Annotated in this window: 52 protein-coding genes, 1 tRNA gene and 1 pseudogene (2 of these 54 cut by a window edge); 14 read left to right on the plus strand and 40 right to left on the minus strand. The window is 44.0% G+C overall.

Annotated elements, in window-relative coordinates; genetic code table 11:
• Positions 1-312 carry the end of a MarR family winged helix-turn-helix transcriptional regulator gene (locus ABDV94_RS15565; protein WP_343748130.1) on the plus strand. The gene continues 318 nt to the left of window position 1, outside the view, so 312 of the gene's 630 nt are visible here — the last part of the coding sequence; its start codon lies beyond the left edge, outside the window; it ends in the stop codon at positions 310-312.
• Positions 313-354: 42 nt separating this feature from the next.
• Here ABDV94_RS15565 and ABDV94_RS15570 read toward each other — a convergent pair whose 3' ends face one another.
• Both ABDV94_RS15570 and ABDV94_RS15575 read right to left on the minus strand, forming a co-directional pair.
• Complete coding sequence (locus ABDV94_RS15570; protein WP_343748131.1) at positions 355-738, minus strand: methionine-R-sulfoxide reductase; 384 nt, start codon at positions 736-738, stop codon at positions 355-357.
• 94 nt (positions 739-832) lie between these two features.
• A complete protein-coding gene (locus tag ABDV94_RS15575; RefSeq protein ID WP_343748132.1) occupies positions 833-2,323 on the minus strand; it encodes a hypothetical protein in 1,491 nt (496 codons plus the stop codon).
• A 101-nt stretch (positions 2,324-2,424) separates the two neighbouring features.
• Between ABDV94_RS15575 and ABDV94_RS15580 the strand changes: the two genes are divergently transcribed.
• The gene (locus tag ABDV94_RS15580; RefSeq protein ID WP_343748133.1) at positions 2,425-2,991 is read left to right on the plus strand and encodes a hypothetical protein; all 567 of its coding nucleotides are present in this window, start codon (positions 2,425-2,427) and stop codon (positions 2,989-2,991) included.
• Positions 2,992-3,066: 75 nt separating this feature from the next.
• Here ABDV94_RS15580 and ABDV94_RS15585 read toward each other — a convergent pair whose 3' ends face one another.
• From ABDV94_RS15585 to ABDV94_RS15605, 5 genes are all read right to left on the minus strand, one after another.
• Complete coding sequence (locus ABDV94_RS15585; protein WP_343748134.1) at positions 3,067-3,939, minus strand: choice-of-anchor V domain-containing protein; 873 nt, start codon at positions 3,937-3,939, stop codon at positions 3,067-3,069.
• Positions 3,940-4,192: 253 nt separating this feature from the next.
• Complete coding sequence (locus tag ABDV94_RS15590; RefSeq protein WP_343748135.1) at positions 4,193-4,558, minus strand: cytochrome c; 366 nt, start codon at positions 4,556-4,558, stop codon at positions 4,193-4,195.
• 3 nt (positions 4,559-4,561) lie between these two features.
• A complete protein-coding gene (locus ABDV94_RS15595) occupies positions 4,562-4,963 on the minus strand; it encodes a hypothetical protein (protein ID WP_343748136.1) in 402 nt (133 codons plus the stop codon).
• 6 nt (positions 4,964-4,969) lie between these two features.
• Positions 4,970-5,509, minus strand: a complete 540-nt coding sequence (locus ABDV94_RS15600; RefSeq protein WP_343748137.1) for a YceI family protein — start codon at positions 5,507-5,509, stop codon at positions 4,970-4,972.
• A gap of 148 nt (positions 5,510-5,657) precedes the next feature.
• Positions 5,658-6,572, minus strand: coding sequence for a DUF5777 family beta-barrel protein (locus ABDV94_RS15605; protein WP_343748138.1), 915 nt, complete (start codon positions 6,570-6,572; stop codon positions 5,658-5,660).
• Positions 6,573-6,785: 213 nt separating this feature from the next.
• Between ABDV94_RS15605 and ABDV94_RS15610 the strand changes: the two genes are divergently transcribed.
• Positions 6,786-7,574 carry a hypothetical protein gene (locus ABDV94_RS15610; protein ID WP_343748139.1) on the plus strand — a complete coding sequence of 263 codons (789 nt, stop codon included), beginning with the start codon at positions 6,786-6,788 and terminating at the stop codon, positions 7,572-7,574.
• 128 nt (positions 7,575-7,702) lie between these two features.
• Here the strand turns inward: ABDV94_RS15610 and ABDV94_RS15615 are convergent, their stop codons facing one another.
• Positions 7,703-8,659 (minus strand): acetyl-CoA carboxylase carboxyltransferase subunit alpha, encoded by a 957-nt coding sequence (locus tag ABDV94_RS15615; protein ID WP_343748140.1) that lies wholly within the window; start codon positions 8,657-8,659, stop codon positions 7,703-7,705.
• 60 nt (positions 8,660-8,719) lie between these two features.
• Here ABDV94_RS15615 and ispE point away from each other — a divergent pair, with 60 nt between their 5' ends.
• Complete coding sequence (ispE, locus tag ABDV94_RS15620; RefSeq protein WP_343748141.1) at positions 8,720-9,523, plus strand: 4-(cytidine 5'-diphospho)-2-C-methyl-D-erythritol kinase; 804 nt, start codon at positions 8,720-8,722, stop codon at positions 9,521-9,523.
• Positions 9,524-9,756: 233 nt separating this feature from the next.
• On the opposite strand, the gene ABDV94_RS15625 is transcribed toward ispE, so the two are convergent.
• The gene (locus ABDV94_RS15625) at positions 9,757-12,027 is read right to left on the minus strand and encodes a T9SS type A sorting domain-containing protein (RefSeq protein ID WP_343748142.1); all 2,271 of its coding nucleotides are present in this window, start codon (positions 12,025-12,027) and stop codon (positions 9,757-9,759) included.
• 93 nt (positions 12,028-12,120) lie between these two features.
• Here ABDV94_RS15625 and ABDV94_RS15630 point away from each other — a divergent pair, with 93 nt between their 5' ends.
• Entirely contained in the window at positions 12,121-13,359 is a 1,239-nt protein-coding gene (locus ABDV94_RS15630; protein WP_343748143.1) for a DUF4886 domain-containing protein, read from the plus strand.
• A 464-nt stretch (positions 13,360-13,823) separates the two neighbouring features.
• The gene (locus tag ABDV94_RS15635) at positions 13,824-22,673 is read left to right on the plus strand and encodes a T9SS type A sorting domain-containing protein (protein ID WP_343748144.1); all 8,850 of its coding nucleotides are present in this window, start codon (positions 13,824-13,826) and stop codon (positions 22,671-22,673) included.
• A 323-nt stretch (positions 22,674-22,996) separates the two neighbouring features.
• Here the strand turns inward: ABDV94_RS15635 and ABDV94_RS15640 are convergent, their stop codons facing one another.
• The 3 genes from ABDV94_RS15640 to ABDV94_RS15650 are packed head-to-tail and all read right to left on the minus strand — an operon-like array spanning position 22,997 to position 24,881.
• Positions 22,997-23,515 (minus strand): YceI family protein, encoded by a 519-nt coding sequence (locus ABDV94_RS15640; RefSeq protein WP_343748145.1) that lies wholly within the window; start codon positions 23,513-23,515, stop codon positions 22,997-22,999.
• A 17-nt stretch (positions 23,516-23,532) separates the two neighbouring features.
• Positions 23,533-24,150, minus strand: coding sequence for an NAD(P)H-dependent oxidoreductase (locus tag ABDV94_RS15645; protein ID WP_343748146.1), 618 nt, complete (start codon positions 24,148-24,150; stop codon positions 23,533-23,535).
• 11 nt (positions 24,151-24,161) lie between these two features.
• On the minus strand, positions 24,162-24,881 hold the full coding sequence (locus tag ABDV94_RS15650; RefSeq protein ID WP_343748147.1) for a pirin family protein: 720 nt from the start codon (positions 24,879-24,881) through the stop codon (positions 24,162-24,164).
• A 442-nt stretch (positions 24,882-25,323) separates the two neighbouring features.
• Between ABDV94_RS15650 and ABDV94_RS15655 the strand changes: the two genes are divergently transcribed.
• Positions 25,324-25,397, plus strand: a tRNA-Asp gene (locus ABDV94_RS15655).
• Between the two features lie 288 nt (positions 25,398-25,685).
• Positions 25,686-26,981: a site-specific integrase gene (locus tag ABDV94_RS15660; protein ID WP_343748148.1), complete on the plus strand. Its 1,296-nt coding sequence runs from the start codon at positions 25,686-25,688 to the stop codon at positions 26,979-26,981.
• Positions 26,982-27,033: 52 nt separating this feature from the next.
• Here ABDV94_RS15660 and ABDV94_RS15665 read toward each other — a convergent pair whose 3' ends face one another.
• The 23 genes and pseudogenes from ABDV94_RS15665 to ABDV94_RS15775 form a co-directional block, all read right to left on the minus strand.
• Entirely contained in the window at positions 27,034-27,246 is a 213-nt protein-coding gene (locus ABDV94_RS15665) for a hypothetical protein (RefSeq protein ID WP_343748149.1), read from the minus strand.
• Positions 27,243-27,548 carry a helix-turn-helix domain-containing protein gene (locus tag ABDV94_RS15670; protein ID WP_343748150.1) on the minus strand — a complete coding sequence of 102 codons (306 nt, stop codon included), beginning with the start codon at positions 27,546-27,548 and terminating at the stop codon, positions 27,243-27,245. The genes ABDV94_RS15665 and ABDV94_RS15670 overlap by 4 nt, the downstream gene beginning before the upstream one ends.
• A gap of 329 nt (positions 27,549-27,877) precedes the next feature.
• Positions 27,878-28,909 carry a hypothetical protein gene (locus ABDV94_RS15675; protein ID WP_343748151.1) on the minus strand — a complete coding sequence of 344 codons (1,032 nt, stop codon included), beginning with the start codon at positions 28,907-28,909 and terminating at the stop codon, positions 27,878-27,880.
• Positions 28,910-28,976: 67 nt separating this feature from the next.
• Positions 28,977-30,230, minus strand: coding sequence for a hypothetical protein (locus ABDV94_RS15680; RefSeq protein WP_343748152.1), 1,254 nt, complete (start codon positions 30,228-30,230; stop codon positions 28,977-28,979).
• A 10-nt stretch (positions 30,231-30,240) separates the two neighbouring features.
• Positions 30,241-31,086, minus strand: a complete 846-nt coding sequence (gene traN / locus ABDV94_RS15685) for a conjugative transposon protein TraN (RefSeq protein ID WP_343748153.1) — start codon at positions 31,084-31,086, stop codon at positions 30,241-30,243.
• Positions 31,087-31,107: 21 nt separating this feature from the next.
• Entirely contained in the window at positions 31,108-32,325 is a 1,218-nt protein-coding gene (gene traM / locus ABDV94_RS15690; RefSeq protein ID WP_343748154.1) for a conjugative transposon protein TraM, read from the minus strand.
• A 10-nt stretch (positions 32,326-32,335) separates the two neighbouring features.
• Positions 32,336-32,782: a hypothetical protein gene (locus ABDV94_RS15695; RefSeq protein WP_343748155.1), complete on the minus strand. Its 447-nt coding sequence runs from the start codon at positions 32,780-32,782 to the stop codon at positions 32,336-32,338.
• A gap of 15 nt (positions 32,783-32,797) precedes the next feature.
• Positions 32,798-33,418 (minus strand): conjugative transposon protein TraK, encoded by a 621-nt coding sequence (traK, locus tag ABDV94_RS15700; protein WP_343748156.1) that lies wholly within the window; start codon positions 33,416-33,418, stop codon positions 32,798-32,800.
• A gap of 4 nt (positions 33,419-33,422) precedes the next feature.
• Positions 33,423-34,490 (minus strand): conjugative transposon protein TraJ, encoded by a 1,068-nt coding sequence (gene traJ, locus ABDV94_RS15705; RefSeq protein WP_343748157.1) that lies wholly within the window; start codon positions 34,488-34,490, stop codon positions 33,423-33,425.
• Between the two features lie 4 nt (positions 34,491-34,494).
• Complete coding sequence (locus tag ABDV94_RS15710) at positions 34,495-35,013, minus strand: TerB family tellurite resistance protein (protein WP_343748158.1); 519 nt, start codon at positions 35,011-35,013, stop codon at positions 34,495-34,497.
• Positions 35,014-35,138: 125 nt separating this feature from the next.
• A complete protein-coding gene (locus ABDV94_RS15715; RefSeq protein WP_343748159.1) occupies positions 35,139-35,771 on the minus strand; it encodes a hypothetical protein in 633 nt (210 codons plus the stop codon).
• A 5-nt stretch (positions 35,772-35,776) separates the two neighbouring features.
• Positions 35,777-36,460: a conjugal transfer protein TraI gene (locus ABDV94_RS15720; RefSeq protein ID WP_343748160.1), complete on the minus strand. Its 684-nt coding sequence runs from the start codon at positions 36,458-36,460 to the stop codon at positions 35,777-35,779.
• 21 nt (positions 36,461-36,481) lie between these two features.
• Positions 36,482-39,003, minus strand: a pseudogene (locus tag ABDV94_RS15725) (TraG family conjugative transposon ATPase).
• 45 nt (positions 39,004-39,048) lie between these two features.
• Positions 39,049-39,633 carry a hypothetical protein gene (locus ABDV94_RS15730; RefSeq protein WP_343748161.1) on the minus strand — a complete coding sequence of 195 codons (585 nt, stop codon included), beginning with the start codon at positions 39,631-39,633 and terminating at the stop codon, positions 39,049-39,051.
• Between the two features lie 74 nt (positions 39,634-39,707).
• The gene (locus ABDV94_RS15735) at positions 39,708-40,223 is read right to left on the minus strand and encodes a hypothetical protein (protein WP_343748162.1); all 516 of its coding nucleotides are present in this window, start codon (positions 40,221-40,223) and stop codon (positions 39,708-39,710) included.
• 31 nt (positions 40,224-40,254) lie between these two features.
• The gene (locus tag ABDV94_RS15740; RefSeq protein WP_343748163.1) at positions 40,255-40,827 is read right to left on the minus strand and encodes a hypothetical protein; all 573 of its coding nucleotides are present in this window, start codon (positions 40,825-40,827) and stop codon (positions 40,255-40,257) included.
• Entirely contained in the window at positions 40,824-41,159 is a 336-nt protein-coding gene (locus tag ABDV94_RS15745; RefSeq protein ID WP_343748164.1) for a DUF4133 domain-containing protein, read from the minus strand. The genes ABDV94_RS15740 and ABDV94_RS15745 overlap by 4 nt, the downstream gene beginning before the upstream one ends.
• A gap of 14 nt (positions 41,160-41,173) precedes the next feature.
• Positions 41,174-41,842, minus strand: a complete 669-nt coding sequence (locus ABDV94_RS15750) for a hypothetical protein (protein WP_343748165.1) — start codon at positions 41,840-41,842, stop codon at positions 41,174-41,176.
• A 71-nt stretch (positions 41,843-41,913) separates the two neighbouring features.
• A complete protein-coding gene (locus ABDV94_RS15755; RefSeq protein WP_343748166.1) occupies positions 41,914-42,576 on the minus strand; it encodes a hypothetical protein in 663 nt (220 codons plus the stop codon).
• A 4-nt stretch (positions 42,577-42,580) separates the two neighbouring features.
• Positions 42,581-48,133 carry a helicase-related protein gene (locus ABDV94_RS15760; RefSeq protein WP_343748167.1) on the minus strand — a complete coding sequence of 1,851 codons (5,553 nt, stop codon included), beginning with the start codon at positions 48,131-48,133 and terminating at the stop codon, positions 42,581-42,583.
• Positions 48,134-48,162: 29 nt separating this feature from the next.
• Positions 48,163-48,591, minus strand: coding sequence for a hypothetical protein (locus tag ABDV94_RS15765; protein ID WP_343748168.1), 429 nt, complete (start codon positions 48,589-48,591; stop codon positions 48,163-48,165).
• A gap of 16 nt (positions 48,592-48,607) precedes the next feature.
• A complete protein-coding gene (locus ABDV94_RS15770; RefSeq protein ID WP_343748169.1) occupies positions 48,608-48,937 on the minus strand; it encodes a DUF4134 domain-containing protein in 330 nt (109 codons plus the stop codon).
• A 280-nt stretch (positions 48,938-49,217) separates the two neighbouring features.
• Positions 49,218-49,673 (minus strand): hypothetical protein, encoded by a 456-nt coding sequence (locus ABDV94_RS15775; RefSeq protein ID WP_343748170.1) that lies wholly within the window; start codon positions 49,671-49,673, stop codon positions 49,218-49,220.
• Positions 49,674-49,952: 279 nt separating this feature from the next.
• Between ABDV94_RS15775 and ABDV94_RS15780 the strand changes: the two genes are divergently transcribed.
• Positions 49,953-50,099 (plus strand): hypothetical protein, encoded by a 147-nt coding sequence (locus ABDV94_RS15780; protein ID WP_343748171.1) that lies wholly within the window; start codon positions 49,953-49,955, stop codon positions 50,097-50,099.
• A gap of 321 nt (positions 50,100-50,420) precedes the next feature.
• On the opposite strand, the gene ABDV94_RS15785 is transcribed toward ABDV94_RS15780, so the two are convergent.
• A complete protein-coding gene (locus tag ABDV94_RS15785; RefSeq protein WP_343748172.1) occupies positions 50,421-51,335 on the minus strand; it encodes a hypothetical protein in 915 nt (304 codons plus the stop codon).
• A 441-nt stretch (positions 51,336-51,776) separates the two neighbouring features.
• Entirely contained in the window at positions 51,777-52,013 is a 237-nt protein-coding gene (locus tag ABDV94_RS15790) for a helix-turn-helix transcriptional regulator (protein WP_343748173.1), read from the minus strand.
• Positions 52,014-52,371: 358 nt separating this feature from the next.
• On the opposite strand from ABDV94_RS15790, the gene ABDV94_RS15795 reads away from it, so the two are divergent.
• Positions 52,372-52,710 (plus strand): hypothetical protein, encoded by a 339-nt coding sequence (locus tag ABDV94_RS15795; protein WP_343748174.1) that lies wholly within the window; start codon positions 52,372-52,374, stop codon positions 52,708-52,710.
• A gap of 25 nt (positions 52,711-52,735) precedes the next feature.
• Complete coding sequence (locus ABDV94_RS15800; protein ID WP_343748175.1) at positions 52,736-53,053, plus strand: hypothetical protein; 318 nt, start codon at positions 52,736-52,738, stop codon at positions 53,051-53,053.
• Positions 53,054-53,191: 138 nt separating this feature from the next.
• On the opposite strand, the gene ABDV94_RS15805 is transcribed toward ABDV94_RS15800, so the two are convergent.
• Positions 53,192-53,422 carry a hypothetical protein gene (locus tag ABDV94_RS15805; RefSeq protein ID WP_343748176.1) on the minus strand — a complete coding sequence of 77 codons (231 nt, stop codon included), beginning with the start codon at positions 53,420-53,422 and terminating at the stop codon, positions 53,192-53,194.
• A gap of 85 nt (positions 53,423-53,507) precedes the next feature.
• Here ABDV94_RS15805 and ABDV94_RS15810 point away from each other — a divergent pair, with 85 nt between their 5' ends.
• A complete protein-coding gene (locus ABDV94_RS15810; protein ID WP_343748177.1) occupies positions 53,508-54,110 on the plus strand; it encodes an RNA polymerase sigma-70 factor in 603 nt (200 codons plus the stop codon).
• A 48-nt stretch (positions 54,111-54,158) separates the two neighbouring features.
• Positions 54,159-55,052, plus strand: coding sequence for a DUF4238 domain-containing protein (locus tag ABDV94_RS15815; protein WP_343748178.1), 894 nt, complete (start codon positions 54,159-54,161; stop codon positions 55,050-55,052).
• 29 nt (positions 55,053-55,081) lie between these two features.
• Here ABDV94_RS15815 and ABDV94_RS15820 read toward each other — a convergent pair whose 3' ends face one another.
• On the minus strand, positions 55,082-56,470 hold the full coding sequence (locus ABDV94_RS15820; RefSeq protein WP_343748179.1) for a hypothetical protein: 1,389 nt from the start codon (positions 56,468-56,470) through the stop codon (positions 55,082-55,084).
• Between the two features lie 281 nt (positions 56,471-56,751).
• Here ABDV94_RS15820 and ABDV94_RS15825 point away from each other — a divergent pair, with 281 nt between their 5' ends.
• Positions 56,752-57,210: a hypothetical protein gene (locus tag ABDV94_RS15825; RefSeq protein ID WP_343748180.1), complete on the plus strand. Its 459-nt coding sequence runs from the start codon at positions 56,752-56,754 to the stop codon at positions 57,208-57,210.
• Between the two features lie 61 nt (positions 57,211-57,271).
• Here the strand turns inward: ABDV94_RS15825 and ABDV94_RS15830 are convergent, their stop codons facing one another.
• Positions 57,272-57,671, minus strand: partial view of a hypothetical protein gene (locus ABDV94_RS15830; protein WP_343748181.1) — the 3' portion only. Its footprint extends 2 nt past the window's final position; the window shows 400 of its 402 coding nt (coding positions 3-402); the start codon is cut by the window's right edge — 1 of its three bases falls inside, at position 57,671; it ends in the stop codon at positions 57,272-57,274.

Consider the following 57,671-nt stretch of genomic DNA (forward strand, 5'->3'; position numbering starts at 1 on the left):
CGGAATGCACACCAAATTACCACCGGGACTGAAATCATCAAACGATTATTTACCAAGGGATATGTGGATCAGGAACAAGATCCGAATGACAAAAGAAGCATCCGCGTATCGCTTACAGATGCAGGAAAAGGAGCGCTTTATGCTTCTTCGGAAATGACCAAATCATTGTCTACCCTGGCAACGGGTATTTTGAGTGATGATGAGTTGTTGTTTTTGGTCAGTACTTTGCGCAAATTGGATGATTTTCATAAAAAGATTTTCCAGGAATCCAGACAGTTGGACACTCAGGAATTGGTAGCTAAATACCTTTGATAACCGTGAAAAAATAAATCCCGGCTATACCGGGATCAGGATTTATTCTTTGCTGTCTTTGACAAAGAGAATACTCAGTGAATTGACACAGTGACGTGTGTCTTTCGGGGTAAACTGTTCGCCGATAAATACATGTCCCAGATGTCCTTCACAATTGGCACAAATGATCTCAATGCGTCGTCCGTCCGGATCGGGAATGCGTTTCACATTGTTTTCAATCTCATCGTCGAAAGACGGCCAGCCGCATCCCGAATCGAATTTATCTGAACTTCTGTATAACGGTGCTTCGCAGCGTCGGCATACGAAGATTCCTTGTTCTGCCCATTTATTGTATTGACCTGTGAAAGGGTATTCTGTTCCTTTGCGTACAATGATGCGTTCTTCTTCGGGCGTTAATTTGTTCCAGTCTTTTGCTTCTTTTTTCATAGTTCTTTTTGACAGATACAAGATACGAAAAAAGGTGCAAAAAAAGAGGCTATCGTTTCCGATAACCTCTCATAAAAATGCTTAATTCACCGAATCACACTCCCATGGAGTCGATCTTGCTCATAATCTGTTTTGCGTAGAAATCCGTCGCCTGTTTCAGGATGTTCACTTGTTTGTTTTTCGCTGCAATGACCATTTTGGAACCGTCGCGGTTCACATTGATCGTGACATATTGCAGGATTTCAATGACTTTCGCTTCGTCTTCCAGTTCCATGCTTGCCACGTCCATTTTTTCAAATGCAATGAACATTGAGAAGCTGTCTTCCCCGAAATTTTTCACGTAGGAAGGAAGGTTCAGCTTTCCGAAATTGCTGCTTCCGCTTGAAACAAAAATCCCCTGTTTGTTGGATTTAAGGCGCAATGTTCCCATGGTGTAAGTATCGCCTTGTTTTGTTCCGAAGGCTCCGAACTGCTCTTCGACCATTTTTTGAAGAATGTCTCCTTTGGGCCCTAAACCAAGGAAGCTGCTATATTCCAGTTCCATTCCCATGGTTGATTTTGGATCGCCGTTCATGATGGCTCCTGCTTGCCCGGAAAACAGTTTGGAGAACGGATTTTCACCCAAAGCCAGCAGTGCAAATTTCGCTTCGTTCGGAAGTCCGCCCATCAGTCTCTTTTTCGCATCCGGCAGGTAATTTGTCAGGAAATCTTCTCCTTTTCTCAAATCCAGGTTCATTGCAACGCCCATCCACGGGGTTCCACCGCCCAATTTGCTCACCAGGGTATTCCCGTTTTTATCTTTGAAAAACAGTTTGTCTTTCAATTCTTCTGAGAATAAGTTGGTAGATTGGATCACCGCCTCACCGTTTTTGAAATCTGCAACGGTTTTAATGAAGGCATTCTCTACCAATCCTTCCAATTCTTCTTTCTTGTCGGATGGTAATTTTGCCAGTTCGGTATTGGATGTGTTCAGCAAACGTGAAACATCAACCCCGGAAACGATATCACCGCTTTGTTCCACGATGTCGTTTGCCGTTCCTTCGGAAAGATCACCTTCTGTGAGTTCAAACGTTTCCTTGATTTTTGCTTTCCCGTCGTAATCTCCCGGTTTGCTGATGATGATAAAAAGTTTGTTACGGATTCCGAAGGTCACATCATCTTCCTGGTGGAAAGAAATGTCTCCGTCTTTTTCCAGGTCGTATCCCATTTCGCTGATGATGGAGGACAGACTGTCCTGGTTTTTGATGTTGATGATCGCGTAAACCGTTTCAGGAGTTGCATCGTGTCCAAAAGGAGCTTCCAATGCATAGTAGATCGGTTTGTCGATCTCGAGGCCCTTTTTCCAGTTGCTCAACACGCTTCCCAGAATGGTATTTACCTTCGGAATGTGTTTGTAGCCCGTATTGTCGAGGATATTCATTGCTCCCACGTGACCGAAAACCACGATATTTTCATTTCCGTGGATCAATGCCGAAGTGGCTTCTGCCGCATCGCGCTCTTTGGAATCGGATGAACAGGAGCTGAATAGTAAAATACCACTAAAAGCAAAAATGCTGACTATTAGTGTTTTATTGTATTTTTTCATAGGTAAATTTTTGTTTCGAAATGAGATTCAAATGTAGACTTTCTTTTTAATTTCGAAGTTCAGAATTGCAATTTTTATTCCAAAATTAAAACGCTGATTTCGTGCATTTTATCGAGCCATATTTCAATTGGAGACATTTATACATCGCCTCGGAAGATTCCCTTTCTCCCTTTTACGACCGGGAGTACAGTGAATTTGAGTTTACAGACCGGATTTACAATTTCCTGATTCATCCGCAGTGGGATAATATCGGGTCGCGCACCTTGTTTGCCAAAATTCTTTTTGTGGACTACGATGAAGGCTTTGCGATTATAGAGTTTATCGGCGAGTGGAATGATGCGATTGAAAACGATATCATGACGCTCAAGCGCAACGTGATTGAGGAAATCATGGGACACGGAATCAATAAATTTATCCTGATTGGGGAAAACGTATTGAATTTCCACTATTCAGATGATTGCTATTACGAAGAATGGTTTGATGAAGTGGAAGACGGCTGGATTGCGTTGGTGAATTTTCACGATCATGTGATCAGCGAACTGGAAAAAGCACGGGTAGACCATTATTTCGTGATGGGAGGTGATTTGGAAGATATCGAATGGCGAACAAGCACGCCGTCACAGTTTTATGAACGTGTAGACGAATTGGTTCAGCGCAGAATCGGATAATAGAAAGTGAAAATTGAAAAGGAAAAAGTTAAGAGAAGCAGGCGCGGGAAGTATTGCGCGCCTGCGTGTAATTCCTTATTTTGAAATATATACTTTCTTAGCGATCATGTTGTTGTTTACGGAAACGTTTACCAGGTAGATTCCGTTGTTCAATTCCTGGTTCAAACGTACTGAAAGTGCGCTTTCTCCTGCACTCACATTTCCGAGGTTTTCCGTGAAAACGGATTTTCCGCCCAGGTCTACCACATTTACGAATACCGGTCCTTCCACTTTACTGTCCAGTTGAATGTTCAGCGAGTTGGTATTGGCCTGGTAAGCGATGCTGGTTTCAATTTGCTTGCTTTCTGCAATTCCAGCCTGAGATCCGAACGGATGCTGGGAAGTGCGGATGATATCTCCGGTGTCGCTGTTGTTACTGTTTGTCTGGTTTGTTGCCAGGTAGAAAGTGATTGTTCCGATATTGGTTGCAGGTGCAGTCCAGTTGAAACTCCAGCTCGTAGCAGCTGTTCCTGCAGATTTATGTGTTACGCGCGTTTTTCCGCCCGAAGAAATGGTCTTGGTATTGGTTGCATCGGTAATGGCGAAGGTTCCCGCTGCGGTATTACTTGGGCTCAGCGCAACGATTTCAAAGCCGTTTTTCGCGTTGTTGGTAGACATCGTTACGTTGACCTGGTAGGTTGTTCCCGGTTGGTAGTCCGTAACAGCCGTTCCGCCACTTGTTAGTGTTACGAGGTTAAACCCGGAACCACTTTGTACTGTCCCGGAATGACAGGAGGTACAGTTCCCGTCGCCTGGAGCTCCCGTTCTTCCGCCTGGACTCCCGGCTGCGTTTAATTGATGGAAATTCTGAGTGAATTTTTTGACGTTTTCAATGTTTTCCTTCCCTGAAAAGCTCACCAGGATTCCTGAAGCGAGAAGTAGACCAATAAAAAAGTAGTTTTTTTTCATAATGCTTTAAGTTTTCGTTTTTCGTTGTTTCATTTCATCCGATCGTCCGATGATCAGGGAATCTTCTTTGGCCGGGCCTCTTTGAGGCATTCATTGGGCTGTTTCGCTTACAGAACAGGAAGTTGTCGCTTATCTGATCACATCTTGTTATGTATGCGGGTGTTTCAAACCTACACAGGTAATTGTTGTTTGTTGTTATGAAATTGCCGTAATAAGTTATGAATTTCTGAAACCGGCGTGTTTTTCAACCTGTTTAGTTATTCATTTTTCCTTGTTGAATCCAGCAGTCAAACTGCTGAATCAGAGAATCAGCCAGGGCAGGACCTCCCTGAGGCATCAACTGAGGAGTGCCGTGCAGCGTTCCCAGGATATTGTCGGCGTTGCTTGCAATTTCTGCATGATTGGACAGTGAGGGGGACGTTCCGCCTCCATATCCGTGGCAACTTGCACAATTTGTCTGGATCATCGGTTCAATTTGCTGGCTGAACGAAATGGTGTCCGAACAAGTGACCGTTCCCATGTTTACCGGAGCTTTTGCTTTGGTACAGCCGCTTGCCGAGACCAATGAAAGGACAACTGCAGCACTCACTATTGAAAGAAGATATATGGATTTTTTCATATGTTATTTAATAAAGAGAGGTTTGAAGCTCAACCAGGAGAGCGCAGGAATAAATACGAACGGGATGAGATACCCTTTGTAATAATCAATCATAGCGGCTGCGTCTTCGTTTTTGAACACCGGATCATCCATTTTGAACACGTAGAAAACACATGCCAGTGAAACTCCGGATAGGATCATGTGAATGACAAATGCTGCCAAAGACTGATTTTTGATCAGCTTGTAACAAATTCCTGCCAGGATGCTTGTTCCGATGGTAATCATCATGGAAAAAGCAAGCAGGTGCATGTATCCGGAATGTTCCGTGAAATCTGCGATCTTGGTATACATGTAGGAGTAAACCCAGGAAATCAGAGACGAAAACAATCCGGAAGCAATTCCCAGGAAAAAAAGACGTTTGAACATGGGCGTTTATTTTTCAGTAACCGGGATGGAGTAGGAAATATTCATGACATCCGGAACAGCGTCGCTTTTTTCTCCTACACCGTAATCGATGCGGTTTACGGTAAACTTACCGGAGAACGTCAGATCATTACCGGATTTGGTCAGCGTTGCCGGGATTTTCTTGTCTTTGGTCACTCCCTTCATCGTCATTTTACCTGTAATGGTGTACCCGTCGCCGGTTTTTTCCACTTTGGAAGATACAAACTTGATATTCGGATATTTGGAAGCTTCGAACCACTCGGAAGTTTGTGCTTTTTTGTTCTGCATGGAATTCCCGGTATTGATGGAGCTTACATCAATCGAAATATCAAACTTGGAATTTGCCAGGTTGTCGGCATCGAAGGTGATGTTTCCTTTCGCCTTTTTGAATTCACCGGAAGGATCTTTGCTTTTGAATGCAATGGTGAAACCTTCTTTGAACACGTAGTCTTTAGCTGCGGTCATCGTTACAAATGCTGAGCTTACAAAAATGCAGACAGCCAATGCGGGATAAAATATCTTCTTCATAATTACTTGTTTTAACTTATTCGTATTTTAAAATTGCGCGTGCACCGGTTGCAAATTACAAATTGAACGCTTTGAATGTGAGTCCTTTGATTCATTCGCGACGTATACTTTGTAACTGGCATTGTTCGCACAGTGTATTTCAACTGTTCTAGTGCCCGAACTCGAACTTTCTTCCAATGCAAAAACCAATCCTGAATTGTCCTTTTAACCAATTATCGTATGTATTTGTGATAAATTGGGTTTCGCCGAATCCGCGGGAATTGGTAACATAAATCGTAAAGTTGTGTCCGAAAGTAAGCCATTCAACAGCAAATCCGAGGCTGTTGAAGTTATTGGTGCGCATGCCCTTGTCCTGGAAAACCTGGTGGTATTCAACCATGATTCCCCAGCGTTGTGTGAGCGACCAGCGCATCGCGCCACCCAAAGCAAACAAGGTATTCTGGTCATCTGCGGCCACATAATTCCGGTGAACCAGGGTCGGCATAACGGCCAAACTCAGGAGGTTTCCGAATTTACGTGCAATGTTCAGCTGAGCAGAATAAGAGAAGCGGTAGGCTTGTTTCGGGAAGTAAGCAACGGAATAAATATCCGGAAGTGCTTTCATGTAGGTATAAAACATGCTTCCGGTTACGGCCAGTGAAATCGGCATACCTTTTTTCTTTTGCTGCAGGATGCGGTATTTGGCAAAACCGTCGAGCAGTGAGCGGTAAGGAGTTCCTGTTCCTTTGCTTCGACCTACACCTACCATCAGGTGATTGGTAATCCCGTACTCAAATCCCAGGCGAATGTCGCTGGAATTGTCCAGTCCGAACCAGTTTTGAACACCTCCGTTTGAACCTGCGAAATCACCAAAGCGGTGTTCCACGCGGAATTCCAGCACTCCTTTGCGCAAACATTCCACCGAATGTGCACTCACGATGCGGGTAGACTCAAAAGTCTGTTCAACCAGGTTGTCATCGACGGTTGTTTCTTCCGTATCTGTTGCTGTCGAATCTGTATCCTGAGCACTTGAATATCCTGCCAGGATCAGAGCGGCTCCCATGAAAAGTATTTTATGAATCATCCTTATTGGTTTCTTATTTTGTGCCAAGATAATACTTACCCTGATATATAACTAGAGTCCTAATACAGGAATAAGTGGATGGTTGGAATGCTTGATTGAAATTAGTCTACCTTATTGATAGGAAAGTTGACTCATTCGGGGATTCCTGAAATACGACATTTGTCGTATGTGTGTATTTAATTTAATCGTTAAGTTTGTGGCAATGAAACAAATATGAAGAACTCCTGCTTGCTGCTACTTTTCGCTTTATTGGTTTTCCCAAAAACATATGCGAGAGAACGTACCGTTGTCCTGGAATGGAAATTTGCCGGGATAGAGGAGGGGTATGACCACCTGAACCGTTGCAGGATTTTTGTGGATGATATAGAACTTCCGGTTTCGGGAGAATGTAAAGAAAGTGAGCCGGGAACCTATTCACTGCGCCTTTCTTCAAAAGCACATCGTGTCTGGCTGGTAAATGAAGCTTATTATGAAGGGAATTGGATGGAGCATACCTTCAAGAACGGATTCAGTATGGATGCTGTGTGCGAATTTACCCTGGACGCGAAAGAAGTGGCGAAAGTGCAGGTCTTGTTTGATTTGGATCATGCCGGAGTTTCTGTTACCCGCTTTGATTCGAAAGGAAGGGAGTATGCCGGGAAACCGGTTGTGTTTAAAGGGAAACATTATCCGTTGATGGTCAGCTGGAAATTTGTGAACGTTGAAAAGGGCTACGATCACTCTTCCCGTATGAAGGTGTCTGTGGATGGTGTTGAATTGGGTACGTCTCCGCAATCTGTTGAGAGCAAAGGAGGTTTTTTTGTGGTGAGGATCCCAAAAGGAAAACATGTGGTGCGGATTGTGAACCAGGCTTTTTTTAACGGAAAGTGGCAGGATCATTCAATCGTGAACAACTACTCGGTGGAAGCCATTTATGAAAAAGCGCTGGAGATCAGGAAAGAAGTAAAAGTGACATTGGTGATTGACCTCAATCATGAACATACGGTCAATACCTGGGAATGACGATCCCTAAATCATCATACCAATAGCCAAAAAAAGACTGCTTGAATAAGCAGTCTTTTTGATATTGTTTTTGGTGAAAAGCAGGGCTGAGCGGAGTCGAAGCCTGCTTTTCAATTTTCACTTCAGAATTATCCGTTCCAAACTCCCATGGAATTGAATTTCTCGATACGGTCTTCGATGCGTTGTTCCGGATCTTTTTTATCCAGTTCAGCCAGGTATTGAATGATTTTGGTTTTCACATTCTGGAAACTTGTTTCCTGGTCTCTGTGAGCACCAGCTAATGGTTCTTCGATGACATCGTCAACCAACTTCAACCGTTTCATGTCTGAGCTCGTCAGTTTCAATGCTTCAGCCGCTTTTTCTTTGAATTCCCATGATCTCCACAAGATAGAAGAACAGGATTCGGGAGAAATAACGGAGTACCAGGTGTTTTCCAACATCACAACTTTATCACCTACACCGATTCCCAATGCTCCACCGGAAGCACCTTCACCGATAATGATACAGATTACAGGAACTTTCAACTGCATCATTTCATAAATGTTACGAGCAATTGCTTCACCCTGACCTCTTTCTTCTGCCTCTAATCCAGGGAAAGCTCCCGGAGTATCGATAAACGTTACAATCGGCTTATCGAATTTCTCAGCAAGTTTCATCAAGCGCAATGCTTTGCGGTAACCTTCCGGATTCGGCATCCCGAAGTTACGGTACTGGCGCATTTTGGTGTTGATACCTTTTTGCTGTCCGATAAACATCACTGTGCGTCCGTTCAGCAACCCGAAACCACCGATCATGGCTTTATCATCCTTCACATTTCTGTCGCCATGCAGCTCCTGGAATGTATTGTTTGAAATTGCATTGATGTATGCCAGTGTGTACGGTCTGTCCGGGTGACGGGACAATTGTACGCGTTGCCACGGAGTCAGTTTTCCGAATATTTCCTTGGTCTTTTTTGTCAGAGTCTCTTCCAAAGCCTGGATCTTGTCACTCATGTCAACACCAGTATTGATGCCGATTTCACGCGTTTGATCGATTTGATCTTCCAGTGCCTTTAAAGGTTCTTCAAAATCTAAATATGTAGACATAATTGCTATTTTGAGGGGCGAAATTTACGAAAATAGTTCGCATCTATGTAATTTTACGACATGATTAATTTTCCAACATGCAAAATAAACCTGGGTTTGCACATCCTGCGAAAGCGGGTCGACGGATACCACGATATTGAAACGGGGATGTTGGAACTTCCTTTTTGCGATGTACTCGAGGCTCTTGAAAGCGATGAAGCATCTTTTTCAACCTCCGGACTGGAGATTCCTGGCAGAGGAAATCTCATCCTGGATGCGGAACGCGTATTCCGGAAGTACCAGGAGATTCCGGTTTTGTCGTTTCACCTGCACAAAATGATCCCGATGGGAGGTGGTCTTGGCGGTGGTTCTTCTGATGCTGCTTTTGCACTGAAGCTGCTGCGTGATCGGTATGCCCCGGAAATCGGAAATGAACACTTGAAGCAGATGGCTGCTGAAATAGGTTCGGATTGCGCTTTTTTCATTGAAGGAGGTTTGCAGTTTGCCGAAGGCCGGGGAGAGGTTTTGAGTCCGCTTCAGGCGGATTTGAAGAACTGCTATATCGTATTGGTGAATGCAGGAATTCATGTTTCGACCAAAGAGGCTTATGATGGTGTTGTTCCGGATGAAACCCGCGCTTCGCTGCGAACCATACTGGAGAAACCACTGTCGGCCTGGAAAGATTCCCTGGTGAATGATTTTGAAGAGTCTGTTTTCAGAAAGTACCCGGAACTGGCGCAATTGAAGAATGATATCTATGCACATGGAGCTGTTTATGCTGCTATGACCGGTTCCGGATCGACTTTGTTCGGAATTTTCCGCTCCGAACCGAAGAATATTCGCTGGTCTCAGTCGGTGGTTTATGAGAAATGCCTGAAGATTTAGGGGCAATCTGTTTCCGGATGAAAAATGCGAATGTTGTATTCTTAATAAGAAGTATGATTGGCGCTTTTTGGGGATGCTTAATGTTGGAGTAATTTATTTTTGATTAGAATGCGTCGATTTCACTGATTTTTCGATGCCCAATTTGGGGATTTCCCAATTTCCCAATATTGGGGCAGTTAAGGTTAAATTCTTAAAATCCTAAATAAATCTTTCAACTTCCTGTATATCCGTCTTTAATTCCGGATAAACTTCAAATGTTCTGTTCTTCCGTTTATTTCCACGACAAAGTAATACGTTCCCGGACTCAGCCTGGAAACATCCACCTGCTTTCCATTCAGTTCCAACTGTTGTTGCTGACCTAATAGATTGTAAACGGCAATTAAGTTGATTACCGCATGGAGATCGTTTTTCGAAAGAATGGTCACAAACTGGTTTCCTGGATTCGGGTAAAGAACCAATTCTTTTTCAATCGTGAGTTCATGAACCGAAACGGTACTCAACGGATCAGCTTCAAGCAGGAACAAACCTCCGAGATCCTGACCTACAAATAGATTTAGGAGTCCGTTTCCGTCAATGTCGTCCACGAAAACGGAACAGTACAATCCCACGTCCAAATTCAGGTAATGGTCGGAGTAGAGGCTGAAGGTGTCGCCATCTGTCAGGTGACCGTCGATGTTGCGGAAATAATTGATGCGGCCGTTGTAGGAGCCCACAAACAAATGGGTCGTATCATTGACGCGGAAAAAGTGAGGGGCAGCGTATGCATCGGTAGAGGAGAAGATATCTGCCTGACCTACATTGTTGCTAACAAGCGTGAAACTGGGAGTAGATGCAGTTCCTGTATTCTGATAATAGGCAATTTCACCCGTTTTCCTCCCTACGATCAGGTCGAGTAATCCATCTTTATTCAGGTCGAATAACTGCGGATGAGAATACGCAACCACGTTGATTGCCGCTCCTGTATTGTCGGTGACAGTAACCGGTGAACCGAAATTCAGGGTGTTTCCAGCCCCGGCAGTATTCGTGAATTGCTTCAAATTTCCGCTTTCCATCCCGACAATCAAATCCTGGTCGCCGTCGCCGTCGAGGTCTCCGAAAGCAGGAACAACGCGCAGTCCGAGTCCGAGAGATGAAAGTCCGAGGTAATCATTATTGACGAGTGTAAATTCCGGGTTGGATGCAGTTCCTGTGTTATGATACAGCTGGAAAACAGATTCCAGGCTGAGTGTTGGTTTGTAACGGACAAAATTCGCAATCAGTAAGTCTTTTAATCCATCGCCGTTTTCGTCAACCAAAACCGGGATGCTGCCCAGGCCGTGGTCGATCATGTCTTTTTGCAGGAAGTTATTTTCCTGGTACACGAAATTCGGAAGGGCGTTCGTTCCTGTGTTTTTAAAAAGTTGGACACTGTTTTGATTTTCCGAAACGGTTCGTGCATTCGGGGCAATAATCAGGTCCTTTTTACCGTCGAAGTCCACATCTTCCCAGTAAATTGCCGGGAACAACTGCATTTGTGCAGGGTTGATGGAATCCGGGAAGTTCTGATTCTGGCTGATCATGGCTGAATTGGTATTGGGAGCCGTACCGCCGTTCATTAAAAGCGTGACATTCGGATAGGAAACATCTCCCACAAACAGGTCCATCACCCCGTTGTTGTTCATATCAATTGCCAGAATCGTGGAGCCGGAATGCCGCGTGATTCCGTCTAGTTCGGCTTCGGCTACGGATTCTTCGGAGGGAATGTTTTCGGGCCGTAGTGGATTCGGAACGTCTCCGTTTTCACAAGGATAGGCTGTTTGGTTCAGGAAAAGACCGTTTCCGTTCGGATCTTCTGTGAATTTTCCCCAGCATTGATTTTTCATGACGAAAATCAGGGAATCAGGAATACCGTACAGTTCCATGCTCTGATTCTGATGGTAAAGCAGGTTTTGTCCGCCGATATGAAACGTCAGTACGTCAATATCTCCGTCGAAATCCACATCTGCATAAGCGGGGATGTCGCTGGCACTGACATATAAATTGGAAATATCACCTGTATAATCTGTTTGAAGAATCGGAGTGATCAACTGCCATTGCAAACCGGATGAAGCACTTCCTACATTCCGGTATACTTTGATTCCGCCGATTCCATAGGTGAAGAGGTCTTTTCTTCCGTCTGCGTCGTAATCCACGAATGCAGACCGGTATTTGCAGTCGTCTGGGAAATAAAGGTAGCCTTTGTACACGTATTTGTATTCGTGAATGGAATTCGTGACCACGTGCTGCATCAGGACAAATTCGTCTCCGCTGCGGTCAAAGATAACCAGGTCGTCCAAACCGTCGAAATTGTAATCGATCGTGGAAAACTGGCCGTAATTGATTCCTCCAGCCCAGGGATTTTTCAGGGTTGTACTTCCAACTTTCACCGGAATATCCGGTTTGTACTCGAAACCCAAATAAGTCTGTGAATGACTGATGTGAAAAAAACTGAGAACAGGTATCAGGAGAGAAAGTACTTTTTTCATCGGAAAATAGGATTGCAATACTTCTTCCAATATTACGGCAAAATTAAAGCAACTGCAAAAGTGGATTGCTGTTTATTGTGAAAACACACGATCATGAGAAAAATACTCTTCACCCTTCTTTGTTTCCCGGCAACGGTTTTTGTTGCATCGGCCCAGGATTCCATTTCTGTATTGTTTATAGGTAACAGTTACACCTATGTGAATGATCTGCCAGGGATGCTGAGCAATCTGGCAGCCAATCTCGGAAAGGAAATCACCGTTGATTCGAAGACAAACGGAGGCTATACGTTTCAGAATCATGTAGACGATGCGGCAACGTATGTGAAGATTCATTCCAAACCCTGGGATGTGGTGGTGATCCAGGGACAAAGCCAGGAACCGAGTTTCCCGGACGCACAGGTCAATGCATCCACACTTCCGGCTGCGGTGAGATTATCGGATAGTATCTGGGTAAATCACGCCTGCAGTAATGTGATGTATTATATGACCTGGGGAAGACAGGATGGAGATCCGCAGTGGTCGGGAATTAATACGTTTGAAAAAATGAATACGCGTTTGTACAATGCATACATGCGCATGGCAGATTCCAGCGACCGGGCAATGGTTTCTCCGGTTGGAGCTGTTTGGGGATATGTTCGTACTAACCAGCCGGGAATCAATTTGTATAACAGCGACGGATCGCATCCATCTACTGAAGGAACCTACCTGGCGGCTTGTACGTTTTATGCGTCACTTTTTCGTCAAAGCCCGGTTGGAGCGACCTATACCGGGGGCTTGAGTGCGGTAACCGCAGGAATACTGCAGCAAGCGGCTGCAACTGTGATTCTCGATTCGCTGGATCATTTTCACCTGCACCGTGTAGACGAACCGACACAAGCCGGCTTTTCAGTTGTCCAGAACGGCGCTTCAGTAACGCTGACCAATGAGAGTTCGCGCGCTGAGTCTTTCACCTGGTCGTTCGGAGACGGGCAGAGCGGTACCAGTGAAAATCCAGAGCATACCTTTGATTCGGATGGAGTCTACACCATTCAGTTGATCGCTTCTTCGGACTGCAATTCGGATACTGTATCGATCCCGGTTGCCGTAGGAGGAACATTGGGATTAAAGGATTTGGATTTCTCTGCAGTGGAGGTTCGAACGACCGATGAGTTGATTGTGGTTTCCAGTCACGATTCCGGCTACCTGGTTGAAGTGTTCGGAGCAGATGGAAGGCGGCTGACAGAAGAGCAGGAGTTGGGTGAGAAGCCATTATTTTTTCAGCGAAATCAAGCGGTTCAACTCTTCCGGTTCAGAGCTCCGAACGGTACAGTAAAAGTGGTTCGCTGTTTTTAAGTGAGTTAAAAGATTAAGAATTTTTAAAAGGTGTCGATTTGATACCTTTTTTGTTTAACGAATTTGTTAAAAAATAGTTTTTTAAAATCTCAGTATATTTTTTTAACAAAAAATCTGTATCCTAACATACATAGGCTGTTCGGAGCTTTTTGAAATGAGGTTCGCTAAAAAATTTTGAAATTATTACGTTAAATAATTAACAGTGTTTCATTTTGTTTTTTTAACCTTTTTTATGGCTTCAACACTAGATTTTACTAGGATTTAACTATTTATTTAAGTTTCCTCAATTTTAGGCTAAATCGGTTTACCTTATCAATTATTGTGGTATCAATCTCAACATCAATTTTGTAAGTATCGCAGATAGTAACATTTTTGTAGTGTTACTTAAACTATAGCGTAAGCCGGTACAACTCGGCCCTAACTTTTCTTTAAGCATACTTTTTTGTTAATTTTTTAAATTACTTATGAAGAACAATTCCTTTAAAAAGTGGCTCTTCTTTTTGACCTTGTTCGGGTTCATGTGTTTTTCTCCACATGCCGTCCTAAGGGCTCAAAGTATTGCCAACTACGCTTTCAGTACCTCTACATCTGGTACGCTGGAAGATTTATCGTCAGGATCTACGTCTTTACTTACGGGTAATAACGACGATGCTGCTACAGCTGTTACCCCGATTGGGTTTAATTTCGTTTTTATGGGGGTCTCGTACTCGCATTTCAGCACAAATTCTAACGGGCAGTTTTTGTTTCATACTTCAGGAGGAGCTACGGCGATTTCTGGAACTAGTGCTGCTCCCAGTACGGGAACTCCTCTTTTGCTTCCGATGGGGGGAGACAATGAGGTGAATGGTGGAATCCGTTATAAAGTGATTGGTTCTGCTCCAAACAGAAAGTTTGTTTTGGAATGGAATCAGTTTTATGTGTATTACACAGATATTACGAATGCAGGGAATATGCAGCTTTGGCTGAATGAAGCGAATGGTGAGATTGATTTCGTATATGGAGCGATCTATAATTCGTATGCTTTTTCTGTAGCACGTTCCATCGGAATCACTGCAGGAACTACTGCAACAACTCAGGGTGTGGTTACAGTAGGTGCTTCACCGACTTTTGCCGGTTCAGCGACTTTTTCCACCAATACATTTGCTGCCGGTTCAGGAACAACTACCGGATCGCCATTGATTGCGAATATCGGGACAAGTGTAGAAGGAACACGTCGTGTTTATTCATTTACACCTCCTCCGATTCCGATAGCTCCATCCGTACTTGCTTTTTCGGGTGTAGGCATTAATCAAATGACGTTAAATTGGGTAGACAATGCTGCTGCAGAAAGTGGTTACCGTGTTTATCGTTCTACTGATGGGGTAACTTACACTTTGGCTAGTCAGTTGGCTGCAAATACAACTACTTATCCTGCAACAGGATTGGCAATGGCTACGCTTTATTACTGGAAGGTTGTTGCATTCTCTGAAATAGGAGAAAGTACTCCAGATTTATTAGGGAGTCAGGCAACCAATCCTCCTGCTCTCGCAGGAGGAGTTTACACTGTCGGAACATCCGGAACTTATACGAATCTGACAACGGCTTTTGCAGATATTAATGCGCAGGGTCTGACAGGGAACGTTGAATTACAATTGATCACCGGTTATCCGGCTGCGCCTGAAACATACCCGATCCTGAGCTGTAACAGCGCTGCAACGGGGGCTTATTCCGTGAAGGTTTATCCTACCGTTTCCGGACTTTCAATTACAAGTGCGAACACAACGGGAACATTGAACCTGAATGGAGCTACGAATCTAACGTTTGACGGTCGTGTAAACCAAACAGGTGCAAAAGACCTGGTTATCTCCAATACAAATGCAGGTACAAGTTACGCTGTGCAATTTGTGAATGATGCCAGATCAAATACATTACAGTATCTGACAATTCACAGTGCCAATACATCTACATCTTCGGGAACAATCGTTTTTGCAGGTAGTACAGGAACAACTGGTAATGATAACAACCTGGTTGATAACTGTGATATCAAAGATGGAGCGTCTTTCCCTTTGAACGCAATTTACTCTGCAGGAACATCAACTTCGGTGGATAACAGCGGAAACACGGTCAGCAATTCAAACATTTATAACTACTTCGGTGCTGCAAATGCATCTAATGGTGTTTTACTTGCAAGCAACAGTTCTGCGTGGACCATCAGTGCGAATAAATTCTACCAGACAGCTACAAGAACAATTACCAGCGCAAGTCAGCACAGAGGGATCAATATTATCACTTCAAGTGGTAACGGATATGTGATTACCAATAACGTGATCGGTTATTCAAGTGCTTCTGCAACGGGTGTTACAACATACACAGGAAGTGCGGGACGTTTCTTCGGAATCGAGTTGACAGCATCCAATACCGGAACAGCTTCTTCTATCCAGGGGAACCAGATTTCCGGAATTTCATTGACATCGTCAAGTAATACGACTTCTGCTCCGGGTATTTTTGCTGGAATTTCCATTCTTGGAGGAAGTGTTTCCGTAGGGAATGTGACTCCGAATACGATTGGATCGGGTACGGCTACTGGAGCAATTGCAATTTCGAATTCTGCGAATGCTTATACCTATGGTATCCATGCAAACTCAACAGGAACTCTGACTGTTTCCAATAACGTGATTGGTGGTATTACGGCAGCCGGAAGTGCGGCAGCGGTTTATACTTACTTCACGGGGATTAACAATACAGGATCTGCTACAGCAACAACAATTACCGGAAATGCTATCGGTGGTTCTGTAGCGAATTCGATTGTTTCAGGAGTTTCAGGAACAACGACAGCTAGTTCAACGCTTGTTGGTATTACTGCTTCAGGTAGTTCCACTACGTTAACGATTACGGGGAATACGATCAATAATATTACGAACTACGCGAACAGCACCAGTTCAGTTTTGACCGGAATTTCCAACACAGGATCACCAACAACTGCGGTAATCAGTAACAACACGGTTTCAAATACCTTGCTGGCTGCAGGGACATTGACAGGAGTTGGTGGTGGTGCCCCTACTACATTGACAGCGAATAGCAACAACATATTTAGTGCTTCTGTTACAGGTGCTTCCGGAACAATCTACGGTTTGTCGGCAGGAACAACACAGTTTACAATCAACAATAATATCATTCACGATTTGGCATTTACTGCCAATTCAGGTACATCTTCATCAGTTGTATACGGTATTTATGATTTGCTTTCTCCGACAGTTGAGAATATTACCAATAACCTGGTTTATAACCTGTCTATCGCAGGAGCAAATACGTCAACCTCAAATATTATCGCGGGTATTTACACCAATACAACCACATCTACGAAGACGTTCTCCGGGAATACTGTGAATGGTTTGACCTTTACAAACTCTTCAACGGGGACAGCAACAGTAAGTGGTATTATTTCCACAGCAGGAACAACCGTTTCTATATTCAAGAACAAGGTGTATAACCTAAGTTCAGCAGGTGCTGGTTCTACTGTTAATGGTATTGTAATCCCAAGCACAAGTACCGGTACGTCAACCGTAAATATTTACAACAATGTTATCGGGGATTTGAAAGCACCAACAGCTTCGGCTGCTGATCCGATTCGTGGTATTTCACTTCCGGCTACAACAGCAACATCTACTTACCGCGTTTATTACAACTCGGTGTATTTGAATGCATCTTCAACCGGAACGAACTTCGGTACTTCCGGGGTGTATCATGCAGCGAGCGCTACAGCTACTACAGTTGCTCTTGATTTGAGAAATAACATCATCATCAACGAGTCTACTCCATCCGGTACAGGAATTACGGTTGCATTCCGTCGTTCGGCTGTTGCTTTGGGGAACTTTGCTTCTACATCCAACCGTAACTTGTTCTATGCCGGTGCAGCATCTGCAACACGCTTGCTGATGTATGACGGAACCAACTCTTACCAGACAATTGCGGCTTACCAAACTGCAGTTGCACCACGTGAAGTGAATTCTTTTGCTGGTGAAGCTGCGTTTACGGGGACTGGTTACGGAACTGCAGGAAACTTCTTTATCAGTACAACTGCTTCCAGTGCAAATTATCTGAAACCAGTTGCTGGTATTACGACTCAAGTAGAGAGTGGGGCTGTAAATATTTCAACTCCGGCAATTACCGATGATTATGCGGGAACAATCCGCCAGGGGAATGCAGGATATGCAGGTACAGGAACTGCGCCTGATTTGGGAGCATTCGAATTCGAAGGGTTAACGCCAGCTCCGGTAATTACATTGAACTCGGTGACTCCTCCTGCAGCAACACAATGTACGGCAACGGCACGTGTTGTTTCGGTGAATATTACAACAGCTTCCGGTACAATTACCGGTGCAACGATTGGATATACAGTGAATGGTGTGGCTCAAACGAACATCGTGATGACCAATACATCCGGTACTACATGGACAGGAACGATTCCGGTACCTACTCCTGCAAATGCAACCATTGCATGGGGAGTGGCTGCGACGAATTCACTCGGAATCAATGGCTCTTATACCGGAACAAGTTATGCTGATGAGCCATTAACAGGTGTAACAACTTCTGTAACAGCATCACCTGCTGTATTGTGTTCTGGTACTTCCAGTGTCTTGAAAGCAGCTCTTTTAAAATCAGGAACGGTTACACTTGGAACAGGTACAAATATTTCTACGGGCTCTCCTGCGGTAACTCCATTCTATGGAGGATATGGAGGTGTTAAAACACAGTATTTAATCCGTGCAAGTGAATTAACTGCACTTGGTTTGTCTGCAGGTAATATTTCTCAAATGTCATTGAATATTACAACTGCGGGAAGCACTTTGAGTGGATTTGGAATCAGTATGGATCATACAGCTTTAGCGGCTTTGACGGCGAATATTGAAAATGTGGGAACACAGGTGTATTCTACGGCTTCATTTGTTCCAGCTGTAGGGGTAAATAACTTTTCTCTTTCAACACCTTTCAACTGGGACGGTGTTTCGAATGTGATAATTAGTTTCTGTTGGAGTAACAACAATACTTCAAATACGGCAAGTCAATTATACATTGTTAATACTGCTTATGTTTCAGGAAATGCACGATATGTTGATAGCAGAACTTCCGCAGAGGTATGTGGTTACACAGGAAGTGCTACTCCGGGTGGGTGGAATGGTTCATCCGCAACAGTTTCTTCAAGACCAATTTTTACTTTTGTAGGAAATACAGCTCCGGCTATTCAATCGACTTCCTGGTCTGACGGGGCAACAACTGTTGGTACAACAAACCCGCTGACAATAACTCCGACAGCAACAACAACATATACTTTAACTGTTACGGCATCTGGTTGTCCGGTTTCTCCTGCACCGACTGTAACTGTAACAGTGAATCCGCTGCCGGCAACTCCGACAGCTGTAAACTCTGCTCAGTGTGGTGTTCAGGTTCCTACTGCACACGTCACATCTACTTCCGGACTTCCGACACCATCATTTAACTGGTATGCGGCATCTACAGGTGGAACGGCATTGCAGTCAAGCACTTCTACAACGTATACCTCTACGGTTGCTTCAACGACTACATTCTATGTAAGTGAATTGAATACCGTTACCGGATGTGAAAGTGCACGTGTTCCGGTTACCGTTACGGTTTCAACACCGGATCCGGTATCATTAACTGCTTCTGTATCTTCTATCTGTATCGGCGGGTCTTTTACATTGACAGCTGCAAATACCGGCGCAGGATTCCAGAGCTATGCTTACTCAACTCAGAGTACAACAACAGGAAGTGGAGCTGAAACAGCTTTGACAGGGACTTCGGTAACTGTTACTCCAACTGCTGCAGGTTCTTATACGTATACGCTTACTGCGGTTGACGGAGGTTGTGCTGCTACAGCAACAGCTACTGTTACTGTAAACAGTCTTCCTTTCATCAGTACCGCAACAGCAACACCTTCTACGGTTTGTTCTTCTGATCCGATTACATTGACAGGTGCATCTGCAAATACAACTGCAAGTACAACAACGATCGGTACACAAAGTGCAACAGATTTGACAAGTAGTGTATACCGTTTCGGATATTCTACAGGGGATTACAGACACCAGTTGGTGTTTACTGCTGCTGAATTGAATGCAGCAGGTTTGCAAGCTGGAAACATTACATCCATTGCATTCAACGTAACAACCGTAGGTAATGGTTCAGGAAACAACTATACCATCAAAATGGGGAACACAAGTGCTTCCGCTACAACAGCTACATTCCTTACGGATCCGACTTCAACGGTTTATTCTGCGGCAACTTATACGGCGGTGAGTGGTGTGAATACACATACATTCTCTACTCCGTTTAACTGGAATGGAACATCCAACATCCTGATCGAAATTTGTTACAACATTTCGGCTACCGGAGGTTCATCATACCTATCTGTCTCTACACCTGCGTCAAACCGTAATGCAAGCCTTTTGGGTACAACGAATGCGTGTACGGTTGCAACCGGTACATCTTATGCATACCGACCAGTGGTTACTTTTGCAGGTCAGGTTGGACCAAGCTATACTTCTTCCCTGAACTGGTCATGGACTCCGGGAACAGGATTGAATACAGCTATTGCAACCACTTCTATTGCCAATACAAGTGGTGCTCCGATCAGCCAGGCGTTTACTGTTACTGCAACAAACCCAACAACGGGGTGTTCAGTTACTGCAACTACTCCTGCTGTTACCATTAATAATGCTCCTGCTGCTCCGGTTGCACACAATGCAACGCAATGTGGTACAGGAGTACCTACGGTATCTGTTACCGGTTCGGGAACTTCAGGGAATACATATTCCTGGTACCTGGCTTCAACTGGTGGTACAGCTCTTTCCGGACAAACAGGAAGCTCACTTTCAGGGTACAGTATTTCTTCCACAACAACATTCTATGTGGCAGAAAATAATGCAACCTGTTCAAGTGCAAGAACAGCTGTAACAGCTACCGTTACAACTCCTCCTGCTATTTCAGTTGCGGGAACAGCAACGATCTGTTCAGGAACTTCAACTGCTTTGACAGTAACAAGTCCAAACGATCCGAACTATACGTATAGCTGGTCTGGTGGTTTGGGAACAGGAGCAACAGTGAATGCTTCTCCGACTGCAAACACAACTTACACAGTTACTGCAACAGACGCAAGTGGTGGTGCAAATAACGGATGTGTAACTACAGCAACTTATGCCATTAACGTGAATCCTTCACCTACAGCTGTAACGGCTAACACCAGCGCAGGTACTATTTGTGAAGGAAGTACGGTTAACCTCACATCTTCTGCGACTGCGAATAACCCAACGGTTAGTTTTACAGAAGGTTTTGAATCATTCCCTCCTTCAGGATGGACAATGTTGAATGCAGGTTCCGGAAATTCCTGGACTTCTGCTTCAGGTTCTGCTCATACAGGAAGTTTGGGAATCCGTTATGCGTGGAATAGTGCCAATGCTGCAAATGCATGGGCTATTACACCGCAGTTGAGCTTGCTTGCAGGTCAAACGTACAACGTTTCATTCTGGTACAAAGTGGAAGGATCTACTTTCCCTGAAAAATTGAAAGTAACTGTTGGTAATACGAACACTGTTGCAGCTCAAACGAATGTACTTTGGAACAACAATGGTGGGGCAAGTTTAACGAATACAACCTGGGCTCAGGGAACGGTAACTTATACTCCGTCGACTTCCGGGAACTATTATTTTGGATTTAACTGTTATTCCGATGCAGATCAATTCTATTTGCACCTGGATGATGTAAGTATTCAGTCAGCGGCAGGTACTCCAACTTATAGCTGGACATCTGCTCCTGCAGGATTTACTTCTTCTGCACAGAATCCAACAAACGTAGCTCCAATAACAAATACGACGTATACTGTTACTGTTACCAATTCAATCGGATGTTCGAACTCTGCTTCAGTGAACGTGGTTGTGAAGCACCCTACAACGTCAACAACTGCTCACACGGCGTGTGATACGTATACCTGGAACGGAGTAACACATACGACTTCCGGAACATATACTTACACAACAACAAACAGTGTGGGATGTGACTCTGTAGCTACGTTGAACCTGACTATTAAGAATAGCACAGCTTCATCGACTTCAGCAACAGCTTGTAGTTCTTATACCTGGGCGATGAATGGTCAGACATACACTACTTCAGGAGCGTACACGCATACGATTCCGAATGCGGTAGGTTGTGACTCTGTGATTACATTGAACCTAACAATCAACCAGCCAACAACGGCTACGGTATCGGCTACAGGATGTGGATCTTATACCTGGGCATTGAATGGTCAGACATACAACACTTCAGGAGCATACACGCATACGATTCCGAATGCGGCAGGTTGTGACTCTGTTGTGACGTTGAACTTGGTTATCGGTCAGCCGAACACAGGAACGGATACACAAACAGCTTGTGGATCATTCGTATGGATTGACGGAGTAACGTATACAGCTTCTACAACTACACCAACATTTACTGTACCGAACGCGGCAGGTTGTGATTCAGTGATTACGCTGCATTTGACAATCAATCAGCCAACTTCAAGTACTGTGACTCCGGTTGTAGCTTGTAGTTCTTATACATGGGCTCAAAGCGGATTGACTTATACTGCATCAGGAACGTATACTGATACGGTTCCGAATGCGGCAGGTTGTGATTCTATTATCACATTGAACCTGACAATCAATCAGCCAAGTACGGCTTCCGTATCAGCAACTTCATGTGGTTCTTATGTGTGGTCTTTGAGCGGACAAACTTACACAGCTTCCGGAGCGTATACACATACAATCCCGAATGCGGCAGGTTGTGACTCTGTGATTACGCTGAACCTGACCATTCATCCGAACCCGGTTGTGACGGTAACAAACAACGGAAACGGATCGTTTACTGCGAATTCAACAGTGAGCGGAACATTTGCATGGTTGAACTGTACAACGAATACGGTGATTGCGGGGGCGACTTCTGCAACGTATACGCCAACTGCAAATGGTTCTTATGCTGCGATCGTAACAACTGCAAACGGATGTATTGACACATCTGCTTGTGTATCGATCAACAATGTTGGAATCAAAGAAAATGCGATCTCAACTATTTCAGTTCACCCGAACCCAACTCACGATGTGGTTATCGTGACAATGGAAGCACCAGCTGCAACTGTTGAAGTGTTCGATGCGCAAGGTAAACTGGTTCAAACAACTCAGATTAAGTCCGGAGATTCAATTGATCTTGGAGCTTACGAACGAGGAGTTTATACGTTGAAAATCAAAACAGAGGTTGGAACTTCTGTTGAGCGTATCGTGAAGAACTAATGAATTAGCATATTCAGATTGTGAAAGCGGGCATTCGAAAGAGTGCCCGCTTTTTGTTTGTGGAATGGTCAGGTATCTTCTTATTCGTTTGGGTTCCCGCAAATTCAGCGAATGACGCAGGTTTGCTTGTGTTGGTGCTGTGCTTCCTGGTTGCTTTTTGGAGTAGAAAGGGCCGGTGTTATTGGTATAATCGTTTGGCTGAACTCACAACGATACCATAGAAATCGGTGCAGCGGGGAGATAAGTCAAACATTCCCCGTGTGATGGAAACAAAAAAGACAGGCCGATCGGCCTGTCTTCATCAAACTATTTTTGGAAGCTGATTATTGCTTAACCAATTGGATTTCGCCTCTTAACTTCACGTCTTCTCCAACCAAAACACCACCTGTTTCAAGAGCAGAGTTCCAGGTCAAACCGAATTCTTTACGGTTGATTTCAGACTCGAAGCTGAATGCCGCTTTTTCATTCCCCCAAGGATCTTTTCCTTCTCCGTGGAATTCGATTTTCAACGGCAATTGTTTGGTAACCCCGTGCAGGTTGAATTCACCAGTGATGTGTCCTGATTTGAACTCATCAGCAGTTGCTTTGAAGCTGATTGTAGGGAATTGTTCTACGTCGAAGAAATCTGCACTTTTCAAGTGTCCGTCTCTTTGCTCGTTTCTGGTGTTTACGGAGCTTGCGTCGATCTGAGCACTGATAGTTGCGTTTTTGAATCCGTCTTCTGCTTCAATGGATGCATCTACCTGGTCAAATGTTCCGTTTACTTTTGTAAACATCATGTGTTTTACACTGAAACCTACTTCGCTGTGTGTTGGGTCGATTACCCATTTAGTTGTACTCATAATTGTTGTTTTTAGATTTACTTAATTGTGACTAATTGTTCTAACGTTTTACGTACTTTTCTGTGGTGCTGTGTGTGATCTTCGCCTGACCGGTATCCGAAAGTCAGAACCAACACAGCGTGATCATCTTTCAGCTCCAGAATCTCATCGTATTTCTCTTTCTGGAAGCCTTCCATCGGTGTGCTGTCAATTCCCAAATGTGCTGCCATGACCAATCCGAATCCCAGGCCGATATATGCTTGTTTGGTGTTCCATGCGATCAGTTCGGCAGAACTCAGGGTTCCCAATACTCCGGCAATGTTTTGCTCGAAGCGGCTGAGTTTTTCCCGTTCTACTTGTCTGACCTCTACGATTCGCTTCATGTAGGAATCGATGTGTTCACTGTCCATATTTCGGTTGACCGTAAAAATGATCAGATCAGAAGCATCCGTTACCGGAGATTGGTCGTAGGAAGCTGCTCTCAGTTGTTTCCGCAATTCGTCAGACTTCACACGGATCAATTTGAAGGGCTGCAACCCGTAGGAAGTCGGAGCGCTGTTAATAGCCTCCAGGATTTCCTGCATATCTTCTTCGCTGACTTTTTTCGTCGGGTCGTATTTTTGTGTGGCATAACGCCATGCTAGCGCATTTTTCATTGTGTTTGTCCTTACAGTTTCACTTCCATCGGAATCTCCATCAACAGGACGGTAGAACCTTTGGTGATGTGCAAAGTTACGGAGGAAGTATCAACTATTCCTAATGCGTCTCTGCGATTTAACTGTTGGCCTTCAATGACAGAACTTCCTTCCACCTGCATCACATACAACCCGTTTTCCGGATTTTTGAATGTGTATGTAACGGTTTTGTCTTCGGTGAATTTCCCCATGTTGAACCATGCGTCCTGGTGAATCCATACTCCGGCATCTTCTTGGTTCGGCGACAAGATCTGCACGAATTCATTCGGATGCTCATCTACCGTGATTTTTTGCTGATCGTAGCGCGGTTCCACATTTCGTTTGTTCGGGAACAGCCAGATCTGGAATAACTTCAGGTCTTTGTCATCGTTCGGGTTGAATTCCGAGTGTTGAATTCCGGTTCCGGCGCTCATCACCTGGATTTCTCCTGCCTGAATCGTTGAACTGTTTCCCATGGAATCTTTATGTGCAATGGCTCCCTCTAATGGAATCGTGATGATTTCCATGTTGTCGTGAGGGTGTGTTCCGAACCCCATTCCCGGCGAAACGGTATCATCATTCAATACGCGCAGGGTACCGAAGTGAACTCTTTCCGGGTTGTACCAGGATGCGAAGCTGAAAGAGTGTTTCGCGTTCAACCAGCCGTGGTTTGCATGGCCTCTGGAATTTTCTGAGTGGAAGATTGTTTTCATTTGTTTGTTCTCCTTATTTGGATGATTTGATAAGACAAAGGTAATACAATTTTTGAATTAATTACCATGGTAGATATTTTTTTAATCTTTTTTTAGAATTAGGGTAATGGGGTGAAGGAGGGGGAAGGCGTGAAACCCTTTGAAACCGGACTTTTCAACCAATAGGATAAATTTATAAAATTGTTAAGGAGATGGAACAAGTCGATTTCACCGGGCGAATTATCCAAAACAAGCTACATCGGGGTATTTTAACTGCAATTTATGAAACGATTAATCTTCTGATTTCGAGCTATAACTGGAAAATCTGAAAATAAAATGCATTTTTTTTTGCCAAATCGCTTGCAGAAACGAAAAATGGACGTATCTTTGCAACGCTTTTAACGAAAAGCATTACACAATTCGAAAGTCAGCTGTTGCTGACTCCTGCAAAGGAAAAGAAATTGGTTTGGTAGTTCAGTTGGTTAGAATACATGCCTGTCACGCATGGGGTCGCGGGTTCGAGTCCCGTCCAGACCGCGGAGTTAATATATCTTACGAAATTCATGTCCCGTCCGGACCGCAAGGTAGTATTAAAAGCCTTTAAAAGCGCACTATTAAGTGCGCTTTTTTTGTTTCTGCACATTTTTCAGAGCATTTTTTCAAATAACTAGTTTAAGCTAATTCAAAATAGTTCAAGAAAAGTGTTTACCATTTCATTTACCACATTCAGTTGGTAAATTGGGTAAATGGTTTTTATCCGAGGGATAGGATTTTAAGGACCAAAAGGCCACTTGTGGCATTGTAAACCTTAAAAAATGTGTAGTAATGAAAAGTAATCAGAAAATGTCTGTTATGTTTTGGCTATTTAAGTCAAAAGCAGACAAAAAAGGTTTGGCGCCGCTATATGCCAAGCTGACTATCGAAGGGGAGGATGTAGATCTTTCAATTGGCAGAAAGGTTAACCCCGCATTTTGGGACGAAAAGGAAAAAATAGATCTGGACACGTCTCAATACTCCAATGACACCAATTTTAGAATTAGGGAAGCTAAAAGGGAACTCGAAAGGCATTTTGATGTACTGTGTGGTGAGCATGCCAAGGTGACGCCGCAGATGGTAAAGAACCGTTATCAGGGTAAAGCTGTAGATTGGTCGATTGAATCAGAAAAATTGGAGAGAGAAAAGCAAACCGATCTTATTGCTGTTGCCAAGATTGTAATGGGGGAACTTGAGCAAAAAGTAGAATCCAGTGAAATGAAAAAATCCACCCTTGTGACGTGGCAGACTTCATTCAAGCATATTACAGAATTTGTAAAATACCTAACTGGAAAAACTGATACACCCATAGATGCTGTAAATAAAGATTGGATTAAGGCATTTATAAAATATATGACGATAGAGCGAACCGTCCGTTTACAGGCAACGTCTACGGAAAAAAAGATCATCCATCTGAAGGCATTTGTCGAGTATGCCTACGATAAGGGGTGGATCGAAATTAATAAAATTTCAAAATTTTCTTACAATCCAGCCGAAAAAAAGGTCAAGCCTTTGGAGTATGAACAGGTATTGAAAATCCAGGAAAAGGATATTAAGAATGAAAGGCTTGCGTTAACAAGAGATTTATTCGTATTCCAATGTTATACCGGATTCGCGTATTCGGATATGAGGGCATTAACACTGGAAAATTTTGTTGAACATGGGGACGAAAAAAAATGGCTGATCAGGGATAGGACAAAAACAATGTCCGATGAAATTGTACCGGTTCTACCTGTAGTCGAGCAGATTATTAACAAGTATCAGACACACCCTTTAGTGCTTGCTAAAGGTGTTTTGCTTCCGGTGCGAAGTAATCAAAATTATAATGGGTACTTAAAGGAGGTAGGCGATCTTTGCGGTATAAATAGGGATCTTACCACACACTTGGCAAGGCATACATTCGCCCATATTATGCTAAATGTATGCTATCTGCCAATGGAAGATGTTGGAAGGATGTTGGGACACCGATCAGCCAAAAGTACAGTGAAGTATTGCCAGGTTGGAAAGGGCAGATTGATTGATAGTATGTCAAGCGCCCAGAATAAGCTGAATAGCATAAGAAGGTCAAAAGAAAATGATGCCGCATGAATAGAAATAAAATAAAAGAAGGGTCTGTCTCATTTTGAGACAGACCCTTCTTTTATTTTTCGTAAAATATCACATGCCAAGCGTGTGCCTTCCAATTTTGTATTAACTGTCCAGCCCTGTTGCGCCACCGCCGTTTGTCATAGTGATCAAAAAAATTATTTGCAGCTTCCTCTGATTCTCCTTTTTCAAGAAAATAGATTGTGACATGCTCTTTTGTTGGAGGAACGTTATCGCCTTTGCCAGAAGAACTTTCTTTCTGTCTCATCTTTTACGGCTCCTTTGTTCCATCATCCTCTGGATATCGTCAATATTATAATATATTGTTCCGCCTACCTTAGTAAATGTTATAGTTCGGCTATTTCTCATAGTTTGAAGTTTACCATGTGAAATATTCAGCAGTTTCTTAACATCAACAGATTTAACCCATTTTTTCAGGTTAGGAATTTGTCCTTGCTTCAATATTACCTTCAGTTCCTGAATGATTTCAGTTTTCAGATCCTCCATCAAATTCAATATGAAATTCCTAAACTCATTGTCCTTTATTCTTTCTTCCCAGTCTCTTCCCATCACAATAGATTTTAAGTAAAACACTTCTTAGCTATCCGGCATCAGCAAATAGATTTCGCTGGCCTTAGTCCTTTTGCATGACCGAACATATTTGAGATAGCCATATTCGTTAAGTTCATTTATGCACTTTCTATAAGTTGCGTGCGATATTTTTGCGATTTCCATCACCTGATGGCAGAATGCTGGAAACGGATTGTGATATCCGTTTTCTGACCAATACTGAACCAACGCAGCATATATTCCTATATGCGTTACACTGATCCTCCCATCATTTCTTATTGCGCAAAAAAAATCTTTTAAAGGCTTTATTTTTTCCATAATCTAGTAGGTTAAGCCACACCGAGTCTTCTGTTCTTTGTGGTCCTCTTGTTTGATTGACCTTCGGAGATATTTTCTTCGACAGTGGTTTTTCCTTTGATCCGACTGACGGAGACCTTTTCTGAATTCGAATCATAGATCGTTACAGACTTGAACTGTGGATTTGCCTCTACAAAGAATTTATTCCTGCCGATGGTGACCTCTGTGCGCTTCCCTTTTTTGAGGTCATCTGCAATTTTTCCGATCTGGGATTTATCCTTTAGCGGCAATTCGCGCAAAGATCTTTCAATATCGAATCCATAGGATTCCGGAAACTCTCTGACACGGAAATTTCCTGCTGTGTCTTTATCACAAAAGTCGAGACGGATCCATTTGCCATCTTTGCACAAGGCCCTTCCAGCTAACAGCTCATAGGTCTCGTCCGAGGTCAATATCTTTCCATCGTTCAATATGAAAATTTGTTGCCGACTTAATTCTGGATCAGTTTCGTTATCCATCCTGACCTTATTCTGAACTAGGTGGTATTCGCCCGAATTAGCTCTTTCAAATGATAATTGGTGGTTCATTACCTCATTTTCGTTTACCTGGTACGAAATAGGAACTTTAAACTCTGGTTCGCCATTTTTCATTTTCTTTTCCACCTTTGGAAAATGTTCACCCAGGCCCATTTTTTTCAATAAGGACGAAATTGTAAGCCTGTTTGCCTTTTCCAACCTTCTGTTCTCGCGGGCGATAATAAACCTTCTGACAGGATTTATGAACACTTTTACAAATAGCCTTACCAATCTGCCTGGATAGACCTGTTTTTGAATACTTCTCCTTTCTTGCCGGACAATCCGCAGCATCGAGCGTTCATCCCTGTCCCTGGATCCCTTGCACATTGAAACTATGCGGTCATAGTCTCGAAGTTGTTCCTTTAGCAGGGCCTTATTTGAAGACATATCGACAGAAAATGCATTCTTGAAACGTTCTTCCTTTTCGCGCCAACGCATCAATTCGATTTCTATCCTATTGACGCTAGCTGATCTTTTGTCCGATTCCATAATACCACTGTTTGAGATAAAATCGGACGCAGATTTGCATGCGTCCGATTTTGATTAATACACCATTTTAGACCGAAACGGATCTGTTACGTCCAGAACCTTTTGCGGTGACATTTCCCTGTGTTTTTTGGTCCACTTTCGATTGGCTACCCTTCACTCCATTTTCTTGTGATTTCGCTTTTGACTCGTCGTCTTTTAGCGCAGTTTTTTGATCTGTCGTTTGACTGTTTGAATTCTGCGACTGCGAATTACTTTTTTTGTTTTGCGTACGGATTAGCTTGTGATCTTCGCCGTAAACATTTAGGGATTTATATTGCGGCACAGCTTCAATATATCGCACGGCATCTTTCCCGTCAATATTGTATTCGACTTGAACACGATTTCCCGCTTCGAGACTTTTGATCACTTCCGCTTTGTACTCCGGCTCTGCGAGTTTAGGGATCGGAAGTTTGGAAAGTTTTGCTTCAAGGTCGTAACCATACTTTTCACCAAAACGTTCCAATTGAAAGTTTCCATTATCATCTGTGTCCTTAAAGTTAATATGCAACCAAGCTTTGTACGGCTGTCCTGACTGGTTGATCTGAGTTTTGAATACAGATCGGCCTTCAATCAGATTGTACGCTTCCCTTACTTTGATCCCATTGTCCACGTAAAACTTTTGTTTGATCGGCAGAATGTTTTTGTCTTCGCTTGCAACGTTTAAAGTGTACGAGTTAAGATAGTAATTGTCACTGCTCTGCGACTTGGATAAGTGAAGAGTGACTTCGGCCTTGCCGGTAGATCTTCCCATCTCACCTAATGACACTTCCGTTTTAAGATCGATTTTTTCTGCCTTGGTCAGCATTGCTTCCCTTAACTTATCTGTTGGGATTTCATCAATTCCGCAATAAGTCATCCTGTCACAAATCAATGTGAAATTCTGTTCGTTGAGAACTGTCCCATTTTTTTCTTGATCATTCATAACTTCTCCTTTTTTATTATTTGTTAATTGTTTGTATTCTAATTGCTGGTGATAGATTTTTATCATTGCGGTCACATCAATAGCCCCGTTTCGTTCTATCTTCGCGATCAACTTTTGCGATACATATTGCATTGCACGGTAGGCCGATCGAACGGACAGAAACTTGAATTCCTCTGAAGCTGTAGAAACTTCTGAGCAATATTCACGTGCTTCTTCTTCCGAATTGAAGAGCGCCATTTCATATTTTTCAATAGGGAAGCCACTATCTGGATAAGCGACGAACTCATAGCCGTTTACCCAACGTTGTTCTTCCAAATAGGTGTGTATTACATCAAAATCAATCTCTGATACTAACATCATTTCCCCCTTTCTACCTCAATGGTCTTGCCCGCAAAATCTGCCGGCTACTTACCTTCATCGCTACATGCCGACCGCCATCCTTTTCCATCATCTGCACTGCAAGGTACTTTTGGTCAGGAATGGTGAATTTTGGAAGTGCGAACACGATGATGTCGTAAGATTTTCCCTGTACATGCTCCAAAACCTTGTTCACATAGATCGGCAGTATCTCGATCTCCTGCGAGGCGGTACGGTTGGTTTGTCTCTGATCACGGATAAAGAAGCGGAACTGGTCGATGTCGTACCCGATGTTGGTCCAATTACTTACTTTGAACTGAAAGTATAGAATACCACCCTTGATGAACAGTCCCCTTAGGTTAAGGACGATACCGCTGTTCCCTTTGCCATAGCTTGAGGTATATTCCTTATTCTGTAGGACGAATTCGGTGTATTTGCGCACTTCGGCTTCGTCCACATTTTCTTTCGGCAGGAAAATATTGCTTTCCCTTGCTTTTGCGTTCGGATCCAGCGAAAGATTGATCGAAGAAGGGTTTTCCGAAAAGGTGACTGCGAAAGTTGTCAGCTTCCCGTCCGCTGTTACCACGCTCAGGTTTGATGGTGTAATACCCGCCTTGGCTGCCTTTACCTGTAGGATGTTCTCGACGCCAGTCGCTTTCTGTGCCAGGATTTCTGCGCTTCCACGGTCTACGCTTACGATGGCGTACGGGAATATGATATTACTGGTCTTGGTATTACTGATTTCAAGTTTGTACGAAGACATTTCCATGAGCTTTTTTTCGCTGTATTCCTGCGCACCCGAGCTAAAAGCTGCAAGGAACAGGAAAGCTCCCATTGTTGTTGCACTTAACTTTTTCATATTACACGATTTAAAGATTACTTATCTGCTGAAGCTCTGCTTCTGTTTCTCGTCACGCAGGAGGATTTGGTAGCCTGCCTTAACTTTTACCCTTACCAGTTTGGCTTTTTTCGAAAACATACCCTTTACCATTTCTACACCTGCACCTGCAGCCTGCACGCCCCAGGATTGGTCGAGCGAACTCAGGCTGATGGATTGCAACGGACGATCTGCCGATTGCTTCACTACGTCGCGGGTAATGGAACCGGGGATGTAGACACCATCCAGCCCGTCAAGATCGAACACCGATAGATCGATGGGAAATATTGACCTTCCGAAGCGTAGGCTTTCGATCTTGATGATCAAACGTTCCCCACTCAGCTGTGCTGTACCGAAGATGAAATTGTCCTTTGGAATTAGGACACCATTTACAGATACCTCATCTACCAACCGCATCTTTATTGTCGAACCGTTCACTATAATCTGATCTTCATGAACAACTGCGCGGATCGCATTCTGCTGGATGACGGAATTGCCCTTGTCGTCCAATGCATAGAACCCACTGCCTTTCTGTTCGGTCTTGTTCCCTTCCAATAGTGTAATTTGCTGGGGCTTTGTTGGGGTAGTGACCGCGAATACCTGTCCGCGACGTTTTTCGGTGGTTTCTTTCAGCCTTTCGTTTGCCAGCTCCGGATTTTGTATCTCCATGATCTTATCCAGCATGGAATTTAACTGGTCAATCTCCGGGTCGCGTTCGGTCTGTTCCATACCTGCATTACCGTAGCCTGTAGAACCGGACGACCTTCCTCCGTATGATCTTTGGCCACTATAGTTGTCGTAGTCTTGCCATCTGGATGGAGCCTGGGCATAACCCTGCTGCATCTGACGTTCCAGGTTGGTTAAATTCTGGTAGATCTGTTGCGTTGTTGGATCTTCGTAACCTTGATAAGGCATCTGTGAAGTGGCGTTATATCCACCAGCACCAGGGCGATAGTTGGTGTCGTTCCGCATCAGTTCCAACATTTTAGCACTGTCCTTTTCGGCAATTTCATAATAGGCCAATTTGTCCTTTAGCCTGTTATCGCTTCCAGCTCCTGGAAGTTGAGTATTAAGGGCTTTTTCGGAAGTTGTATTTTCCTGCCCACTGGCTCCGGTTCCACCGCCAAGTAGCCAGAACAGGACGGTCAGGAACGGCAGTGCTATGATCGGAAGAACGAGATAAAATTTTCGTTCGCGTTGCATTTTTACTTCTGTTTTCATCTCTGTGGATTTAAAATTTATCGATCAGTTGTTGCATTGCACGGGCGCTGTCAAGCAGTCCGGGGCGGGCCTTCATGATGCTGTCGTAGGTCTTCCTGCCAGCTGGTGATCGGTAAAGGCTGTCCATCACCTTAGTGAAGCGCTTCACTTTTTTGATTTCCGATTTGTATACATCGTCAACCGCTTTTGGCTGGGCAACCTTAATAGGTGTCTTGATATTTCCGAAGCCGACCTGTGACGATGTGCCTAAAAGCACCATTGAATTATAGGCGATGCTGAAGCCAATAAAGAGGAAGAGGGATATGTATAAGGTCCTTTTCGAAAGCCCTGCGGTTTTCCTATTCATCCATTCTGCCCAGACCGTCTGCACACGGCCAAACAACACACTTAATCGTCGGAATGCTTTTACGGTAAGCTTTTCCTTCTGCGTTTCTTGTTTATGATTATCTGTTTTCATGATGTTCGAATTTGTTTATCTTCTGTTCTCTGTTTTCAGGTCGCGGTTCTCGATGGTGCTCCAACGTTCTATGAGAAAGCCATGAGGGTTGTTATCGCTACGCGAAACGTTCCGTAAAGCGCCCTCGGTAATCAGGCTTCGTTTGGTGACGGTCGTCGGTCTTACGATCTCCTGCGTGGCGTAGCAACGAAAGCGAAACGGATAATCAGCTGTACTGACCACTACGCTGTCCACGTTTATAGTCTGGTTGATATTTCCCGAGATCAGGTTGGAATAATAGCCCGTTTCACGGAGGTCGTCGTACTGGCGTTTGGCTGAACCATCTGCCAGATACAGTGCTTTGGTGATCGTCTGCTGTATCGCCTTGTCGTCCGGATCCAGCGTAAAGAAATACTTGTGGAACGTGCGTATATGGTCACGGGCTTCCACCGGCACATTATCCTTTCTGTCAGAGGCATAAGCATCCAGTACCTTTCCGTTAGCCAGGATATACACCTTTTCCTGCATAGAGGTGACTATGCTGTAGCTCTTGACGATGGCAACGCAGGTAATTATCAGACTACAAACAAGCATTAGGATGCAGAATATGCGCACCTGCCGGAATGCTTGGTCGATATTTTTTGCTTTTGTGAACATAACCTTACATGTTGTTTTTTATCATTTTTATTGGGCTGGTGGAAACCGTATTGAACATTCCAGTTGCCTTTGTCTGCAACGCGCCACCGCCGCCAGCCTGTACAATGTAGTTGGCAACGCTTGGCACGGTGAAATAGCCGATGATGCCTATGATCATGAATATCATGTACGCGGTATCTGTATGGTTGAAAAAGGAAGCATCACCAGTAGCATTGATTTCGACAATATCCATCTTCAGCATTTCCTGCTGTATCTTTCCGATGATAGCACCGAAGATATTGGCGACCGGTAACCATAGGAAAATATTGATGTAGCGGGCAAGCCACGCAGTCAGCGTGTGCTGGAACCCGTCAAAGACGGCAAGTCCGAAAATGAGCGGACCGAGTATCGACAGTACGATCAGCTGGAAAGTCCTGAGCGTATTGATGCAGAGTGCAGCACCTTCAAATATGATCTGAAGGATTTCACTTACTGCCTGACGTATGAGGTACTTGATGGCGTACATCGCCTTTTGCCCATTGAAAAGGAAGCTGTTGCCAAAACTTTCCAAGATGTTCTGATTTGATGGATCGGCACCATCGTGCGTATATCGATACCAGCGATCCTGGTCGCCAAGGCCGTCCGCTCCGATGTACATCTGCCATTGCTCACTTTGGTAGGTCGCTTCGGCACGTTTTTTAAGGAGTACTGCGACCGCTGCATTTGAATTATCGACCATTGCCGCAGTACCGGTCACGGTAGGCTTCATTACCGTATTGATCATTGCCAGCACTGATGGAAAGATCATGATGCAGAACCCTAATACAAAGGGACGGAACAAGGGAAAAAAATCAATGGGTTCCGCATTTGCAATATGCTTCCAGACTCTGTACGCTATGTACCAGGTTGCGGCAAAGCCCGCAATTGCCCTGGACACTCCGATCAGTTCACTGCATAGTGGCATCATTTCATCGTAGATGTTTTCAAGTACACGGTGGAAACTGGCAACGCCACTGTCAGAAGATTGTGCAAATGTTAAAATAGGTATGCACGTCAGCATAAGTAATACTGTTGTTTTCAATAGCTTTTTCATTTTCTTAGTATTTTATTCCATATAGTTTTTCCACTGATTTCACATCATTCCTTTCACGCTGGCGCTGTAGTGCCAGCGCTCCGGTAGAGTTATTGAAGGCTTTCAGGAAGTTCAGCTTTTCCTCCATGTCGGCGTAGATCCGATCAATTGCCTGCAACCGTTCGTCGTCCGACATCCGGGTCTTGCCGTTGGTGAGAATGGTGGTCAGTTCCTCCAGGTTGTTCAGGCTCTGGTTTAGGAGCTGGTTATACACCCTGCTCATATAGTCCAGTTCCTGAGGACCGAACATCTTGCTGGAGCTGAAACGGGCATAGGCTTTCCGGTTCTCCGCCACCAGTTGGTATTGGTATTTTATAATGGTCGCCACCCGGCTGTAGTTGCGTACGGTCGGGCTAACATTCAAAAGACCATCGAGGTAGCTCTTGTGCTGGCTGTAATCGCCCTTTGATATGTCTCTGATCTCGTTGTAGCCGTTATTGAGGATGTCGTAGGCATCCTTGAACTGCGTTAGGATGTTTTTCATCTGCTTTAACTTGGCAATATTGAGCGCCAGTTGTTTTGCTTCCTGGCTCTGCGCCATTGCACGGTTGCTCTGGCTGATGGCTACCATCGACCATACCATTATTGTAAATGCGATATTTTTCATGGCTATTCTTTTTTGTTGTTATCCAGCCCGTAGAGTTGTATTACCCTTTGGGTATCTTGTCTTTCCCTTTCACGGGCGCGTTTGATGTTTTCGATATTGTTGCAGAACTGGCGGGAAAACATATAGGCACTGACCATGCGGTCGTGCAGCAGGTCGATCCTTTCGATCCGCTGGTCATCGCTCATTTCCAGTTGGTTATTTGAGGTTACCGCATTCAGGTTCCGAATAATATCGTTGCAATCCTTTAGCACATTGTCGTACACTTTAAGGAAATAGGCAATTTCGCCCCGCTCATAAATTCCGCTATTAGTCGCTTTGGTGATGGTCGATGGGAAAAAGCGCTTGATTTCGTCGATTACGTCGCGGATGTACTGCGCCTTGTCGCCGTTTTTGATATTTACATTCACAGTAAATAGCGATTTAAAATATTCGCTGTACAGCACCGAGGTTCCGTTTTTGTATCTGCTGATATTGTCCAGGCCCTGCTCATCGATGCGGTTCTTTTCCTTTACGATGGTGGACTGAAGTTTGTATTTGGCGAGCTGTTCCATTTGGATTTTCAGCTCTTTGTTCTTTTGTGCGCTTGCCAAGCCAGCTAAAAGCAGGACAATCGCTGTAAATATGATCTTTTTCATAACGGTCAGTTTTTGTCAATTCCATATAATGCACGCACCTGATCTACGTCTTTTTGGCTCTTCGTTCTCGAAAGGCTCAACTGGATGTTGCCGGCGCTAAATCTTCGTAGATCGTCATAATTTCGTTGCACGTCTTCGGCAATGGCATTGGTGAGTTCCATCCTTTTGCCGTCGCTCATCTGGGTAGAGTAGGAAGTGGTAATGTTGCGGAGCTGTTTGACATTCTGCAATGTTCGGTTCAGTAGGTTGGTATACACCTTTTGCATGTATTGCAGTTCTTTTGCCGTGAAATTCTTGTCCTTTTTGATCAGCTCCCAAACCTTGCCGTACTCGGTGGTAATGCGCAACTGCATTTGAATAATATCTTTAACACGCTGATAGTCACGGATAGCATCTTTTACCTTTTTCAGTTCGTCGAAATACCGCTGGTACTGTTCTTTTTGTTTTTGCGCCCAATCGGTTATTTCGCTCAGCTTCTGCTTCGCCATCGCGTTTTCCAGTTTTTTCTGCGCATTTTGGAGGTCTAACACACGGTTCTGCTTCTTTTGTACAGCCAGGTCGGCAGCTTTTATAGCCTTGGTCAGCACCGCTTTGATCAGTCCGATGATACCTGCGTGTGCCTGCTGGGTGGGCAGGATGACAATCGCTACAAAAGCAAGTGCCATCGCTATTTTTCTTAGATACTTCATTGTATTTGATTTTATCGGTTACTACTTTTTGCTCCGGATGGCATCTGCCATCGCCATAATTCCCTTGCGGATGTCCCCGCCGAATTTTTCGGCATAGTACATTAGTTTTACTTTTTCGGTCTGCTCTGTGGTATAGGCCAGGTACTCTTCAACCGAAACTTCGGTTCGGTAAACTTTGGAAAGCATGCCGCCCAGACTGATAAAAACTTCCTTGTATTTTTTGGTCGGATCATTTGCCTTGTTGACCGAAAGCACCTGTGCCTTTTCCTTATCTGTCAGTCCCAAAAGTTCCTGTATCTGATCAAACTTGTTCTGGTATTTTGACTGGTCGAGCAGTATCTTGCAATCGCTGTTGTTGATGATAGCCTGTTTGACAACAGGGGAACTAATGATGTCTTCAATCTCCTGGGTTACGACTATGGCTTCACCAAAGAATTTACGGACGGTCTTGAATAGGTATTTAATGTACTCGGCAAATCCTTCGGTCATCAACGCTTTCCAAGCCTCTTCGATCAAGATCATTTTCCGGATACCTTTTAGTTTCCGCATTTTACTGATGAACACCTCCATTATAATGATGGTGACCACCGGAAACAGGATCTTGTGGTCCTTAATATTGTCCAATTCGAACACGATAAAACGTTCCTGCAGCAGGTTCAGGTTTTCAGTTGCATTGAGCAGATAGTCGAACTCGCCACCCTTATAATATGGGCGCAGTACATACAGGAAGTTGTTGACATCAAAATCGCGATCCTTTACATTTTCTGCTTCCAGAACCGGTACATATTTTTCCTTTAAAAACTCGTAGAAGGTATCGAAACAAGGGAAAAGCTTTTTGTTCTTTTCCAGCTCGTCGAAATACCCGGTGATGGCATTTGATAACGCCACGTATTCCGAACGCTTGAATTGCTCGTCATCTTTTTTCCAGAGGGCAAGCAGAAGGGTTTTAATACTTTCCTTTTTTTCGGTGTCAAGGTTATCACCTTCACTAATAAAGAAGGGATTAAAGCGGATGGGGTTTTCCTCGGAGTAAGTAAAGTAATACCCTTGGACCATATCACAAAGCCCCTTGTACGAGTGCCCAACATCTACAAGGACAATGTGCGTTCCCTGTTCGTAATAACTTCTCACCAAATGATTGGTAAAAAAAGATTTTCCTGATCCATTTTTGTCAGGGGATGCCGGGCTATTTAATTAAAAATAGCCCGGCATCCCCCGCTTGGGCCTAATATGAACTTGTTCCGATTTGTGCTAATGCCGTTTTCCATCGGTTCATCGGAAATATCCACGTGAACGGGTTTTCCGGTCAGCCTGTCACCAAGCCGGATGCCAAAAGGACTAATGGAAGTTCGATACCCAGTTTCCAAATTCAAAAAACAGGTTGCCTGTTCAGCAAACGTATCGAACGTATCGTTCATTGGGAAATCGGCACTGTTACCGGGAATGCCTGCCCAAAAGATTTGCGGCGCCCCCACGGTTTCCAACTTTGCAGATGCATCCATTTGAGCCAATGCCGATGAAACCATATTACGGAGTTCCTTCAGTTCGTCCTTTTCGTTCGTCCAAGCAAGCACATTATAATGTGCTTTCACTGGGAGCCTTTGCTGACTTATGGCTTCGTTGAGAAAATCATTAGTGGCATCGCGTGAAATGGTATTCTCACGGCTGTATGCCGACAGCGATTGCAACCGGAGCCTTTTGCTTTCCAGCTGTTTCAGTGTTTTTTGGGCATCATCTACAAATATGTACTGGCTGTAAACATGGTTGCAGGAAAGCAGTTGTCCCAAAGGACTTGCGAACCCCACTGAATATTTAGTACGATCGGTTGAATATTTGTCATACGTTATCTTACTTGAACATTGTGCGGGAAGGTCTTCGGCAGCACCCAAAGTGTAGAGCAGGCAATGCTTATCCCCAACTTGAAGCCCTTCGTCAAAGCAGATGTCACCGTAAACTAGATCCCCTTTTCGCTCGTTGAGACAGAGATATTTTTCGATCAGTCCTACCTGCGTCGGTTGGCTCATCAACTGTTCGGCATGCAATCGGGTAAGCGTAATAAACCCGCTATCTTCGAGGATGCGTTTGAACTGGCCCACGCTGTCCAGAAACTCCTGGAGCATTGTCGTGCTGATCGTTTCTTCAGGCACTATATTCCTGCGGATCAGGTTGGAAAACAGGGATGTTGCCGGTTTTCGTCCGTTGGGCGATTTGGTTAGCATGATATAGCAACTGTGATCTAAAAACGGGCGTTCGTTAAAAAAACGCTCGCTGCTCCGGGTCAGAAAACTGGTGTCTTCCTTGCTGAAATCTGCTTTATATTTTGTCTGTACGAACCAATCCTGTTTGTACAGCACACTATGTTTTGGTAATACTTTGATAGCCTTCACCCATGCATGGTGAAAGGCTTCGTATTCCTCATTTGATTGGGTGAACACTTCGGGCAGTTCAGCCTTGAATACTACCGTTATATCCCCTTTATTGCTTAATATGCAATCATGTTCTACGTCCATGATTGGAAATATTTCCTTCAACACTTTTTCCATCTTCACATTTCTTTTTTGGGCTAGGCCCGTTTTCCAAACACTATTTTATCTTCCCATTTTCTTTCCCTTTTTTCGGGATCGTTCCTGCGTATTGTTCTCGGCGCTAGAAAGTCGTTTTAGTCCTTTCGTCAATACCGCATTGAAGTTTATCTCATTTAAATTTTCGTCTGCTTCCGAAACTAATTTTGCGTCAAAACATGATTTTTGAGGTACTGTCGTTAGAATATCTTTTAGGTTTCCACTTATTCTGGCATAGCCAACGGGATCCATGATGTGAGGTGCAGGAAAAGATACCCATGCGCAGTTTTCGGGTATTTGACCCAAATCGTTAACATCTGCCAAAGTTCTTTTTTGAGGATCATAAGGAATGAGGCATTGGGTCTTATCTTCAGATAGGTATTCTCCCAAGTCTGCAAATTGAATTCCAGCGTTTTTCTTGAAATCATTGTGGGGCCTTAGCATGAACATCCTAAAATCAACATAAAAAATACGTCCCATAATTTCAAGGGTGGTGAGCCGGCCCTTATTTATCCTCTCATATAGTGCCTGCTCATTTTCTGTGAGAACTTGTCCTTTTTCTACCTTTCCCTTAAGTTCTGCCTCAAGTACAGTTTCAAAATCTTTTTCCATTTCAATTATTGTTATTGATGTTAAGGCGTTGAGAAATCTTACGGTTTTGAGTTAACCCCATTATTCTAACCATTTTATCTTCCCATTTGCCTTGAGCGTCTTGATGAATTTATCTGTGGCAGCTTTTGTTCCGCCTGGTTGATCTTTGCCAGCTTATCCAACCAATTGCTTTCACCTTTGAGTATGGTTGCCGTGAAATGGTTCTGCTGACCTTCCAGCGGCTCGAAATCTTCCCGTGCCCAGCCACCCATGACCGAATACTCCGTCGGAGCCATCCTGTCCAGATGGGGAAAGGCAACCAGGATCACATTTTCAGGAACCGCTGTAACGGTACGATAGTCCATCTTTACAAATTCGTGCTTCTTTGTATCGTAGGGAATTTCGCATCTGTCGGTTTTTTCCATAAAATGTGTCTTGAACACGCGGAACGGAATGCCCGTCGAATTTTCATCTCCTTTGGGCAAGATGCGCCTTCGTGCGAAGTCAATCAAAAAGGTATGCCCGTTAATGTCCAGCGTAACCTCTCTGTTTCCTTGTTTATTAGGTATTTCCATATTCGTTTCCATTTTTACAGCTTTTCCTGACTTCATTATTCAACTGTTTGGGGAGCGTTATTCGGTTTTATCTGTTCAAACCTTTGCATTTTTTCTTTACTACTAGTGGAGGTAGCCCTTCCGCTTTCCGGTTCATCTTTACGAACTCTTCGAGATAACTATCTTTTCCGTGAAGTACTTCTACTTTGAAATGGGATTTTTGAGGGATTTCCTTTAGGATATTTTCATAGAGTGTCCCGAAACTTCTCGCATATCCGACCCGATCCATTACCGACGGATATGGAATTACCACAACAAAAACACCTTCTGGTATCTCAAAGAAACAGTCGAGGTCAATTTCCGCGATACAACGCCTATTACTGTCGTATGGTATTTCATATCTGTTCATTTCATCATTGTGAAAGTCATCCAGATCGGCAAAACGAATACCCGAACTCATGAAATCTCCACTGGGTTCCAATTTTTGCAGATGGTAATTGACGTAGAAGATATGTCCGGCGATTTCTACTGTTGGATGCTTTGCACAATTTAAGCGCTGATATAAAGCCTGTTCGTCAATCGTAAGCTTTTGCTGTTGGTTGACCTTCGCCTGAAGTTCTCCTTTCAGCTTGATCTCAATATCTTTATACCACTTCTTCATGACCGTTTTCCTGTTTTAGTAATCGACTGAAATAATTTCCGATCGTTAATTTTGATCACGTTTGGCACCTGCTTACGGGCAAGTGCCTTCATCAGGCCGTATTCCCCGTATTTGTTGCTCATCGAGTACACTTTGGCAACTACCCCGCCACCAAGAACAGCCGCAATAAGTACACAAACGATGGAGGGAATACCAATGAAGTAGAGTAGGGAGAAGAGGATCAGCACGCCGACAAAACCAATACCCACGTACCAAATGTACTGCGCCTTTAGTCCTTTGAACTCAATACTTTTATTGATCCCTTTGTTGATCTGATAGTTTGAAGTTGCCATAATTTTGATTTATTTTACCGTCCAATTTTTCTTCTGCGGACGTACGTTTTCTTTTGATCCTGAAGGGGGGCTTTATTCTTTTGGTGTAGGGCTTTCCGCAAGCGGAATTCATTAATTACAATAGCAAGATCTTCCTTCATTTCAGGATACTGGTGTTCGATATGTTCTGCCAAAAGAGGTTTGGCCTTTATCATGTCGGAGAAATACTGGAATTTGGCTAGCATAAACTCCCCGGCAGGGATTTCGATCGGCATTTTTCTATTTTTGGCATGGTGAAAAAAAACACGTTCTTCTATGCCACTCGATAACGAACGGTTATTGATTTTGAAGTTCCGGTCTATCAGGATATTGTAATCTGTTTCACCCAGAAGCTCCTCTTTTTTAAACCCGTATCTTTTGGCAGTCCCCCCCAGATCCATCTCGATAAAATTTGGAATTTGGACATAGAGGAATTCGTCTAGTTCTTTTTCCATTTCAATTCTTGCATCGGCGATGAAATTTGGTGCAAGGCAATGTTTTTCCCTGTTGTATAAAAATGAATAGCCTTCCAGGCAATATCGCATATCGGCAGCACTGATAGTGTTAGAGGGATTTTCCTTGTCAATGATCTGAAAACCGTCAACATCCACCAACCAGGTTTTTCCTGCTATTTCTATTTCCGGGATTTCTGTCTGCGCTTTCATCGTTTTAATATTTGTCCTTTTGTGATCAGTTGATTGTTTGCTAATCCGAGCTTGCCATTGTTCCTGATGGGCTATCGGCCTAATTTTCTTCTGGTTCTATGTACATGCTGGTTGTCGCTCAGGTACCTGTTTTTCGCTGGGCCACTCCATGCGGAGGTAACCACCAGATCGTTTCTGATTTTGGGAACCGTGTTCTCGGCTCTATTGTCAATTGCACGAGGTCTGTCCGTTATCCCAGCGTAGATCTGTAGTTTGCGGAATAGAAAATCTTCCAGACGGATTTCAGTTGACATTTTTCCGGGAACAGCATTTTCCGAGAAAATTCCATCTTCTATCACCTGGGGCATCGCTCCCAGATCGATCTTCAGGTTTCGGTCTTCCAGGATCAGATAATCCAGATTGTTCCCGGCTTCCAATGCTTGATTGGTACACCCATAGCGCTGCGCCACACCAATGGCATCCATCACGGCGAAATTGGGTATCTGGATATAGAGCATTCCGCTTTTTATCTGTTCCCGACTGATTTCCACTTTATAGTCCGTCATGAAATCTGATATCAGGTTCCGGCTCGCCCTGTCGTATAAAAATGTGTACCCGTTTTCGGAATAGCGCATTTCTGCCGCTTTCATCTTGTTTTCGGGATTTTCCCTGTCAATAAGTTGAAAACCATTCACATCCACGATCCATCGCCGTCCGTCTATCTCTATTTCCGGGAGTTCTCTTTGCTTATCCATCATCCTATCTCTTAAATTTCATCTTTGTATTTTTCCGCATCTGCGCATACATTCTCTGTTGAGAATTATCAGGTTTCATTTTTATGACCTTTGTACTTTCTTCATGGTCAATCCCTTCCGCTATCGTCAGCATGGGTTCCCGTGTATCTTCTGGTGGTGGGGAGCTTCCAGCCGTAGCATCCTGTTTTACAGCGGCTATTTTCTGCATGATCTTTTTTTCGAGCACCTTCAGCTCCGCTTTCAGATCTTCCAGTTCTTTTTCCCTGGCGAAAGCCCTTTCGTTCAATGCTCTTACTTCCGAAATACTTTTCTCCAGTTCGGCGATCTTTTCCGAAGTGTTCTTTACCAGCGTACCGACCCGATCAATGGCGTTCAGGAAATGCCTGGCCGCAAGTTTTGGGTTGTCAATATTTGGCCATCCGTTGTTGTAGAGATATTTAATGCCGTCTTGACCACGTTTTGCGTAGAACCTGTTCTGGAAACCGTTTTTGTCGTCAAAATCGAGAGAATATGCCTGGATATACAGATCAAAGCCGTATAACGAACCTATCCGTTGTTCGAGGTTGTTCATGTCTTTCGGATGCCAATTGCGGAACAGATCGATAGTGTGCTTTCCAAGGGTTTCGCTATCACTACTTTTTATGCCGATCAGCTGTAAGGGATTTACTTTTATCCCATCCTTTCCGACCTGCAGAACCGAATGGTAATGGGCTTCGTCCTTTTGGAATTTTTCAAGCATCCTTTCCTGGCTGTCTTTTTCCCGTGCCATTCTCTCTACCTCCAAACGGTTATAGCTGACCTCCTTATAGTGGATTTTTTTTAGTGCTTCCAAAGCCGTAACCCTCTTTTCCAGTTTTGCCTTTTCCATCAGCGAGGTGTCTCCAGACAGGATCGCAAGGTATTCGGCAAAGTTCATTCCTCCATTCTCATCGATTGCTCCTTCGTCAATGCTTCGTACCTGAAGCTGGTTATTCTTCATCTGGCTGATGAAAAACTGTTTGTTTTTCAAGAGATTAAACTTATAGGCGTCTAGCGACCGTTCCGTGGCATATATGTAATTCAGTACATTATTGTCCCGAAATTGCTTTGCCACCCAGTTTCCCTGTCTTGCCCCGCGACCGGTACGCTGCTCGAATTCCGAAGGTTTCCACGGAATATCCAGATGGTGTATCGCTACTATCCTTTGCTGGGAGTTGTTGCCCGTTCCCAGTTTTTCGGTGCTTCCCAACAGTACCCTAATATCACCGTCATTGACCTTTTTGAATAGTTCCGACTTTTGTTTTCGGCTGTAACTATGCACAAAGGCAACTTCATTTTCGGAAATTCCAAAATCGTTGACCAGTTTATCCGTTAGCGCCTGGTAGATGTTAAACCCGTCTGTTCCGGGAGTTCCCATGTCACAGAACACCAACTGGGTACCTTTGTAGCTTTCCGTTTCGCGGTGTATCTGGGCAATATTCCTCGCACAGACATTGATCTTGTTGTCCGGATGGTCGCCGTATAGGTTTTCATTGATCAGCCGCATATCCACGGCCAGTTTTTTCGCGTAATTGGTGGCGATCAGCATACGTGCCTTATCCTCTTTGGACGTAAGTGGTTGCCTGCCCAGAAAAGTTGCATCACCGGTCTTGGCAAAGTGCATCAGCTTTTCGATAAACTCCTGTTGGATTAGAGAAGGAGCGATATTGATCAGCCTTTCATCCACCTGGGGCTTATCGAGCTTGATGTGGTCAGCTGTCTTGTAGTCGGCAATTTCATTATAGAACATGGCCAGCTCCGGAAGCTTGATGAAAAAGCGGAACCGCTCTTTTACAACAATCTCATTGGCTACATTGAACTCGAAGTCGCTGACCTTTTTGGCATGTACGGCTGCCCAGGCATCGAAGCTTTCAATGTTTAAGCGCTCCAGTTCACGTGGACGCAGGAATTTGAAGATCAGGTACAGTTCTGTCAGGCTGTTGGAGATTGGTGTACCGGACAAAAAGGTTACGCAGAGGTCAGCATCGAATTTATCCTGTAGGGTACGCACTGCAAAGAGCATGTTCAGTGCCCGCTGGCTCCCGTTCACATTGCCAAGTCCCGCAACCTGGGTATGCCTTGTGGTAAAGGTGAGATTTTTGAACTTATGGCTTTCGTCCACAAACAGGTGGTCAATGCCGATCTCCTGAAAATTGATGCCCTCGTCCTTTTTGGCATCCATCCGGTCTTTGACATTCTTCAGCTTTACGTCCAGGTTGTTCTTCTTTACTTCCAGACCAGTGCGGGCTTTTTTTGCAATCTCTCCGCCAATGTCTTCCATTGTTTTAAGGTCGCGTTCCACGTTTTCCAGCTCCTGGACAAATATCTGCTGCTGGATTTCGTTTGACTGCTCTATCTTTTCGAACTGTTCGTGCGTCATGATCACACAGTCCCAGTTGTTGTTCTTCATTTCATGGAGCAGGCGCTGGCGGTTCCGGGGCGTAAAATCATTTTCGCCCGGTGCCAGCAACCTTGCTTTTGGATAGGCCAAACGGTAGGCATCGGCAATCTGCCCAACATTTGATTGTAGCGCAAGTATCGCAGGCTTATGGATCAGTCCCAGCCGTTTCATTTCATGGGAGGACACGATCATGGTAAGGGTTTTGCCCAATCCCACTTCATGGTCGATCAATGCCCCACGGTTTTGTACGATCCGCCAGATGGCATTTTTTTGTGAGCTGTACAGGTCGGTAATACCGAGTGCTTTGAGGTCAAGTCCCGGAAAAGTCAGATGGCTTCCATCGTATTCCCGCAGACAGTAGCAGTTATAGGTCTCGTTGTAAAGATCTTCCAGCTCCTGCTTCTTTTCGGCAGGGAGTTCCGAAAGCCATTCCAAGAAATTGCTACGGATTTGTTCGATCTTTTCATGTGCCAGCTGTATCGCCTCGTTATCTGGTTTGCGGACGGTCTTTCCGTGCGAAAGTATGACTTCATAGGTAAAATAGGGAGTGGTATTTTCCAGGGCATATTCCAGTAGGGTATAGCCGTAGGTTTTACGTCCCGATTTGGTCGTTACCGCATACTCGGTATTGACCTTGGTGCCACCCTTTGTGCTTACCTTAAAACTGTCCACAGAGGGGAAGTATGCCACTTCTGATTTGCTATCGAACAGTTTGGTAGCAAAATCCTGGTAGAGACCAGAAGGTATCCAGCGCTCACCAAGGTTGAATTCAAGTAGTTCGAACGGTATCTTTTCGGGCTGTGACCGTTCCAGGGCAGCTACACTGCGCTGGTACTGTTGATTGCCGGGTTCATGTTCCAAGGCTTTACGTCCCAATTGTAATTTTCGCACCACATTACCGCTCAGGTAATGGTCGGCTGTTTCCCATATATTGCCTACCGGGTTCAGGTAGATATGATCGCCCAATAGGGAAATTGTCTCTTCGGTAGTGCGCTGCAACGAACTGCTGATCATATCAAGATCAACCCGGCCTACCTCGTTCAGGGCGTACGCCAGTGCGTGTGCAGGCTGATCCGTTATAAACCTTTCCTGTTTTTTGACGATGGATGTGGTAAGGATGTCCGCCTTTACATACTGGTTGCCCTCCCTGCGTTCCAATGAAGAAAGGACGATCAGCCCACAGCCTGCATCTTCCATAATGCGTACCCGGTTCCGTTGGCTGTTCAACGCTCCGTGCATCGCAACGAAGTTTTCGTATTGTTCGTTGAGTGCATCACGTTGTCCCTGCGGAATGGGTTTCCCGTCCAATTCCATTGCAGAGAGTTCCATGTAGGCATCACGTAGCTGGCAGTATTGGGTATTGAATGCCAAGTTGGACTGTGAACCAAGCTGCTTGAATTCGGCCCTGCCAAATTCCAAATCGAGCTTTACCAGTTGCCCGACTTCTCCGTTGACCACTACCAGCGTACCTTCACGGTAGTAAGGTTTGATGATATGGGTGCCGATAACGGGCGTTTTCTGCAGCGCAAAGGCATCGGCCAGTAACTGGTCTCCCTCATAGCTGTATGTGTGGTCGAACTGGTGCAGTTTGGTAGTGGCCTGCTCCAATATGGCCCGTATGTCGCCTGCCTTGTGCCACCGCTCGCTCACGGTGATTTCACTTACATTGGAATATAGCTTGTACACGTACTGGTTGCCCTTTTGCTGTTTGGCGGTAATCAGTACCAGTGTCTCGTGCGTAGGATTATCAGTTGTACGGATGGTGCTCACCATACGGGCGGTTTCCCTCCGTACCGTTTCCTGGTCATTGTCACTGATATAGACCTTTGCACGGTTCAATGCCTCAACAGGAGCAATATCGAATAGTCCCAATTGTACACTGGCATCCAAAACCATACTTTCCGGCATGGGCAGGTAGGTAAGCCTCTTGGTGGGAACTTCCGTTTTTTCTTCTGCTGTCGTTGGTTGTACGAGCTGTTTTGGAAATCTCGATTTGATAAAGAACCGATCGAGATCGGCCGTTAAGATTGCACTAAATCTTTTACCTATATCATGAATATCTCCTTTTTGTAGTACTTCCTGGTGGGGCTGCCCATATTGGTTCCTGCCCTCCGAGATGGTATCTGCACAATAATTTTCGGGATGGTTTACAATATAACTGTTCAGGTAGTAAATACCGAACTCGTTATGTTGTTTTTCGCACTCCAGCAGCTGGTGTTCGGCTTCAGTCAGTCCGTCCTTGCCGTCCCGCTTCTGTACGATCAGCAGATGGTTCGGGGCCTGTGTACCACCGGTTTCACTCATCAGGTTATCGGGCATTACCGCAAGGCTCAGAAAATCGGCCCGTTCAAAGAGGTATTTCCTAACTTCCATGTTCGAAGGGCTGTTCAGAAAACCATCAGTAGTGATAAAGGCCATAATCCCGCCATCGGCCAGTTTGTCCAGTCCTTTGGCAAAGAAGTAATTGTGTATTTTTCCTGTAATATCAGTAGATCGAAATTCCTTGTCATGGACGCCAAAGTTTCCGAAAGGAATATTGCTCACTACCAGATCATAGGTTCCATTGTCATCAACAGGTGTTTCTTCAAATCCACAGATATGTGTTTTGATATCTTTTTCCAATGTAGAATTGATAGCAGATAGGATCAATCCTGTTAGCTGATCCTTCTCAACTGCCACCACCTGCTGCAGATAAGGCAGTGCTTTTACCGCTTCGGTAATAAATATTCCGGCTCCTGCCGATGGCTCGTACATGCGCAGGGGCTTGATACCTGTTTTATTGAGTACCGAATACAGCGTAGACGGAACAAAGCCAGGCGTATAAAAGGAAGTAAGCACACTGTTGCGCAGGGAGCTGATGATCTGGTCATATTCCTTTTGCTGGAAATTATGGTGTAAGAGTTCGTGCAGGCGCATGATGTCCCCATGTAGGCGAATGTCGGCAGAGGAGACCTTGTCCGCCAGCCACTTTTCAACTGGGCCTATAGGATATAGTACTGCCTTAATGCCCCCAAATCCCGAATAGGATTTAAGGGCAGCAACGTCCGCAGTTGTCATTGACTGTCCCTGACGCCATTTGAGTGCGACCTCTATTGCGGCAATATTAGCCCTAAGCTTATGTAAACTGTTGTAAGCCATTCTTCCACACTTTTCATTCTCACTTTCGCTTAATTCAGATATTCGTTGATTTCGCCCATGATAGCGTAGCGGAGCGCACGCTGTACGCCGCTCTGTTCGTCAAAGCCAAACTTTTCGAAGATTGCCCCGCAATTGTCAAGCATGTTCAGCACCTCGTAGGTAAGCAGTTTGCTCTGCACCAATGCATCGTAGGCAATAGGGAATTCCTCTTCTAAAATGCGTTTGACGAAAAGGAACTTAGATGGTCCAAGTTCTTCGATGAGCTGTTGTAGGCATATTTCCTGAACGGTAACAGGTGCTACGCCCTGATCTAAAAGACCATTAGCTTCGGGCAGCACTCCAGCTACTTTCTGCTCCAGATATTCGGTTACCTGATATTTCTCTTGCAGTTCGAACATTAGTTCCGGATTGTGGCTGGCGATATAGCCCCACAACCGTTCTTTCAATACCGTTTCCATAACATTATGCTTTAGGTTATACACCAAAAAATGCCTGAATTACTGTCGTCACGATCACTAGGAACACACAGCTTCCAAACCATGCGGCGGCCACTTTTCCGGTATCTGGATCCCCGTTGTTCCACTTCTGATAGACCTTTACAGCGCCGATCAGCCCTAATAGTGCGCCCACGGCGTACATCAAGTTGGTTCCGGCGCCGAAATAGCTTCTCACTTCCTGGTTTGCCTGGTTAATTCCGGCAAGACCATCTTGTCCGTAAACCTGTTGTGCCAATAGTGTCAACAACACTGCTGAGGCAATTATTTTTTCGAAATTGCCCCCACGATTTCCTCTACACGTTTTCATATTGACTGAATAATTAGTTGAAAAAAAGAATGCGGAACGTTTTTCGCCGACACAAAGCCCCACCTCACATCTTCCATTACACTGGCTTGTTCGGGGATCCTCGCTCCGCAATACTGTTATTTTGCTTATCGTATTTTCACCAGGCTATCGATCATGCCTGGCAATGGTGGTTTTTCTTTTAGAAAAGCGGAGCGGCTTCGCCGAAACTCCGTCCCCAATTCACTTATTCCATCCCACTGGACAGTTCGGGGAAGCGCACTCCGCTCGAACATTTACACTTTCAATCCCACAATACATCTACTTCCTCCACACTTAGCCTAAATGTTCCGTATTTTGAGCATTCTGTTGAGATCAGCTCGTTGATAGATGGTCTGTATAGCGAATGTTGTAGGCCATCGCATTTAGATAGTACCGAGTGGATCGATGCCTTGAATTGTTCGGGATCGTTCAAATCCGTTGAAGCCTCTTTGATCAGTTGTACAATTGAAGTGATCAGGGCCTCAACCTTGTCCATTTCAGTATCGCCTTGTTCGTGGATTTCTTCCACTATTTCAGTATTGATGTCGCTTTCATCTTTGCTAAAAACGACTGCCATTTCCTGATTTTCGTTTTTTCGGCTAGCGAAAAGATTTTTTAATTTTTGGGGATAGTACCGTATAAGTACGTACAGATAGTAGATCACTGTGATCAGCCCAATGGCTTTAAAAAAATCCAACCAACTAATTTGACTTAACATAACTCCTTCGTTTTAGTTAAACTCTAATTTCCGTGCGAATTGTTGTCACAAAGTAAGGGAATAACCAAATGCGTGGAAATCACAATTTTTTGTTGTTACAATTGTTATGTATTTAAAATCAATTAGTTAGCAGGTGTTTTTTTAGTGTCAAGTTTTGATACAGGCCGATGTTTAGGCGAGGGCCTCGGAGCGCAGCAAGAAATTCCGCCATAAAATGCGTTGCTTCTTGCGCTTGCTCGGCAGTAGCTAAGACGAACCGCCATTCTTAATACTGGTAGTATGAAAAGTTTAAAGAAAACTGGAAGTTGGCAGGTTTCGGAAGTGGAGCTTGTCTATAAATACAAGGTAAGCCTTGCGCTTTTACCAAGGGTAACAGAACCATCAGATACTTACAAGGATTTTTCCCAGCATTGGGATATGGATTAGATTGACCATATTGAGCGGGAAAAGGTGTTAATGCTCAACCTCGGAAACAAGGTGCTTGCAATCTATGATCAGGTTACGGGGGGATTAGATGGCGTGATCATAGATTCCCGTGTAATATTCTCTGTAGCATTGTTAATAAAGGCAACGTACTTAATTCTGGCACACAACCATTCATCGGGCAATCTCCGACCGAGCCAATAGCCTATATGTTGCTTACAGCGGGGGAAATTACTGCAGATAGAAATAGTGGACCATCTTATCATAATCCGGGAGGGGTACTATTCTTATGGAGATGAGGGGCTATTGTATTAGCCCCTTTTTTCAATAACCGTCAATCCACTTCATCACCTTTTTCAGCCATTCGAGCAAAAGGTCCTTAGTAACCTGTTCCGGATTGTATGCACTGCTTCGAACTGCCGAAGGGGACAGGTGATCTTTTTGGATCGAACTGCAATATTTGATTAGCTGCTGGTAAAGTGAATTCATGGATTTTGCAGAGATAATACCAGCATCAAAACCTGCACGAATGAGAATTGCCAGCTGATCGCTTGGCAATAGCCATTTGATACGTTCCATGTTATGGGTTTCTACTTTGCTCTCCTGGGCCTTTTCCAAAATTTCCCATTCATTTTCAATATAGCCTTTTTCCAGTGAAAACCAATGATCGAGAGCATCTGTGATGTCCAGATGGTCAGGATGTAGTTTAACGTCCGGTTTTCGGTGGAGCTGAAGGAAATGCGTACTGAATAGGTTTAGCTTTTGCAGCTTGAGAGAAAGGCTCCCTGCCATCTGGATGCGCTTGCGAAGCCAGAGCTGCAGCATGCTGATGTAAGATTTGCTGTTGTAGTTCATGTAGATCAAAACTTCATCAACGGGAGCAAAAACATCGATCTTGTGATTTTCCCAATCGATACGTTCAAGCCGTTGGGCGAGGTCGCGGTGGTAGATGATCAATTTTACATCAGCTTTTAGCGCATCGCCATTTGCGAACCTACGTAGTTTATCCAAGAGCATTTCGATAATGGGCCTGGAATGCGGATAACGTGCTGTCCGCTTCTCCAAAATTTCGACTTTTGCCGAAACCTCCTTGCAGACACCTTCTGCAAAAATGGCGAACATGTTTATCATGGCCTTGTCTTCTACGCACTGTATAGCGGCAATTAACTGTTCTCTTAATTCTAGCGGAAAACTAGAATAATCTTGTAGTGTAAATTCATTAGTGTTGTGAATAGCCATATATATCTAACTTTTATTAAACCATTCTAGTAGACTTAAAAAAAATTGAGGGGTTGTCTATTAGATTTATTTTTATCGCAAAAAACCCATAAGAATTTCTTCTGATGGGCAATCATAAAAGTTTGTTTGTTTAGTGAAAGTGTCAATGATAGCGGGTGTTTCCAGATGTTCTCGGAACAGATTTCCGCACTTGAAAAGCTTTCTATTTTTGTATCAATAATTGTTTGATTTTGTTACCCCTGAAAATGATTTTTTTTGAATTTTCACAAAAAGCAGCTTGCATTATTGCACTTCTATTACGGTGGTAAAAGGGGATTTTTACCGCTAGAATTAAGTCTGGCTTTTATTGTTTGATAGGAGTATTCCATCTTTATGGCCCTTTAATGAAATACTGGGAAGCATTGTGTTTGCCAGGAAGGGATGTTTAAAAGCAAAAGGGGGTTATTTCTGGTCAGTTCCGATAAAAATCACATGCATGTCGACCTTTAGGGCCTTGCAGATTTTGTAGTAGGTTTCAAAGCTTGAACCTTTTTCTCCCCTTTCGATCCTGCTGAGCGTACTGATGTCTATGTCTGCGGCATAGCATAGATCTACCTGTGACATGTGGAGATCTGAGCGAAGCCTTGCCACATTTTCGCCAATCTTTGATTTCAGATATTCTCTTGCAGGATATTCCACACTACAAGTTTTTAAAAAAAGATTGGCTTTACTATAGGATTATAATCCTATATTTATGCTCTGATTTCAAAATGGGGGAATACAAAACAGATTTTCAGACTGTTCTGTAATGAAGGAAAATTCCTTTCCATTTTCATATTTGTTGCGTTTTGTGGCCGCAACGAATTCGCATAAGCGTAAAAATTATTAAACACAAGCTCAAGAACCAGAAAGTTAACTATTCACGCTCCACACACCCCTTTTTTACCACACATCTAATTTCCGGGATCAATTCCTCGGATAAATCGTTTATAATCTTCACCAGTTCCTTTGCAGGTTAGTTTACTGCTTGGGCTGGCACTAATATGAATTTAAAATAATGGGAACCGTAAAAATTAAGATAATTGAATTGAAGTCAGTTTTGGTAAGGTTGATTGCCGATGAACTGAAAATTGCGAAGATCGCAGATGATCTGATGAAAGAGGGACGGGACGTAGGACATTTTCAGTTCTCTATTGGTTCGGCAGTGTTCTTTTTGACGGGAACGATCCATCTCGATGGCGATATTGATCTTTTGGAGTGGTACGTTAGACAGATAGAACGGAATTTTGATATTCCTTTTGAAAACGAAGACCAACGCCATGATGTGGCAGAAAAGATCTTGTTGGGCCTGGTGCAATGGAAAGCTCCAGAGGTAGAGTTCAGAACAGACCTATAACACTGTCACTATGATATTGGAATTTATGGAAGTAATGGACGTGGGATTTTTTGGGAAACAGCGATTGCTGATGCGTGCCAGTAAAGGGGGTAGCTTAGCCCACCATCATATTTTCAAGGGAACAGCTTATTTTTATACGTTCCCCGACTTTCTGGTTGCAAAGGGAGATTACGTGGTGCTGTACATCAATCGTGGAGAACGGCAAACAAAGGTATTTTACAAAGACACCTGTCATTTTTTCTTCTTCGGGAAATGGATGTCGTTTTGGGAAGCGGTACCAGATAAAATCAGCATCGTTTATGACGAGAAACTGCTAAAAAATCTTTCACTAGATAAAAGATGATGCGCACATGTGTGCATTTTGATTATTTTTGTAGTGGTTATTTACATCGATCTGTCGTTAGTATGGCAGATAGCGTTAGGAAGGGAAGAGGTCTATTGGGCCTCTTCCTTTAAAATTAAATCGTAATTTTGTAGACCATTACATTTCCGCATGGATGTTCGGCTTTTTCATTAGGATCTCCGTCAAGAAATCCAGGTATTCCTTTTCTGCCTTGTGGTAGGCCAATTTGGCTTCAGCAAGTTGATCCAGGAGTTTTTTGTCAAAAAAGCCATTTCCCTCGTCCCAAAGTTTCTGCTCTGCTTTTAGAAAGAGGTCTGACTTCAGTTCAAAATCAATGCGCAGGGTGGCTAGTTTCTCTTTTAGGGTCATCCTTCAATTGTTGTACGGGGCTAAATTACAGAATATTTCATTTTCAGTTTCACTTTTGCTAACTTTGGCATAACCAACTGACCTAATGGCTACTGCGTCAAATAATAAAGATCTCCAGCTCCTGCAGAAATTAAAGGATGGAAGCCAATTGGCTTTTGAGGAACTTTATGGAAAATATTCCAAACAGATGTTGTGGAAGTTGAGGCAGATGGTGAAAGATCCGGATGATGCGGATGAGCTGTTGCAGGATCTGTTCGTAAAAATATGGGAAAAGCGTGAGCAGGTCTCATTAGAGCTGTCATTTGAAGCATACTTATATAGGATAGTACAGCATATCGCGATAGATTATTTGCGCAAGCTTTCCCGCCAGGCGAAACTTTATGAGCAGGTACAACTTGGCACTACCGAAATAACCGACGATACAATGGAACTGCTGCAGGCAAAGGAAACCCAGAACTTGCTTGATGAAGCTGTTTCTTTGCTCCCTGAGCAGCGCAGGTTGGCTTTTACACTTTGCAAGATAGAGGGAAAGAGCCATAAGGAAGCGGCAGAGATCATGAAGATAAGCCCCAATACCGTGCACAACCATTTGGTTAAGGCCGTTGGAGCGGTGCGAGATCACTTGGAAAAATCCGGCAAAGAGCTGGTTCCGTTGGCCCTATTGGTAGTTTTTTACAGTTCCAATTAGCAAAATAGGATCAATTTTGTTTCATTTGCGGGCAACAATTGGCTATTCATGTCGGCACAGTTCTCTTCTAAGCATCATTACATCCCGAAATTCCTGATCAAAAAGTTTGCAGATGAAAAGGGCAAGGTTTGGGTTTACAATAAGGAAAAGAAAAGGTTCGATAAAGACCCCAAAAGCCCAGCTGGCGTGTTCTATGAGCTGAACAGAAATACATTTGATCTTAATGGAACAACAAGCGATATCATTGAAAAAAGATACAGCAAGATCGAAACTATGTTGTCGCCAGTGTTGACGCGTGTGCTTCAAAGCCAAACGCTTAATGGAACAGACCTCACCTGGCTCATTTACCTGGCATCGTTGATGAAGTGGCGGGTACCGGCGCAGGATGATGGGGTTCGCAAAATGCTTAGATCAATTGATGTGCAGGCACTGGGCCTGAAGATTGTTCCGGAGGATAAAAAATTAACTGCAACGCAGCAACAATTAGACGAGATCAATCAGCTGGATATTGTTATAGAGCTGAAGCGGCTCTTGCTAACCGTACAGCCGTTAACGGAAGAAGCCGTTATTGAAGATTTGTTCGACAATAGTTTTATATGTAACCATCATAACCAGCCAGCACTCATTGGTGATACCATGCTGATTGAGGAAGCAGTTTCGGATAAGTTGGGAAATTTCATTTTGCCCTTAAGCTGTGATAAGACCCTTATCTGTAATAACGGAATTAGCAAGACCGTTCCGAATGAATATTTTACCGCATGGAAAGACATTGCAGTTTTCCATATGTCGGAAAAGCTGGTAGCCTGCAGGAACAAAGCCCATCTGCAAAATGTAATTGAACATTACAAAATGCTGGAACAGATGGGCAAGACACATTTGGTTCAGGAAATCGTATTTAGGCTTTTAGACCCAGATGCGCTTGAAGACATATTAAAGCTTTAAGGTAAAGCCCTGTTTGCTGGTCGATCGCTTCAGGTAATAGTAATAATGTCTGAAGCCCTATCGGTAAAATATGTTCTAAAGGTTTCTACATCCATACCCATGTAGGTATGCAGATTGGAGAAAGATAGCATGAACTGGTACATTAGATCGGCCTTATCAGAAAACGCATCCGAATACCGAAAGAGCCTGTCCAGGAGCCAATCTTCCAGCTCACTGCTACTGATCCTGCCGTCTTTAAGAAGCTTATCGGCAAAGATGTTAAACGTGCGCTCAACGCCGAAACTAGCTGATGCAATATGCATGTACTGATCTTTCAGCTTATCTATAGTATCATTTCGTAATTGGAACCAAAGTTTATCGGCAATGGCCGAAATGGTATCTACTGCGGTAAAATCATTGAGCGTATACGCTTCGGCGAGTTTCTTTACCAATACCTGTTCAAAACGTTCCCTATCTGCAATGGAAAGTTTCTCGTATCTCGGCAGATATAGCCTGGTCAGTTCGGGCCGCCCGTAAATGCTTACATGCGTTGGCAGCCGATCCAAAAAGTAATCTGCTTCGGTATTGTCTATTTCGGCATCTGTTGCATCTAAAAGCCGAAAATAATTTTGGTAGTTGTGTGGCGCAAAAGTGTGCCGTTTGCTATAGTGCGGAGCCAGCACAATTCTATAGTAGGCCATTGCATATTGAAATACTTCCTCTTTTGCCTGTTTGCCCAAAGTATCGTAGGCTTCGGAAATCTCTTCCGCAGAGAGGTCTACGCTTTTGTTGAGATATTCGCTGATGAACGCCCCTGCACCATTTTGGCCACTAGTTTCCGATACTTTTTGGGCATTAATGGTATCAATATAATCCTGAAAGGGATAGTGTACTACATTATCGAACGAGAACAGTTTTAGGCAATGCAACAGATAATCGGAAAGGGGCGGGTTATTAGGCTGGAAGAGCAGATCAAGATCTTTTCCGTGAAACACGATTACGCTCTGCCTGCGGCCACGGCTAAGGGCGGCAATAAAATTTTCGCTCAGTTGCTTCCTTGAAATAAATACCCCCAAGGTCCCCTGGAACTTGTTCTCGATTTTGCCGATAAAGGCAAAAAGATCGGAAGCGGCCAAGTTACTGCTTACCCACTTAACTTCCAGCAGTAATACGCGGTTCCATATCTCTATGGCGCCATCTACCTGTTCGCTGCTTCCATCTTTGGTATGGTAGCCCCTTTTGATAAGCGTTTGTTCTTCGGTAAAGACATCGTTGATGAGTTCTTCGAACTTTATGCCCCGTTGTACCTTAAGCGCCTGGTCATCTACGCGGTCGATATCGTTTAACCGTGCAAATCGGTCAATAAACCTTTGTTTCATAGCTCGTGTTGTTGCAACAAATAAAACAATTAAATCAACACCCAAACAGTTCAGCTTCATGTTCTGGCTGTTCCTGCAATTCATCTGGCTCGACCCATTTCCAAAATGTTCAAGTATACCATTCCCAAAATTCGGCTTTCCGGCTGTAGCCTGTTAAAGCATGCAAAAGGTACTGCACAGGCCGGGTTTCTTCACCAAATCCCTGCCGGCATAACGGGCTGGCAGTGGCCAGCCCGCCCTTCGGGACTTATTCCGGGTGAATTTGGTTCAGAACGGCGGTGCAGTGAAATGGGCGCATGTTTAACATGCTTTCCCAATGTGGGAAAGCGCAAATTTTAGTCATGAAAGTATACATGAAAGTTTTATTGAAAGAAGAGTTCAGAACCGAAGAGTTCATCGAGGAACTAAACGACACACTGGTAGCCAGATTTGGTTCGAGCAATGATGTGATGGGCTTGTTTAATACCTGGCAAAGCCTTGGCAAACGAGCACGGCTGTACAACGAGAACCACATTCTTGGCACGGAAAGAATACAGGCCCTGCAAAGACCCATTACCGCCCAGCAGCTGCACGCCGAAATTCGCGAACTTCGCTTTGGCTATTTTGAGGTGGAACTGAATGGTTTCCTTGTACCTGAAGATGCACTTGATGCCATTGCGGTTTGCAAGTGGATTACTGATACACACGCTAGTTACATTATACCGGCACAATCTGAGAACTACGGAAAGGAGGTACTAATGCTACACCTGAACCAACTGCTGACTGAGCACGGATATGACCTGGATGATGCTTGGAAGTAAAAGGGCAATAAAGCTGAAATGGCCTGTGCATGCACAGGCCATTTCTATGTTTGGGAAAATTCTATTGCAGGTTACCTGCTTTTCGCAGTTCGATTATACTGTAGCGTTCCGGAACCGGTTTTTTTGATAGGATCGTTGCTTCGTCTGCTTCTCTATTGTCTTTTTCAATTTTAGCATTAATTGCTGCTACATGATCGCATATGGTTTCCAATACCAGTGCCTTATCATAATCGTACGCTCTATAATGTCTACTGGTACTAGCAAGGCATTCCATGGTACGCATGCGTACAAAAGCCTCGTCAACCTCTGAAATATAAACCACCTGCTCCGTACCATTTTGGTACACCCCTGTTCTTACAAATGTTTTGAGTATGTTGTCATACAGTGATCTAAGTTCCGAGTGCTCAACTCCACCAGGATAAATCCCATCTTTCAACGTCATCAAAAATTGTTCTTTATAC

The sequence above is a fragment of the Fluviicola sp. genome (assembly GCF_039596355.1).
Lineage (GTDB): Bacteria > Bacteroidota > Bacteroidia > Flavobacteriales_D > Crocinitomicaceae > Fluviicola.

Bases quoted from the DNA above. Each gene is read 5' to 3' on its own strand.
- ABDV94_RS15740 (WP_343748163.1), bottom strand. From the start codon at position 40,827: ATGAAGAAGTGGTATAAAGATATTGAGATCAAGCTGAAAGGAGAACTT.
- ABDV94_RS15640 (WP_343748145.1), bottom strand. From the start codon at position 23,515: ATGAGTACAACTAAATGGGTAATCGACCCAACACACAGCGAAGTAGGT.
- ABDV94_RS15675 (WP_343748151.1), bottom strand. From the start codon at position 28,909: ATGGAATCGGACAAAAGATCAGCTAGCGTCAATAGGATAGAAATCGAA.
- ABDV94_RS15785 (WP_343748172.1), bottom strand. From the start codon at position 51,335: ATGGCTATTCACAACACTAATGAATTTACACTACAAGATTATTCTAGT.
- ABDV94_RS15650 (WP_343748147.1), bottom strand. From the start codon at position 24,881: ATGAAAACAATCTTCCACTCAGAAAATTCCAGAGGCCATGCAAACCAC.
- ABDV94_RS15745 (WP_343748164.1), bottom strand. From the start codon at position 41,159: ATGGCAACTTCAAACTATCAGATCAACAAAGGGATCAATAAAAGTATT.
- ABDV94_RS15810 (WP_343748177.1), top strand. From the start codon at position 53,508: ATGGCTACTGCGTCAAATAATAAAGATCTCCAGCTCCTGCAGAAATTA.
- ABDV94_RS15625 (WP_343748142.1), bottom strand. From the start codon at position 12,027: ATGAAAAAAGTACTTTCTCTCCTGATACCTGTTCTCAGTTTTTTTCAC.
- traN (WP_343748153.1), bottom strand. From the start codon at position 31,086: ATGAAAAAGTTAAGTGCAACAACAATGGGAGCTTTCCTGTTCCTTGCA.
- ABDV94_RS15635 (WP_343748144.1), top strand. From the start codon at position 13,824: ATGAAGAACAATTCCTTTAAAAAGTGGCTCTTCTTTTTGACCTTGTTC.
- ABDV94_RS15800 (WP_343748175.1), top strand. From the start codon at position 52,736: ATGGAAGTAATGGACGTGGGATTTTTTGGGAAACAGCGATTGCTGATG.
- ABDV94_RS15820 (WP_343748179.1), bottom strand. From the start codon at position 56,470: ATGAAGCTGAACTGTTTGGGTGTTGATTTAATTGTTTTATTTGTTGCA.
- ABDV94_RS15720 (WP_343748160.1), bottom strand. From the start codon at position 36,460: ATGAAGTATCTAAGAAAAATAGCGATGGCACTTGCTTTTGTAGCGATT.
- ABDV94_RS15590 (WP_343748135.1), bottom strand. From the start codon at position 4,558: ATGAAAAAATCCATATATCTTCTTTCAATAGTGAGTGCTGCAGTTGTC.
- ABDV94_RS15585 (WP_343748134.1), bottom strand. From the start codon at position 3,939: ATGAAAAAAAACTACTTTTTTATTGGTCTACTTCTCGCTTCAGGAATC.
- ABDV94_RS15595 (WP_343748136.1), bottom strand. From the start codon at position 4,963: ATGTTCAAACGTCTTTTTTTCCTGGGAATTGCTTCCGGATTGTTTTCG.
- ABDV94_RS15670 (WP_343748150.1), bottom strand. From the start codon at position 27,548: ATGGGAAGAGACTGGGAAGAAAGAATAAAGGACAATGAGTTTAGGAAT.
- ABDV94_RS15575 (WP_343748132.1), bottom strand. From the start codon at position 2,323: ATGAAAAAATACAATAAAACACTAATAGTCAGCATTTTTGCTTTTAGT.
- ABDV94_RS15780 (WP_343748171.1), top strand. From the start codon at position 49,953: ATGAAAAGTTTAAAGAAAACTGGAAGTTGGCAGGTTTCGGAAGTGGAG.
- ABDV94_RS15770 (WP_343748169.1), bottom strand. From the start codon at position 48,937: ATGAAAACGTGTAGAGGAAATCGTGGGGGCAATTTCGAAAAAATAATT.
- ABDV94_RS15760 (WP_343748167.1), bottom strand. From the start codon at position 48,133: ATGGCTTACAACAGTTTACATAAGCTTAGGGCTAATATTGCCGCAATA.
- ABDV94_RS15805 (WP_343748176.1), bottom strand. From the start codon at position 53,422: ATGACCCTAAAAGAGAAACTAGCCACCCTGCGCATTGATTTTGAACTG.
- ABDV94_RS15645 (WP_343748146.1), bottom strand. From the start codon at position 24,150: ATGAAAAATGCGCTAGCATGGCGTTATGCCACACAAAAATACGACCCG.
- ABDV94_RS15615 (WP_343748140.1), bottom strand. From the start codon at position 8,659: ATGTCTACATATTTAGATTTTGAAGAACCTTTAAAGGCACTGGAAGAT.
- ABDV94_RS15750 (WP_343748165.1), bottom strand. From the start codon at position 41,842: ATGAAAGCGCAGACAGAAATCCCGGAAATAGAAATAGCAGGAAAAACC.
- ABDV94_RS15710 (WP_343748158.1), bottom strand. From the start codon at position 35,013: ATGAAAAACATCCTAACGCAGTTCAAGGATGCCTACGACATCCTCAAT.
- ABDV94_RS15605 (WP_343748138.1), bottom strand. From the start codon at position 6,572: ATGATTCATAAAATACTTTTCATGGGAGCCGCTCTGATCCTGGCAGGA.
- traM (WP_343748154.1), bottom strand. From the start codon at position 32,325: ATGAAAACAGAAGTAAAAATGCAACGCGAACGAAAATTTTATCTCGTT.
- ABDV94_RS15825 (WP_343748180.1), top strand. From the start codon at position 56,752: ATGAAAGTATACATGAAAGTTTTATTGAAAGAAGAGTTCAGAACCGAA.
- ABDV94_RS15795 (WP_343748174.1), top strand. From the start codon at position 52,372: ATGGGAACCGTAAAAATTAAGATAATTGAATTGAAGTCAGTTTTGGTA.
- ABDV94_RS15680 (WP_343748152.1), bottom strand. From the start codon at position 30,230: ATGATGTTAGTATCAGAGATTGATTTTGATGTAATACACACCTATTTG.
- ABDV94_RS15570 (WP_343748131.1), bottom strand. From the start codon at position 738: ATGAAAAAAGAAGCAAAAGACTGGAACAAATTAACGCCCGAAGAAGAA.
- ABDV94_RS15775 (WP_343748170.1), bottom strand. From the start codon at position 49,673: ATGTTAAGTCAAATTAGTTGGTTGGATTTTTTTAAAGCCATTGGGCTG.
- traJ (WP_343748157.1), bottom strand. From the start codon at position 34,490: ATGAAAAAGCTATTGAAAACAACAGTATTACTTATGCTGACGTGCATA.
- ispE (WP_343748141.1), top strand. From the start codon at position 8,720: ATGATTAATTTTCCAACATGCAAAATAAACCTGGGTTTGCACATCCTG.
- ABDV94_RS15610 (WP_343748139.1), top strand. From the start codon at position 6,786: ATGAAGAACTCCTGCTTGCTGCTACTTTTCGCTTTATTGGTTTTCCCA.
- ABDV94_RS15695 (WP_343748155.1), bottom strand. From the start codon at position 32,782: ATGAAAACAGATAATCATAAACAAGAAACGCAGAAGGAAAAGCTTACC.
- ABDV94_RS15735 (WP_343748162.1), bottom strand. From the start codon at position 40,223: ATGAAGTCAGGAAAAGCTGTAAAAATGGAAACGAATATGGAAATACCT.
- ABDV94_RS15660 (WP_343748148.1), top strand. From the start codon at position 25,686: ATGAAAAGTAATCAGAAAATGTCTGTTATGTTTTGGCTATTTAAGTCA.
- ABDV94_RS15600 (WP_343748137.1), bottom strand. From the start codon at position 5,509: ATGAAGAAGATATTTTATCCCGCATTGGCTGTCTGCATTTTTGTAAGC.
- ABDV94_RS15715 (WP_343748159.1), bottom strand. From the start codon at position 35,771: ATGAAAAAGATCATATTTACAGCGATTGTCCTGCTTTTAGCTGGCTTG.
- ABDV94_RS15755 (WP_343748166.1), bottom strand. From the start codon at position 42,576: ATGGATAAGCAAAGAGAACTCCCGGAAATAGAGATAGACGGACGGCGA.
- ABDV94_RS15765 (WP_343748168.1), bottom strand. From the start codon at position 48,591: ATGGAAACGGTATTGAAAGAACGGTTGTGGGGCTATATCGCCAGCCAC.
- ABDV94_RS15665 (WP_343748149.1), bottom strand. From the start codon at position 27,246: ATGAGACAGAAAGAAAGTTCTTCTGGCAAAGGCGATAACGTTCCTCCA.
- ABDV94_RS15730 (WP_343748161.1), bottom strand. From the start codon at position 39,633: ATGGAAAAAGATTTTGAAACTGTACTTGAGGCAGAACTTAAGGGAAAG.
- ABDV94_RS15815 (WP_343748178.1), top strand. From the start codon at position 54,159: ATGTCGGCACAGTTCTCTTCTAAGCATCATTACATCCCGAAATTCCTG.
- ABDV94_RS15630 (WP_343748143.1), top strand. From the start codon at position 12,121: ATGAGAAAAATACTCTTCACCCTTCTTTGTTTCCCGGCAACGGTTTTT.
- traK (WP_343748156.1), bottom strand. From the start codon at position 33,418: ATGTTCACAAAAGCAAAAAATATCGACCAAGCATTCCGGCAGGTGCGC.